Source organism: Arachnia propionica, assembly GCF_003932785.1.
Taxonomy (GTDB): Bacteria; Actinomycetota; Actinomycetes; order Propionibacteriales; family Propionibacteriaceae; genus Arachnia; species Arachnia propionica_B.
Window position 1 is genome coordinate 57672 of sequence record NZ_RQYT01000003.1, and the last position, 54985, is coordinate 112656.

The following is a 54985-nucleotide window of genomic DNA, read 5'->3' on the forward strand; positions in this document are numbered from 1 at the left end:
CCTGTTCGTCGGTTTCAGCAAGGACCAGTTCCGCCAGTTCGAGATGCTGCGGCGCATGGCCGGGACCGACGGGGTGCGTGATGCGCTCACCCGGTTCACCACCCCGCTGAGCGGTTCGGTCTACGTCGTGCCCTCGGCCACGGATCTGAGCGCCCACCTCGACGAGGACTGACGCGGGCCTGAGCTGACGTGTGGGAGCTTGAGACACTCACGAGGCTCGGTCTGTCCGCCACGGGGATCATCGCCTTCGCCATCTCCGGTGCTCTCGCCGCGAAGCGGCGGGACATGGACGGGGTGGGGATCGTCACGCTGGCCTGTGTGACAGCCGTCGGCGGCGGCGCGGTGCGCGACATGATGATGGGCGCCACCCCCGTCGCCGCCCTGGTGGACCTGTGGATGATCGCCCTTGCAGCGCTCACGGGACTGGTGGTGATGTTCACCGTCCCGCCCAACGTCCGTGAGCGTGGGCCGCTGCTCGTCTTCGACGCCATCGGGCTCGGGATGTTCGTCGTCGACGGGGCCCTCAAGGGGCTGCATCACGGCCTGCACCCGCTCGCCGCAGCACTCATCGGGGTGGTGACGGGGGTCGGTGGCGGCATCCTGCGGGACGTGCTGGCCTCGGAGGTCCCCATCGTCTTCAGGCGTCGATCCCACCTGTACGTGGTCCCGGCCATGCTCGGCGGCCTCCTCATCGTCGGCCTCGACGCCATGGGTGCGGCCGGGATGGTGGGGATGCTGGGGACAGCAGGGTTGGTCATGGCCGTGCGGATCGCCTCGCTGCTGCGTGGCTGGCACGTCCCCGGCGGCCGCGTCGTCACCTGGCGACGGGAAACACCTTGTCCAGGAGAGCGTCCATGAGGAACTCCAGGGAGCGAGGCGAGATGACACCGGCCCGGTCGAGGGCGATCATCGCCGCGTAGAGCTCCTCGAAGAGGTCGTCGTCCACGTCGGGGGAGACCCGCCCCTCCTCGCGCCACTGCTGCAGCTTCACGGCGAGCAGGGGGTCGAGCACCCCGCAGCGGGACTCCGGGCAGGCCACGGCCCGGAGGTGGGGGCCCAGCGCGTCCCCGAACCACTCGGCGAGGATCCGGCTGCCCTGCGCGGCCTCGATGGACCCCGCCACCCACTGGGGCAGCGCCACGCGGGGGTCGGACCAGTCCACGCTGGCGAGGAGGGCCTGCTTCGCCCGGTCGTTCTCGGCGAGGTACACCTCTGTGAACAGGTCCCGTTTCGAGGGGAATGAGTTGTAGAGACTCCCGACGGCGATACCTGCCCGTTTCGCGATGGCCGCCATCCCGGTGCGGGCGTAGCCGTGCCGGGCGAACTCCTCCCGCGCGGCGGTCAGGATCGGGTCGGGCGTGATCGGCATGCCTTCATCCTAGGAGTGGGCGAAGGAGCCGACGACCTTCATCTTCGGCAGGACCGAGCCGGGGTGTCCGGAGTTGATGAACTCCTCCGTGAGGTCGCGCCCGGCCGGCAGCCCGTGGTGGCGGCCCTCCTTCCACCGCTCCGTGACGTCGTAGACGACGCCGTTCACGGCGATCCAGGCGGGGCGCCCGTCGAGTCCGTCGTTGGCGGCGAGTTCCTCCGGGGTGACGGTGCGGGAGTCGATGAGGGACTGCTCCTCGGCGCTGAAGGTGCGCTCCACCTTCGCGGGATCGCCCTTGTGGGACTGGCGTGGCATGACGAGGATCGCCACCACGATGACGGCGACGATGATGAGGGAGATGAGCAACCAGCGTGGCATGGGTCCTCCTTGACTGAATGAACCAGCTGTACGTTCATTCAGTGTACACCCGTGAGGTCGCTGGGGAGCGCAACCGGCTTCCGCGATAGACTCGGGCCTGCTGTTCCCCTGGCGAAGGAGACCTTGGTGGCCAACCTCACCCCTGCCGGTGTGCCCGCACCCTTCGAGACCCTCGGACTGACCTTCGACGACGTGTTGCTGCAGCCCAACGAGTCGGATGTCATCCCCTCGGAGGCGAACACGGCGACGCAGTTCAGTCGCAACATCACCCTCAACATCCCGCTGGCCTCGGCCGCGATGGACACCGTGACCGAGGCCCGGATGGCCATCGCCATGGCCCGCGAGGGGGGAATCGGCATCCTCCATCGCAACCTGTCCATCGAGGACCAGGCGCACATGGTCGACCAGGTGAAGCGCTCCGAGGCGGGCATGGTCACCGAACCCGTGACCATCAGCCCTGACGCCACCCTCAGTCAGGTCGATGAGCTCTGCGCCCAGTACCGGATCTCCGGGGTCCCCGTGGTGGACCGTGAGGAGCGACTCGTCGGCATCATCACCAACCGGGACCTGCGTTTCGAGGACGACGGAAACCGCCCTGTCCATGAGGTCATGACCAAGATGCCGCTGGTCACGGCCCCCGTCGGGATCTCCGGCCCTGACGCGCTGGCCCTGCTCGCCAAGAACAAGATCGAGAAGCTGCCCATCGTCGACTCGGAGGGCAGGCTCTCCGGCATGATCACCCTCAAGGACTTCGTCAAGGCCGACAAGTATCCCAACGCCGCCAAGGATGACGCGGGACGCCTGCGGGTGGGGGCCGCCGTCGGATTCTTCGGGGACGCGTGGGAGCGGGCGATGGCCCTCGTGGAGGAAGGAGTCGACTGCATCATCGTCGACACCGCCCACGGTCACTCCCGAGGCGTGGTGGACATGATCCGTCGTCTCAAGGCGGAACCCCTCGCCGCCGGGGTCGACGTCATCGGCGGCAACGTCGCCACCTACGCCGGGGCCCACGCCCTGGTCGAGGCCGGAGCGGACGGCATCAAGGTCGGGGTGGGGCCCGGCTCCATCTGCACCACCCGGGTCGTCGCCGGGGTCGGTGTGCCGCAGGTCACGGCCATCCACGACGCGGCCAGGGCGGCCAGGCCGCACGGAGTGCCGGTCATCGGCGACGGCGGGCTCCAGTACTCCGGTGACATCGCCAAGGCCCTCGTCGCCGGTGCGAACTCCGTGATGCTCGGCTCCCTGCTGGCCGGATGCGAGGAGAGCCCCGGCGACCTGGTCTTCATCAACGGCAAGCAGTTCAAGACCTATCGGGGCATGGGCTCGCTCGGCGCGATGGCCGCCCGCGGCAGGAAGGCCTCCTACTCCAAGGACCGGTACTTCCAGGGTGATGTCTCCAGCGACGAGAAGCTCATCCCCGAGGGGATCGAGGGGCAGGTCGCCTACCGTGGACCCCTCGCGGCAGTGGCCTATCAGCTCGTGGGAGGGCTGCGGCAGTCGATGTTCTACTCCGGGGCCCGGACGGTCCCGGAGCTCCAGGAACGCGGTCGATTCGTTCGGATCACCTCCGCAGGACTGCGCGAATCGCATCCGCACGACATCCAGCTCACCGCCGAAGCCCCCAACTACTGGTCCCGCTGAAAGGCCCTTCCATGTACGAACTCGGCCGCTCCAAGAACACCACGCGCGGTCTCGCCTTCGACGACGTCGCCATCGCGCCGGCCCGGAGGACTCGGGCCGAATCGGAGGTGGATCTCAGCTGGCGCATCGACGCGGTGACCTTCGACTCGCCCATCGTCGCGGCCCCCATGGACTCGGTGATGTCCCCCGCCACCGCCATCGAGATGGGGCGGCTCGGTGGGCTGGGGGTCCTCAACCTCGAGGGGCTGTGGACCCGCTACGAGGATCCGTCGAGGGCCTACGAGCAGTTGACCGAACCCGCGGACCAGGTCACCGCGACCCGACGGTTGCAGCAGATCTACGCGGAGCCCGTCAAGGCCGAACTCATCGAGGCCCGTCTCGCCGAGATCCGTGCCGCCGGGGTGCCGGTCGCGGGGGCGCTCTCCCCGGCGAGGACCCAGCAGTTCGCCGACGTCATCGCACGCAGTGGCGTCGACTTCTTCGTCATCCGCGGCACCACCGTCTCCGCCGAGCACGTCGACGGGGCGGAGAACCCGCTCAACCTCAAGGAGTTCATCTACCGATTTGATGCCCCCGTGCTGGTGGGGGGATGCGCCACCTATCAGATGGCGTTGCACCTGATGCGGGCCGGTGCGGCCGGTGTCCTGGTCGGGTTCGGCGGCGGTGCCACGCACACCACCGCGTCCGTGTTGGGCATCGAGGTGCCCATGGCCTCCGCGGTGGCGGATGTCGCCGAGGCCCGTCGGGACTACCTGGAGGAGTCCGGGGGGCGCTACGTCCACCTCATCGCCGACGGCGCCGTCGGGCGTTCCGGCGACATCGCGAAGGCGATCGCCTGCGGGGCCGACGCCGTCATGGTCGGTTCGCCACTGGCCCGGGCCACGGAGGCCCCGGGACGTGGGTGGCACTGGGGCCCCGAGGCCTGGCACGCGACCCTGCCCCGGGGGGAACGGGTCTTCTTCGAGCAGGTGGGTTCCCTGGAGGAGGTCGTCAACGGGCCCTCGCGGCTGCCGGACGGCACCATGAACCTCGTCGGTGGGCTCCGCAAGGCGATGGCCCTGACCGGCTACACCGACATCAAGTCCTTCCAGCGCATCGACATGATGGTGCACCGATGAGCCCCGACGAGGCCGCGGCCGAACTGCGTCGGCTGCGCGGCAGCATCGACAACATGGACGCGATGCTCGTCCACCTGTTGGCGGAACGGTTCAAGATCACCCAGCAGGTGGGGGAGCTCAAGGCGCGTGCCGGTCTGCCCGCGGCTGACCCGCAACGCGAGGCCGAGCAGATCAGGCGGCTCAGGGCCCTGGCGGAGGAATCGCACCTGGACCCTGAGTTCGCCGAGAAGGTGTTGAACTTCATCGTTGCCGAGGTCGTCCGGCACCACGAACGGATAGCCGCGACCGGCTGAGGGGCGACCCCGGTCAGGGGTGCGGGTAACCGCCCGGGAAGTGTCCGGCCTGCGTGGCCGCTCGGCGACGCTTGCTCTGCCTGGCCTGCATGACCCCGCCCGTGACGGCGGTGCCGATGGCCGCGGCGGCCAGCCCCAGCCCGGCCCAGCGCGCGGGAAGCGCCGAACGCGTGTCCCAGTTCCAGTACTTCTCGAAGTCCTCGGAACTCAGGCGGCACTCCTTGCCGTCCTTCTCGATGGCGAAGCCCGAGGTGGGTTGCCCCTCCGCAACGCAGTTCACCTCGGGGGCTGGGCCCAGGTGTTTGATGGTGATGAGGCCGATCCCAGCGATGAGCAGGATCCCGGCGACAATGTAGAGATACCAAGCTTTCATGAACGAAAGCTACCATCGGGTCCCGGGCCGGGGGCGGGAGGGGAGTCACGCGGAACTGGAGCGACGCACGATGAGGCTGGGCTGGAGCACCACCCGTCGGTGCTCGTGGTCGGGGTTCGTCACGTGGTCGATGAGGAGCCGGGCGGCGTGATCGCCCATGAGCGAGGTCGGCTGCCGGATACTGGTCAGCGGCACGATCCAGTTGGCGGCGAAGTCCACGTCGTCGTACCCGACGAGGGCGACGTCCTCGGGAATCCTGATCCCGCCCCTGGTGAAGGCCCGGTACACGCCGAAGGCGAGCATGTCATTGCCGCAGCACAGCCCGGTGGGTGGGCGTCGTCGGGCGAGGATCTGTTCCCCGGAGGCGAGCCCGCTCGGCTGCCCGATGCCGTCCGAGCGGAACACCTGCAGGGTCGTCGGGTCGAGGCCGGCCTCGGCCATCGCCTCCCGGATGCCCTGCTCCCGCTGCGCGAACTGGGACAGGTCCGGCAGCCCCGCGACGAAGCCCAGCCGGGTGTGGCCGAGGGAGATGAGGTGCTGGGCGGCCATGCGTCCCCCGGCGACGTGGTCCACCGAGACCGAACACGGATGGTCCGTTGAGGTGTGGTCGATCAGGACCAGGGGGACCCCGTGCGCGGCCTCGACGGGGGGATGGCCGCCGCCGGCCGGGGTGAGCAGCGCCCCGGCGACGCGCTGCGCCGCGAGGGTGCGCAGCAGCGTCTCCTCCCGGTCGTGATCGTTCTCGGAGTTGCTGAGGATCAGGACGTGGCCCAGCTCCGCCGCGGCCCGTTCGACGGCGTGGGCCACCTCCATGAAGAAGGGGCTGAGGAGGTCGACCACGACGAGCCCGAGCAGGTTGCTGGCGGCGCCCGTGAGCACCCTCGCCTGCTGGTTGGGGACGAAGCCGAGATCCCGGATCGCGGCGAGGACGAGGTCGCGGGTGGTGGGGGAGACCCGTTCCGGGTGGTTGAGGGTGTTGCTCACGGTGCCGGGGGACACCCCGGCCCGCGCGGCCACCTCGGCGACCCCGACGCGTTTGGTCATACCTGCTCCCAGCGGTGCGGAGGCGGCCATGAGCCGCTCCTCCAGGTCACGGAAAGGTATCGATCGTCCTCGGGGACTACCCGGGGCGTGATCCTGTACGTTAGGCTCCAGCATAAGCGTTTAAAGCGTTTTAATTTGGGCGACGTGGCCCGGACACATGAAGGAGACGCAATGAAGCGGCGACTGTTCCTCCAGATCAACGGCCTGGCAGCTGCCACCCTCGGCCTCGTGGCGTGCAACGACTCCGCTCCCGGCGGGGCGGGCAGCTCCGACGGCAAACACACCATCGTCATCGTCCCCAAGGACGCCACCAACCCGTGGTTCGTGCGCATGGAGGAGGGCGTCAAGCGGTTCGCACAGGAGACGGGACTCAACGTCTACCAGAAGGGACCCGCCGAGACCGACGCCACCATGCAGGTCCAGGTGATCCGGGACCTCATCGCCCAACGGGTCAGCGCGATCGGCGTCGTCCCGGTTGACCCAGCGGCACTGGAACCGGTCCTCAAGGAGGCGATGGACGCGGGCGTCCTCGTCATCACCCACGAGGGAGCCAGCCAGAAGAACACCAAGTACGACATCGAGGCCTTCAACAACAAGGCCTATGGCGGCTTCATCATGGACAACCTCGCCAAGGCCATGGGGGAGGAAGGGGTCTACACCACCATGGTCGGGCACGTCACCAACGCCTCCCACAACGAGTGGGCCGACGGCGGTGTGGCCCACCAGAAGGAGAAGTACCCGAACATGACCCTCCTCGAGGCGGAGGCCCGCGTCGAGTCCCAGGACGATGGCGAGGGTGCCTACCAGACGGCCAAGGAGCTGTTCAAGAAGTACCCGGACCTCAAGGGCATCATGGGCACCTCGTCGTTCGACGCCCCCGGCATCGCCCGCGCGATCAAGGAACTCGGGCTCAAGGGCAAGGTGTTCACCGCCGGTACCGGCATGCCCGCCGCGAACAAGGAGATCCTGCAGGAGGGGCTCGTCGCGGCCCTCACCCTGTGGGATCCGGCCCTGGCCGGCTACGCGATGGCCTCGCTCGCGAGGAAGGTCCTCGACGGCGAGGAGATCAAGGACGGCATCGACCTCGGGGCCGAGGGCTACGAATCCATGAAGTTCGCCGAGGGCAGCGACAAGGTGCTCGAGGGGTCCGGCTGGATCATCATCACCGCGGAGAACGTCGACAGCCTGGGATTCTGAGAATCTGCCCTCGGGTCACCCGAGGCGAAGACGAAGGAGCCACCATGAGTCAACCTGTGCTGACGGTCCGTGGTCTGGAGAAGTCCTTCTCCGGGGTGAAGGCCCTCGACGGGGTGGATCTCGAACTCCAGGAGGGCGAGATCCACTGCCTCGCGGGTGAGAACGGCAGTGGCAAGTCCACACTCATCAAGATCATCTCCGGGGTCCATCGCCCCGATGCGGGGGAGATCGTCCTCTCGGGCAGGTCCTACTCCCATCTCACGCCCATCGAGGCGATGCACGGTGGGGTCCAGGTGATCTACCAGGACTTCTCGGTCTTCCCGAACCTGACGGTGCTGGAGAACCTGGCGTTGACCAGCGAGATCTCGGCGGGGCGTCGTCTCGTCAGCTGGAAGCGGTTCCGGCGGATCGCCGAGCGGGCCGTCGCGACCATCGACTTCTCGGTCGACCTGGACGCCCGCGTTGGGGATCTCTCCGTCGCCGACAAGCAGCTCATCGCGATCTGTCGGGCGCTGCTCACCGACACCCGGCTCATCATCATGGACGAGCCCACCACGGCGCTCACCCACCGCGAGGTGGAGGCCCTGTTCAAGGTCATCCTCGACCTCAAGCAGCGGGGCATCGCGACGTTGTTCGTGAGCCACAAGCTCGACGAGGTGTTCGAGATCAGCGAACGGTTCACGATTCTGCGCAACGGCCGGTTGGTCACGACCGCTGAGCCCCACGAGCTGGACCATCGGACCTTCGCCCGCCACATGACGGGTCGGGAGTTCACGGATGAGCCGCTCGTCCCGGCGCGTGAACCCGGCGAGGTCGTCCTGGAGGCCCGGGGGCTCGGGTTGACCGACGCCTTCTCGGACGTGTCGTTCACGCTGCGTCGGGGTGAGGTGCTCGGCATCACCGGGCTCCTCGGATCGGGCCGCACCGAACTGGCGCTCACCCTCTTCGGGGTGTTCCGGGCCGACGCCGGGTCGCTCAGCATCAACGGCCAGCCGGTCCGGCTCCGCAGCATCCGCGACGCCATCGCCCACGGCATCGCCTATGTCCCCGAGGACCGACTCACGGAGGGACTGATGCTGGAGCGCTCCATCGCGGACAACATCGTGGTCTCGGAGCTCGATGACTTGTCCTCGCGCCTCGGGGTGCTGGATCAGCGCCGTCGGCGCGACGAGGTGCAGCGCTGGGTGGAGGAGCTGAGGATCGCGACCGCGGACCCCGGCAACCCGGTCAAGACGCTGTCCGGCGGCAACCAGCAGCGGGTCGTGTTGGCGAAGTGGTTGGCCACCAACCCGGACGTCCTCATCCTCAACGGTCCGACGGTCGGTGTCGACATCGGTTCCAAGAGCGACATCCACCAGCTGTTGCGCGGGCTCGCGGACGACGGGATGGGGATCGTCGTCATCTCCGACGACATCCCCGAGCTGCTGCGCCTGACGAACCGGATCCTGCTGCTGAGGGATGGGCGTCTCGTGGAGGAGCTCGATCCCGCGACGCTGACCCAGCAGCAGCTGTCCGCCCGGATCACCGCCGACGCCGTGAAGGAGGCCTGACATGGGTGCATTCGTCCACAGGATGCTCCGCGCGAACGAGTTCTACGTGTTCCTCGTCATCCTCCTCCTCGCCCTCGTCATCCAGCTGCGGTCCGGGCAGTTCTTCACCCCGAACAACCTGGTGGACCTGGCTGGGGCCATGGTGGTGCCGGGACTGTTCGCCGTGGGGGCGCACATGGTGCTCGTCTCCGGCGGCATCGACGTGTCCTTCCCGATGCTGGCCTCGCTCGCGGTGTACGCGGTGACGAGGTCCCTCGTCGACGGCGGCTACTCGGGCGGTTTCCTCCTGCCCCTGACGCTCGTCCTCGTCCTGGGTGCCGTGCTGGGGGCGTTCAACGGGGTCTTCACGTCGCGGCTGGCGGTCCCCACCCTCATCATCACCCTGGGCACCGCCAACGTCTTCTCCGGCATCATGCAGGGGGCGCTGAACTCCGTCCAGATCCCGCAGCTCCCGGCGTCGATGGCGGAGTTCGGGCGGGCGTCGCTGTTCACGGCCACCAATGCCGAGTCCGGGCTGACGTCGAGCATGCCGCTGTCCTTCCTGCTGCTCGTCGCCGTCGTCGTCATCGTGTTCCTCATCATGAGGTACACCATGTTCGGGCGCGCCATCTACGCGCTCGGTGGGGACGAGAGCTCGGCGGTCAGGGCCGGGTTCAAGGTGGGCCGGGTGAAGTTCTGGCTCTACGTCATCGTCGGGGTCATCGCCGCCCTGAGCGGTCTGGTGCGGACGACGATGATGGGGCAGATGCATCCGACGAACCTCGCGGGCATCGAGATGGAGGTCATCGCGGCCGTCGTGCTCGGCGGGACCGCCATCACCGGCGGCACGGGAACCCTCACCGGGGTCATGCTCGGCACCCTGCTCATCGTCATCGTGAAGAACAGCATGATCCTCACTGGCGTTCCCACGGTCTGGCAGCGCTTCGCGCTGGGCCTGTTGATCATCATCGGCACCGGCATTTCCGCCGTGCAGTTGACCATGCGACGTCGGCGGCAGCGCCTGGTCGCGGAGAGGACCTGAGATGACCTCGGTTTCCTTCATGTCGCGGTTGAGGGGCTGGGACGCCCACATCGTGCGCCTCGTCGTCTTCCTCATGGCCCTGTGTCTGGTGTTCCTCGCATTCCGGAGTCGGGAGTTCCTGAGCACGGCCACCTGGCAGTCCATGGCGGTGCAGTTCCCCGAGTACGGGCTCATGGCACTCGGCGTCATGCTCACCATGGTCACCGGCGGGATCGACCTGTCATCGGTGGGGGTGGCCAACATGACCTCGGCGGTCTCGGCGACGGTGATGCTCGCCATGGCGCCCCGGGGCGCCTCGGACGGTCAGCAGCTCGTCTCCGTGCTGGTCGCGGTGCTCGTGGCGCTGTTGCTGGGACTTGCGGCGGGGCTGCTCAACGGTTTCCTCGTGGCCGTGGTGCGGATCCCCGCGATCCTCGTCACCCTGGGCACCCTCGAGTTGTTCACCGGCGTGGCCATCGTGATTTCCAATGGTCGTCCCATCAGCGGTCTGCCGCCGGCCTACAGCTCCATCCTGGGCGGCAAGCTGCTGGGGATCCCGATGCCCCTGGTGGTGTTCCTCGTCGTCGCCCTCCTCATCGGATTCGTCCTGCACCTGACCTCCTTCGGGGCCAAGCTGTACCTGCTCGGCAGCAACGCGACCGCTGCCAAGTTCAGCGGTCTCGACTCGGTGTGGCTGCTCGTGCGCACCTACGCCCTGTCGGGGCTCTGCGCTGGTGCCGCGAGCCTCGTCATGTTGGCGAACTACAACTCGGCGAAGGCCGACTACGGGGTGAACTACACCCTGCTCACGGTCCTCATCGTCGTGCTCGGCGGGGTCAACCCCAATGGCGGCAGCGGCCGACTCATCGGGGTGTTGCTGGCGATCGCCATCCTGCAGATCCTGTCGTCGGGGCTCAATGCGTTCCCGCAGATCAACAACTTCTATCGTCCGTTGCTGTTCGGTGCCGTGCTGCTCATCGTCGTCAGCACCACCGATCTCGGGAAGCGACTCAGATTCACCAGGAAGGAGCCCGCATGAGTGGCAGGGAACGACGCGTGGTGATGGGGGCCGATTTCGCCGGATTCCCCCTCAAGGAGAGCGTCAAGGCCCACATCGTCTCCCGGGGCTGGGAGGTCACGGACCTGACCCCGGTGCTGGAGGAGACGCCCATGTACCACCGGGTCGGTTTCCGGGTCGGGGCCGAGATAGCCGAGGGCCGATTCGCCAAGGCCCTCGCCTTCTGCGGCACCGGCATGGGTATCCACGTCGCCGCATCGAAGTGCCCCCACGTGCATGCGGCGGTGGCCGAGTCGGTGCGCGCGGCCAGGCGGGCGGCCGCGGCGAACAACTGCAACCTGCTCGCCATGGGAGCCTTCTGGGTGGGGCCGCGCCTCGGGATGGCGATGGCGGAGGCCTTCCTTGAGACCGAACTCGGCGACGGCTACGAGCACTGGGATGGGTTCCTCGAGTACCACCGGCTGGGCTACGACGAGTGCGAGGCCTTCGACTACGAGGCCTACCGGACGAACGGATTCCAGGTGGTGAACCCGGGCGAGGTGGTGCTGGGGCCCGAACCCCCGGGGCTCGCGTTCTGACGGCCGAGGGTGAGCGCGAGGCAGGGGCCCGGCCGACGGTAGGCTGGGCGCGATGCGATGTTTCCTTGCTGTCGTGCCCCCTGCTGACGTCGTCGATGACATCGCCCGGTTCCTCGAGCCCCGTCACGGGGCGGAGGGCTGGGCCTGGACCCGGCCCGAACGATTCCATCTCACCCTGGCCTTCATGGCCGACCATCCTGAGCAGCGGATCGACGAGCTCACCGCCGCCCTGGACGAGTGGGCCCGTGACCGTGCCCCGCTGTCGATGGAGATCGCCGGGGCCGGGTGCTTCGGTCCCGTGGAGCGGGCCAAGGTGCTCCACCTCTCGGTGCCCGGCACGGCCGGGGAGGTCCTGGGGGAGTGGGCCACCCAGCTGCGGGCGTTGGTGTCCCACCACGGCGGCCGCCCCGACGGGACGGGTTTCCGCCCGCACCTCACGGTCGCCCGCTCCCGACGTGGTCAACGGGCCGGACGGCTGCTCCAGGCCCTCGACACCTACGCCTCGCCCCCGTTCCTCGTCGACGAGGTGGTGCTGGTGCAGTCCCTCCTGGCCGAGCACCGGCACGAGATCCTGCACTGTTCGGCATTGACCGGCCCCTCCGCCTGATCCGCGTCGCCTCCCGTCCGGGCGGCGTGAACTTCTGTCGAGCCGCTACTGTACGGATGTACATGTACAGGTGTACAGTAGCGGCATGGCCAAGCGAACCAGGGATCCCGAGGGACGGAGGAACATCATCCTCCGTGCCGCCGGTGAACTGATCCGTGAGATCGGGGTCAGTGCCCTGACCCACCGCAAGGTGGCGGAACGGGCCAAGGTGCCCCTCGGATCCACCACGCAGTACTTCGCGTCGCTGACCGACCTCATCGCCGAGGCCCTCACCGGCATGGCTGAGGAGCGGGAGGTGATGCTGGACGAGGCCGCCCAGAACATTCGCCGGGCGGAGGATGTCGCCTCGGTCCTGGCCGAACTCGTCGAGGAGTCGGTCACGGACCCGACATTCCTGCGCAACGAGCTGTCCTTCTGGCTCTTCTACGCCATCCATCCGAAACTCGAGGGCCTGATGCGCTCCAGCGATGAGGTGCTGCTGCGGACCCTCGCCGAGATCTCCACCCCTGAGCAGGCCAAGGCGATCGTCGTCCACATCTACGGCGTGATGCTGCACATCGCCGTGCACGGGCAGACCATGCCCCGCGACGAGATGGAGGCCGGCTTCCGGCGGCTGCTCAGCGATCCCCCCGCCCCTGACAGCAGGGGTGGGCCATGAAACCGATCGGGTGGCCGCGGGGCGGGACCCCGGGCCACCCGACGGGGCAGGGCGTCGTTGCAGCGACGCCTCGCCTCTTCCAACCACGAGAAAGGTCACTCCCATGTCCTTCATCCGTGCGCAGGAATTGCGCAAAATCTATCAAACCCGCAGCGGGCCGGTCCGTGCCCTCGACGGCCTCGACCTCGAGGTGGAGCAGGGAACGGTGATGGCCCTGCTCGGCCCGAACGGGGCCGGCAAGACCACCGCGGTCAAGGTGCTCACCACAGTGCTGCGCCCCGACTCGGGGCAGGCGATCGTCGCGGGACACGACGTCCTGGCCCACCCCGAACGGGTTCGGCCCATCATGGGGGCCTCCGGTCAGTTCGCCGCCGTCGATGAGGAACTCACCGCACGGGAGAACCTGGAGCTGATCGGCAAGCTCTACCAGCTGGGGCGCCGTCGGGCCAGGACCCGAGCCGCCGAACTGCTGGACGCCTTCCATCTGGCGGATGCCGCGGACCGTCCCCTCGCCGGTTTCTCCGGAGGCATGCGGCGACGGGTCGACCTGGCGGGGGCGCTCGTCGTCGAGCCGACCGTGCTGTTCCTCGACGAACCCACCACCGGTCTCGACCCCACCTCCCGCAACGATCTGTGGCAGGTGATCCGCGAGCGCGTCGGTGCCGGAACCACCTTGCTGCTCACCACCCAGTACCTGGAGGAGGCCGACCAGCTGGCCGACCGTATCGCCGTGATCGACCATGGCCGGGTCATCGAGGAGGGGACCGCCGATGAGCTCAAGGCCCGCGTCGGCGGACAGCGCATCGAGGTGACGGTGGTCTCGCCCGATGACCTCGAACAGGCGCGGCGGATCGTCGCGATCCACGCCGTGGGCGAGGTGAACACGGTGGACCGCAGCATCGTCGCCCAGGTCGCGGATGCCACGACGGCGCTGGTGGTCGTCCTCGAGGAACTCCGGGCGGCGGGCATCGGACTCCACGACGCAGGGATCCGTCGCCCCTCCCTCGACGACGTCTTCCTCACCCTCACCGGGCGGGGCCAGGCCGAGGAGGTGGCGGCATGAGGCCGATCAAGCGTTCCGGGGTCGCCGCCTGGTTGGCCGATGTCGGGGCCCTGACCACCCGCAACGTCATCGCCCTGAGGCGCAGCCCTGAGGTCGTGGCGTTCTCCGTGCTCCAACCCATCCTGTTCGTGTTGCTGTTCACCCAGGTCTTCGGCGGGGCCATCAACGTCCAGGGCAGTGACTACACCAACTACCTCCTGGCCGGGATCTTCGGGCAGACCATGGTCTTCGCCTCCCTCGTCTGCGGCATCTCCATCGCCGAGGACCTGAAGAAGGGGATCATCGATCGATTCCGCAGCCTTCCGATGCATCCCAGCGCCATCCTCATGGCCTGCACCCTGTCCAACCTCATCGTGAGTGCCTTCTCGATCCTCGTCATGGCCGTCACGGGGCTGCTGGTGGGATGGCGGTTCAGCGAGGGCGTCGGGAACATGCTCGCCGGGCTCGCCCTGTTGCTGGGCTTCTCCTGGGCGATGAGCTGGCTCATGATGGCGCTCGGGGTGTTCCTCGGGGACTCCCGGACCGTCAACACCGCGGCGATGCTCGTCGTCATGCCGATGTCCTTCCTCAGCAACGTCTTCGTGCCGTTGGAGAGTCTCTCCGGTTGGATGCGGGTCGTGGCGGAGTGGAACCCGGTCTCGGTGCTGGTGCAGGCGTGTCGTGGCCTGTTCGGCAACCTCGGCACCGCTCCGGTTCCGGAGGTGTGGCCGCTCCAGAACCCCATCGTCGCCACCGTCGGCTACCTGGTGGTCTTCGTCGCGGTGTTCGCGCCCCTGGCGGGGGTGGCCTTCCGCACCAGGACCAAGGTCTAAGAGGGTGGCTGGGCCCCGGGGAATCCCCCGGGGCCCAGCCACGTCAGGCGCAGGCGCTCAGGCGTCGACGAGCCCCTCGAACAGGACCGTGCTGAGGTAGCGCTCCCCGAAGTCGGGCAGGACCACGACGATGGTCTTCCCGGCGTTCTCCGGGCGGTTCGCCACCTCGACGGCCGCGGACAGCGCCGCACCGGAGGAGATCCCGACGAGGAGACCCTCCTGCGTGGCGGCAGCCCGTGCGAACTCCAGCGCCTGGTCGATGGAGCGGGTGATGACCTCGTCGATGACCCCGCGGTCGAGGATCTCCGGCACGAAGTTCGCCCCCAGACCCTGGATCTTGTGGGGTCCGGGCTCACCGCCGGAGAGCAGCGGCGACTCGGCCGGCTCGACGGCGATGACCCTCACCTCCGGCTTGCGCTCCTTGAGCACCTGCCCGACCCCGGAGACGGTGCCGCCGGTGCCGACCCCGGCGACGACGATGTCCACGGCCCCTTCGGTGTCCGCCCAGATCTCCTCGGCGGTGGTCCGGCGATGGACCTCGACGTTGGCGCGGTTGGCGAACTGACGGGCGAGGATCCCGCCCCGCTCGGCAGCGATCTCCTCCGCCTTCGCGACGGCCCCCTTCATGCCCAGCGGCCCGGGGGTCAGCACCAGTTCGGCCCCGTAGGCGCGCAGCAGGGCCCGGCGCTCCACCGACATGGTCTCCGGCATCGCCAGCACCACCTTGTAGCCCTTCGCGGCCCCCACCATCGCCAACGCGATGCCGGTGTTGCCGGAGGTGCCCTCGACGATGGTCCCGCCCGGCCTCAACTCCCCGGAGGCCTCGGCGGCGGCGATGATGGCCGCCCCGATCCGGTCCTTCACCGAGTTCGCCGGGTTGTAGAACTCGAGCTTGGCGAGCACCGTCGCGTTGTCACCCGCGACACGGTTGATCCTGACGAGGGGGGTGCGGCCGATCGCGGCCGTGACATCTGAGTAAACGGTCATGGTTGGTCAACCCCGTGACGCACCCGATCTATTCCCGGCCACGTTGTTCGAGTGCGGAGTCGCTTGGACCCTGCCGCGCCGACGGTCATAGACTCACTCCATGACTTCCCAGCACGATCTGGTCCTCGTCGTCGATTTCGGGGCCCAGTACGCCCAGCTCATCGCCCGGCGGGTCCGGGAGGCGGCCGTCTACTCCGAGATCATCGGATCGGATGTCCCGGTGGCGGAGATCCTGGCCCGCCGCCCCGCCGCCATCATCCTCTCGGGTGGCCCGTCCTCGGTGTACGCCGAGGGGGCGCCGTCGGTGGACCCGGCCCTCTTCGAGGCGGGCATTCCCGTGCTCGGAATCTGCTACGGCTTCCAGGCGATGGCCCAGGCGCTGGGCGGCTCCGTCGCCAAGACGGGGCAGCGCGAGTACGGCCGCACCCCGCTGTCGATCCAGAACTCCGGCAAACTCCTCGGCACCCTGCCGAACACCCTCAACGTGTGGATGAGCCACGGCGACTCAGTCTCGCGCGCCCCGGAGGGGTTCCAGGTGCTGGCCCGCACGGCGGGGGCGCCCGTGGCGGCCTTCGAGTGCCGGGACCGCAAGCTCGCCGGGGTGCAGTGGCACCCGGAGGTGGCTCACTCGCAGTGGGGCCAGCAGGTGCTGGAGCACTTCCTGTTCAACATCGCTGGCCTCACCCCGGACTGGACCCCGGAGAACATGGTCGCCGAGGCCGTCGAGGCGATTCGCACCGAGGTGGGGGAGCGGCGTGTGCTGTGCGCCCTCTCCGGCGGGGTGGACTCCGCCGTCGCCGCCGCCCTCGTGCAACGGGCCATCGGTTCCCAGCTGACCTGCGTCTTCGTCGACCACGGCCTGCTCCGTGAGGGAGAGGCGCGACAGGTCAAGGAGGACTTCGTCGAGGTCACCGGCGTCGACCTCGTCGTCGCGGACGAGGAGGAACGCTTCCTCGGCGCGCTGGCGGGGGTCACCGAGCCGGAGACGAAACGCAAGATCATCGGCCGGGAGTTCATCAGGACCTTCGAGACGGTGGCGGCGCGCCTCGCCGGCGAGCGGGGCATCGACTTCCTGGTCCAGGGCACCCTCTACCCGGATGTCGTCGAGTCGGGCGGCGGGGTGGGCACCGCCAACATCAAGAGTCACCACAACGTCGGCGGGCTCCCCGACGACCTGCAGTTCAAGCTCATCGAGCCGTTGCGCACCATGTTCAAGGACGAGGTGCGCTCCGTCGGGCTGCAACTCGGGTTGCCCGAGTCGTTGGTGTGGCGCCACCCCTTCCCGGGCCCCGGATTGGGCATCCGCATCATCGGGGAGGTCACGAAGGAACGTCTCGGGATCCTGCGTCGTGCCGATGCCATCGCCCGTGAGGAGTTGGCGCTGGCGAAGAAGGAACGCGAGATCTGGCAGTTCCCCGTGGTGCTCCTGGCCGATGTCCGCTCCGTCGGGGTGCAGGGCGACGGCCGCAGCTACGGGCACCCGATCGTCCTGCGTCCCGTCACCTCCGACGATGCGATGACGGCGGACTGGGCCAAATTGCCGTGGGAGTTGCTGGAGAAGATCTCAACGCGGATCACCAACGAGTGCGCTGACGTGAACCGGGTGGTGCTCGACATCACGAGCAAGCCGCCCGCCACCATCGAGTGGGAGTGAGAAGGAGAAACTGCTCGTCGCGGGCAACGCCTGGGGGAGGCGGCGGCGACGAGCAGCTCCATGGGGGGAGCCCCATCATCCCGTGGCTGACCTCTGAAAAGCCAACCCGAACCTGAGTGCTGGCCAAAAGGATGACGCCTTCTCAGTCGCGGCGACGGAACTCCGAGCGCAGGTCCTCGAAGGCGGTGCCACCTTGGTCGCGGGGAACGAAGAGCCAGAGCACCACGTAGATGGCGATGCCGCTGCCCCCGAGCAGGACGAACACCACGAAGGCGAGACGCACGATCAGGCTCTCGACGCCGATGGCGCGTGCGATGCCACCGCAGACCCCTGCGATGATCTTGTCGCTGTTGGAGCGCTTGAGGGACATGATGGTTTCCTTTCTTCTCCGATGGTCAGGGACGACGCCAGAGACTGAGCATGAGTCCGAGGGTGCCCGTCCCCAGCAGCAGGCCGGCGAACCACAGCCGCGCCTCGCCGGGTAGTGGGAAGCCGAGGGCGAGCCACAGGACCACCCCGCTGAACCCCGTCACGACGAGGCCCGTCAGCAATGTCGGCACGTCCCGTCTCATTCCGGGTACTCCACTGTCACCCGCGAGGCGGTGGCCGTCACGGTGAGGTGCAGGGGGACGTCCGGCGTCTGGGCGGACGACGTTGGGAGACGGCGCGGGTACCGAACCTGGGACAGGGTCTCCTGGGTGTCGATGTCGACGGGGGCGGCGGGCAGGAGCACGAGGACCTCGCTCGCCACGGCTGCGATCCGGATCGTCGTCGCGCCGTCGGGGAAGCCGTTGCGCAGGTCGATCGTGACCGACTCGGCGACATGGGTGTAGCTCAACTCCGTGCCCGTGCGGATCGGGTTCCCGGGGGCGACCGCCTTGGCCGCTCCCAGCGTCCCCAGCAGTCCGGCCGAGACGAGCAACACCAGCAGGAAGGCCGTGGGTAGGCGTCGGGAACGCGCCAACAGCGCCCACATCAGGGTGGAGACACCAGCGGCGCCGATGCCGACGGCGGCCGAGACGAGGATCGAGGCGGTGAGAACCGCGGCGATGACGGCACAGCCGATCCCGATCAGCGTCACCCCCACGGCGGCCCACCAACTGCCGGGAGTCCGCTCACTCATCGCCGGGGACGCGGCGGTGTCGGTCATGGTCTCCGGGGCGTACAGGTCGACGACGGGCAACGGCTCCGGGCCCTGCTCCTGCCTGGCGGGGGCGGGGATGCGCCGGCGTCGGAACGCCACGATGAGGAGCGCCAGCAGCAGCGTCGGCACGATGGAGATGGGGGCCAGCTGGGACAGCAACCCGGCGGCCACGACGGAACTCACCGCGATGACGAGCCACTGGGAACGGGCCGGCCAGGTGGCGAACCCGGGCAGGTACCTGCCGATGGGAGGAACCGCGTCGCCCGCCCGGACCGTCAGCAGGACACCCCATCCGTAGGCGATGACACCGACCCCTCCGACGGGGACGAGGAGGATGAGGGCCACTCGGATCAGCAGCGGGTCGATCCCGAATCGTGCCCCGAGGGCGCGGCTCAGCCCGGGCAGTCTGGTCCCGGCCGGGCGCTCCAGCCGCGCAAGGCTCGGGTGAACCATCCCGAGATCGACCAGTTCCGTCATGACTCCAGTGTGTCCCAGCCGGGTTCGAAGGGCCATCCGGGGAGCCCCTGAGGGGATCCTGAATGACCCGTCGACGGCCCTGAGATCCTGGCGGGTGGGCGTGACTCCTCACAGCTGGCGTGCCACTCTGGAGGGGAGATGAACAGTTCCCCGGGCACCCAGCGCGCCGACCAGCTGCAACGCGACCTCTCCGGCAAGGCCATCGCCGGAGTGGCCAGCGGCGTTGCCGCGCACCTCGGCCTGCCCACCGCCTGGGTGCGGATCGGGTTCGTCGTGCTGAGCCTCTTCAGCGGAACCGGAGTCGTCGTCTACGGCGTCCTGTGGATGCTCATGCCCGGCGGCGACACCCACGAGGAGGCCCCCGGCCTCGAGGGTGCCTCCCGCGCCGGTATGCGGCCCGGCCAACGCATGAATGCCATCGATGCCGGGGTGCTGTTCTCGGTCGGCATCCTCATCTGCGGTGTGCTGTGGTTCGTCGCCTCGGATGTCGAACCCGGCAGGACGCCCTTGTTCTGGCCCCTCGTGCTGGGTGGCCTGGGGGTGGTGCTGGTGTGGGCGCAGGCCGATCGCGTCGGCAACCAGATCGCCGCGTCGGGGCAGGCCAGGGCCGTCACCACGCGACGGGCCCTCGCCAGCGTCGGCCGCCTCGTCGGGGGCATGGTGCTGGTCGGGTTCGGCATCAGCTGGATGGTGGCGAGCCAACTGGGCTGGCGGGACCTGCCCGTGGTCCTCGGTGCCGCCCTCGTGCTCCTGGCCGGGGTGGTCATCGTCGCCGCTCCCTGGCTGCTCCGGGCATCCCAGCGGTTGCGGAACGCGGATCGGGATCGGCTCCGCGCCGAGGCCCGGGCCGACATGGCCGCCCACCTGCACGACTCCGTGCTGCAGACCCTCGCCCTCATCCAGCGTCAGGCGAACAACCCGGTCACCGTCGCCTCGCTCGCCCGGCGGCAGGAACGCGAGCTGCGCACCTGGCTCTACGGGGAGGAGGCGGGGGCGCAGAGCCTCAAGGGGGCCCTCGAACAGATCCGGGTGGACGTGGAGGACCAGTTCCCGATCGCCGTCGAGGTGGTCTGCGTCGGCGACGCCGGGATGGACGCCGCCACCACCGCGCTCATCCAGGCGACCCGCGAGGCCGTCGTGAACGCGGCGAAGCACTCCGGGGCGCCGCGCGTCGACGTCTATGCCGAGGTCACCCCTTCCCAGATCGAGGTGTTCGTCCGTGACCGTGGCAGCGGCTTCGACGAGTCCCAGGTCCGGCAGGACCGCAGGGGCGTGCGAGAATCGATCCGTGGGCGCATGGAGCGTCACGGCGGGGCGGTCCGGATCCGCACCGCCCCCGGAGAGGGCACCGAGGTCAGGTTGGAGCTGCAGAGATGAGTGAAGCGGAGACGACGAAACCGCTCAGCGAGCTGAGGGTCGTGCTGGTCGACGACCACGCCATGTTCCGTGCCGGGGTGCGTCATGAGATCGGCGAACTCTGCGTCATCGTGGGGGAGGGGCACGACGTGGCGAGCTCCGTCGAGACCATCCTCGCCACACGCCCGGACGTCGTGCTGCTGGATGTCCACCTCCCCGGGGGTGGCGGCGCGGAGGTCATCAAGCAGGTGGTCGCCAAGGAGCCCGACGTGCGCTTCCTCGCCCTGTCCGTCTCGGACGCGGCGGAGGACGTCATCGGGGTCATCCGGGCGGGGGCCCGTGGTTATGTGACGAAGTCCATCTCGTCGGAGGAACTGGTGGAGGGCATCCAGCGGGTGGCCTCAGGGGACGCGGTGTTCTCGCCGCGCCTGGCCGGCTTCGTCCTGGACGCCTTCTCGGGCTCGGTGGACATCTCGTCGATCGACGAGGAACTGGACCGGTTGAGCTCGCGGGAACGGGAGGTCCTCAAACTCATCGCCCGGGGCTACAGCTACAAGGAGGTGGCGCGGGAACTGTTCATCTCCATCAAGACCGTGGAGACCCACGTCAGCTCCGTGCTGCGGAAACTGCAGCTCAGCAACCGCCACCAACTCACCAAGTGGGCCACCGACAGGCATCTTGTCTGACATCCCCGGCCGGGGCCCGGGAGTGGCCCCAACCCCGCCGCTCCCGTCCCGCCTCCGTGGTTTCGCCTGCCTTGACTCTGTTCCGCCTGTCCTCGGCTGGATTCGCCCGTCATTTCTGCGGCTCGCCTGTCTTCTTCGGCAGGCGAATTGAAACAGGGCAGGCGTTTGCGTATCAAGGCAGGCGAATGAAAACGTAGAACTCCGGTCACCCACTGTGGGTGACCGGAGTTCTACGGACGGAGGGATCAGGCCTTCTTCTTCAGCCAGCCCGCGATGAACAGGAGCAGGAGCGCGCCGAGCACCGAGAATGCGAGCCCGGGGATCGAGAAGATCTTGTCGTAGGAGTCGTTGAAGATGAGCTGGCCGAGGAAGCCGGCCACGAGGGCGCCACCGATGCCGAGCAGCATGGTGGACAGCCAACCCATGCCCTCATCTCCCGGCATGATCGCCTTCGCGATGGCGCCACCGAGGAGACCGATGATGATGTAACCGATGATCGTCATGACAACCAGCATGCCCGACGTGGCGCGGTTTGGCCATGGGGTGCTTCCCTGAGCCTTCCCTGGTCCCGGACCCGGGGAGTGTGCTCAAAACAACGGCCGCCACGGGCTGAGAAGCGCTTCGGTGCACTTCTTCAACCACGATCGACGGTGCCAGGTGTCGGCTGTAAGTTCGACGGTATTTCCTTCATCGATGCGGAAAACCTCCTCCATGTGGCGGGCCACGTCCTCGTCGGTGATCTCGAGATTGACCTCGTAGTTGCCCCACAGGCTGAGTCGGTCCAGGTTGGCCGTCCCGATCGTGGCCCACGCCCCGTCGATCACCGCGGTCTTGGAGTGCACCATCGCCCCCTGGTAGAGGAACAGCCGGATCCCCGCATCCAACAGGTCAGCGTAGAAGCCGCGGGAGAGCAGGTCAGCCACGGCGTGGTTCGACTGGGCCGGGACGATGATCCTCACGTCGACGCCCCGCTTGACGGCGGTCTTCAACGCCCACACCAGATCGTCGTCCGGGATCAGGTAGGCGTGGGTCAGCCAGATCCGGTCGGTGGCGCGGTCGATGCCTTCCAGGTACATGTTCCGGATCGGGTAGACCTGGATCCGCGGCTGGTTGCGGTGGACCCGCAGGGGGGAGAACCAACGGCGGGGGCCACTGTGCTCGAGGATCGGCAGCCGGTGCCGGTCGGCGTTCTGGTTCCAGAAATCGACGAAGGCGTTCTCCAGCTCGGCCGCGCCCGGTCCGACGATCCGGGCATGGGTGTCGCGCCACTGGGTGGCGTACAGGCCACCGATGTTGTAGCCGCCGATGAAACCGATGTGGCCGTCCACGACGAGGATCTTGCGGTGATCCCGGCCCCACGACTTCGGCGCCCAGGGTTTCGGGAAGGACGGATGCCGCAGCGCCCTCACACCTTCTGGCATTTTGAAGAAGCTGCGAGGCACCACGAGGTTCGCGAAACCATCCCAGATGACGTTCACCTCGACCCCTCGTGCGGCTGCCCGACCGAGGGCGGCCTTGAACCGCTCCCCGATCTCGTCGCCCTTCCAGATGAACGTCTCGAACAGCACGACGCGTTCCGCGCTGTCGATGGCGGTCAGCATGTCGCGGTAGAGGTCCTCGCCGTAGGTGTAGACGGTCACCTCGTCCTGCCCCATCAGGATGGGCCTGGCGGGGGTGCAGGGAAACCGGCGGAGGCGACGGTGCTTCTTGCGCCACGACTCCCAACCGGTGAGCCCGATCATCACCCCGATCTGCGTGAGGAGCAGCCCAACGCTGATCCGCGGAACCACCCTGCGCAGAAAATCCCAGACCCTCCTCATGCGTGTCAGCATACGGGGGATCGGGAACTGGTCACGTGAGGACCCTTGCGTTGGAGTGGACTCCAGCTCTCAAGGCGTCGGACCCGGTGGGAGGGGCAGCCTGCTGTCATCTTCATGGCGGAGCCATGACGAGGCGGCACGTCGGTGGTGCTGACGCCGGGCGCCGGACCAGCCGCGCTCAGAACAACCGTCGGGTGAGGAGGACCAGTCCTGCGATGGCGCCACCTGCCACGACAGTGCCGATCACGATCCAGGCCCACGGGGTGGGGGAGTCCTCGAACTCGGCGACCGCGACCGGGGGGACCGGGTCCTTCACGAGGCTGGATTCGGCCGCCGTCGGTTCCGGTTCCGGGGTGGGTGCCGGGGCCGGTGCCGAGGGTTGGGAGTCCTCCGACAGTTCCTGCGGCACCGCGACAGGGGTGGTGACGGATTCGCTGGGGGCCGGTTCGCCACCGTCATCGGGGTCCGCCTGCTGCGTCCTCGACGGTGATGCGGAGGGGCTGGCCGACCGCGGGGTCACGGGGTCCGAGGGCGGGGGTGTGGACTCCTCCCGGGACCTGCTGGGCTCCGGGGCCGGTGAGGACGGGGAGGGGGACTCGGACGGGGGTTCCTCCGGGGTCGGGGTGGGGCGGGGCGCCTCACTGCCGACCCGGGTCAGTGCCCCGGCGTCGCTGGCGGAATAGGCAGCGAAGTTCTGGGTGGCGTACCAGGCGTTGTTGACGGAGTCGAAGGCGAGCCCGATCCCGATGGAGTTGATCTCCGGGTTGACCATGTTGGCGTAGTGGCCGGGGGAGTCCCGCCACAGCTCGAACATCTTCGTCCCCATGTCGCCGCTTCCGCCGTGCATGGCGACGTTCTCCGCCGCGTAGGTGAACCCTGCCGGGTAGTGGCTGGAGAAGTTCGGCCGATGCTCGAGGGTGGCCCGCGCCGCCATCTGCTGGGACCAGTCGACGGCGACGGCGTCCAACTCCTGGTACCTCGTCACCGGGGAGAGGCCCTGGCTGGACCGCAGTTCGTTGACCTTGTCGAGGATGGTGCGGGCCCACGACTCCGTCGTGTTCCCCTCCATCGGCAGGACTGCCGGCGCCGTCATCGGCGGTGCCGCATGAGTCGTCGTTGCTCCGGCTGACACCAGGAGTGCCACCGCAGCGGCCAGGTGGATGAAACGCATGCAACAGTCTTTCGGGCAGTTACGAAACCGTTATGTCGTCAACCCTAGACCAGGGAAGGAGCGCGGATTGACCTCCCGGGGCCGAATTCTGTCGTCCCTTTGGGCCGTGGCCATCCAGCCGGGGACGGTGCTGTCCAATAGGGTGGTCCCACCATGTCCGACAGCCTGTTTCCTGACCTTGCCGCCGTGTTCGCCACCGACCGGACACCCTCTCGCCCCGCCCCCGCCACCCCGGTCGGACAGGTCGACGAGGACGAACTCCTCGACGGGTTGAACCCGCCGCAGCGGGACGCCGTCACCCATGCCGGATCCCCCGTCCTCGTCGTCGCGGGAGCGGGATCGGGCAAGACCCGGGTGCTCACGCGACGGATCGCCCACCTCGTCGGGGTGCGCGGGGTGCATCCCGGGGCGGTGCTGGCCATCACCTTCACGAACAAGGCGGCCGCGGAGATGCGGGAACGGGTGGCGGACCTCGTGGGCAACCGCGCCCGCCTCATGTGGGTCTCCACCTTCCACTCGGCCTGCGTGCGCATCCTCCGCTCGGAGATCGACCGGTTCCAGTTCACGAAGTCCTTCTCCATCTACGACGACACCGATGCCAAACGGCTCATGGGCCTGGTGCTGCGGGACCAGGGACACGACCCCAAACGCTTCCCCGTCCGGAGCGTGATGAACGCCGTCAGCGCGTGGAAGAACGAACTCGTCGACTTCGAGACCGCCGCCGAGCAGGCGACGGGTCCGTTCCAGAAGGTCCACGCCGAGGCGTATCAGGAGTACCAGGCCCGCCTCCGGGCCGCCAACGCGCTGGACTTCGACGACCTCATCATGACCACCGTCAACCTGTTCCAGGCCTTCCCCGATGTCCGGGAGAAGTACCGGCGTCGCTTCCGGCACGTGCTCGTCGATGAGTACCAGGACACCAACCACGCCCAGTACGCCCTCATTCGTGAACTCTGCGGCGACGGTGACCCCACGACGACGCCCGCCGCGGAGCCGGCCGAGCTGATGGTGGTCGGCGACTCCGACCAGTCGATCTACGCCTTCCGGGGGGCGACCATCCGGAACATCCTCGACTTCGAGGCCGACTTCCCCGGGGCCCGCACCATCGTGCTCGACCAGAACTACCGCTCCACCAACACCATCCTGCAGGCCGCGAACGCCGTGATCTCACGCAACGCCGGGCGCAGGGACAAGACCCTGTGGAGTGACCTGGGGGAGGGGGAGCTCATCGTCGGCTGGGTCGCCGACACCGAGCACGACGAGGCCCAGTTCGTCGCCTCGGAGATCGACGCGCTGGTCGACCGGGGGGCCACCCGCTACGGCGACGTCGCTGTCTTCTACCGCACCAACGCCCAGTCCCGGGCCCTGGAGGAGGTGTTCATCCGCGTCGGGATGCCCTACAAGGTGGTCGGCGGGGTGCGGTTCTACGAACGCAAGGAGGTGCGCGACGCCATCGCCTACCTGCGCGCCGTCGCCAACCCCGCCGACGACGTCTCCGTGCGCCGGATCCTCAACGTGCCGAAGCGGGGGATCGGGGACCGGGCGGAGGCGGCCGTGGCCTCGCTGGCCGGGGCCGAGCGGATCAGCTTCTTCGACGCCCTCGCGCGCAGCGACGAGGCGCCGGGGCTGGCCACGCGCTCCGCGAAGCAGATCAAGGGATTCGTCGACCTCATCGAGGCACACCGTGTCCAGATGGCCCAGGGCGTCCCCGCCGACGAGATCCTCACCTCACTGCTGCGGGAGTCCGGCTACCTCGCCGAGCTGCAGAACTCAACGGATCCGCAGGACGAGACCCGGCTGGAGAACCTGGAGGAACTCGTCAGCGTCGCCGCGGAGTTCGTCGCGGCGGCGAACACCGTCGACCTCGACGACGAGCACGCGGCGGGAGAACTGGCCGCCGGTATGCCGGAGCCCGACGATTCGCTGCCGGCCTTCCTGGAGCGCATCGCGTTGGTGGCGGACTCCGATCAGGTCCCGGACCAGGGCGGCCAGGGCGTGGTGACCCTCATGACCCTCCATACCGCCAAGGGGCTGGAGTTCGACACCGTCTTCCTCACCGGGATGGAGGACGGCATCTTCCCCCACGGGCGCGCCCTGACCGCGCCGGAGGACCTCGAGGAGGAGCGACGGCTGGCCTACGTAGGTATCACCCGGGCGCGCAAGCGGCTCCACCTCACCCGGGCGCAGGTGCGGGTGACCTTCGGGGCCCCGAGCCACAACCCGGCCTCCCGGTTCCTCGACGAGATCCCCACGGGCCTGATGGACTGGCGGCGCCTCGGTGAGGCGAGCGTTGGTTGGGCTGCGAGCAGTGCGGAGCGCACCTCGAGGACCCGGGACGCGGTGAGCTTCGGCAAGGGACGCGGCCGACCGGCCCCGGCCGCCCTGGACCTGGCCGTCGGGGACCGGGTGCTCCACGCCATGTTCGGCATGGGGACGGTGCTCGCGGTGCAGGGGGTCGGGGACAAGCAGCGTATCGATGTCGACTTCGGGTCGGCTGGGAAGAAGCGGCTCGCCCCGGCCCAGGCCCCCATGGAAAAGCTGTGAGGGGCTGGGTTCAGGTCAGATGTCGACGCCCTGGGACCTGAGGAAGGCCAGCGGGTCCGAGGCGACATAGACGTTGCCGGGGGTGGTGCCCTTCGGGTAGTACTCGAAGTGCAGGTGGGGGCCGGTGCTGTTGCCGGTGCTCCCGACGTAGCCGATGAGCTGCCCGGCCTGAACACTCTGCCCCGGAGACACCACGGAACGCGACATGTGGGCATAGAGGGTGGAGCCGCCATTGGCGTGCGAGATGACGACGTTGATCCCGGCCCAGCCGCCGCTGGTCGGGCTGATGACGATGCCGGAGGCGGCGGCGTAGATCTCGGTGCCGGCGGGGGCGCCGAAGTCCTGGCCGGTGTGGTACCTGGCCCAGAGGCCGTGCTGTCCGAAGCGGGGGCCGAGCCGGAACGTGCCGGGCTTCAGGGGGAGGGACGCACCCTTGGAGCCTGCGGCCTTGAGGTCGTCCGCGGAGATCTTGGAGGTGTCCACCCCCTGCTTCTTCAGGGCGGCCTCGGCGGCGGCGAGGCGCTCGGCGGCCGCCTTCTTCTCCTCCTTGATCTTCTCCTCCTGGGCGGCGACCAGCTTCAGGTCGGCCTCCATCTTCGCCTCGCGCTCGGCGGCGGTCTCGTTGGCGACGGCGTTGGTGGTGTCGTTGTAGGTGGAGTCGAGGTTCTGCGCGTGGTCCTTCGCGGCCTGGTCCGCGACGGCGGAGTCGAGGTTGCTGCGGATCGCGGAGCGGGAGGTGTCCTCCTCGTTGGGCACGAAACCGTTCTCGACGGCCCTGGCGGCGCCCTCGGGGACGGCGAATTCGGAGGCCACGGCCTCGCTGACGGAGTCCGCGTCCGCGGAGCGTGCGCTCCATGCCCAGCCGAAGACAGCGGAGGCCATGACCGCACCCGCAGCGCCTGCTGCGATGGCTGAGCGGCTGAACCGACCGCGGCCCCGCCTTGAGGGGGTTGCGATCGTGGCCTCGACGATGTCGAGTTCGGCGTCCTCGTCGACCTCAATGGCGCGACGTGCCACCCGTCGCGGTTCGTTGATCTTCAAAGTCATCTCCTTGCGAGGAACCAACCGGGGAAACCTTAGCAATTCTCAGCTTGTTCTCAAAGTGAATGAACAAAGTCGTGGCGCGGGGGCTCTCCGGGTCGTCTGCTGGACCCTGTCGAGGGCGAGAGGTTAAGGTGTGCCTGCCCAGGCCATCAACGTTGATTCAGGAGCCGGAACATGGATCTGCTGGAGTACCAGGCACGCGCGCTGTTCGGGGAGGCGGGGCTCCCGGTCCTGCCCGGGATCGTGGCCCGCACCCCCGACGAGGCGGTCGCGGCCCGCGCCCATCTGGGGGCGGAGGTCGTCGTCGTCAAGGCCCAGGTGCGCACCGGGGGACGGGGCAAGGCCGGCGGGGTGAAGCTGGCCCGCGGCTACGACGAACTCGCCGAGATCGCCCGGGGCATCCTCGGCATGGACATCAAGGGCCACACGGTTGAGGAGGTCATGGTGTGTCCCGCGGCCGAGATCGCCGAGGAGTACTACTTCTCGATCCTGCTCGACCGCGCGGCCGGCTGCTATCTGGCCATGTGCTCCAAGGAGGGGGGCATGGACATCGAGACCCTCGCCGTGGAACGCCCCGAGGCGCTGGTCCGGCTCCCGCTGGACGCCCACACCGGCATCGACGAGAACGTCGGCAGGGAGATCGCGGCCCGGGCCGGGTTCCCGGAGGAGGACCACGCCGCCCTCGCGGAGGTCTGCCAGGCCCTGTGGCGCGTGTTCCGCGACAACGACGCGACCCTCGTCGAGGTCAACCCGCTCGTCAAGCTCGCCGACGGTTCACTCAGCGCCCTCGACGGGAAGGTCACCCTCGACGGCAACGCCGACTTCCGGCACGACTGGTCCGCGTACCACGCCTCGTCGGGGGAGACCGAGCTGGAGAAGCAGGCCCGGGCCCTCGACCTCAACTACGTCCACCTCTCCGGCAGCGTCGGCATCATCGGCAACGGCGCCGGGCTGGTCATGAGCACCCTCGACGTCGTGGAGCGGGCGGGCCGTGACCTCCCCGGCTCCCCGAAACCCGCCAACTTCCTCGACATCGGGGGCGGGGCCTCCTCGCAGGTCATGGCCAACGGCCTGCGCATCATCATGAGTGACCCCCAGGTCAGGAGCGTCTTCGTCAACGTCTTCGGCGGGATCACCGCCTGCAACGACGTGGCCACCGGCATCGTGCACGCCCTGGAACTGCTCGGCGACGAGGCGCGCCTTCCCATCGTCGTCCGGCTTGACGGCAACTCCGTCGAGGTCGGCAAGGCCATCCTCGAGGAGGCCGACCATCCGCTGATCCGCATCGAGGACACGATGGACCAGGCCGCGGCCACCGCCGCCCGACTCGCCTCCGGGCTCTGAGAACAGGAGAACCATGGCTGTCTTCATCAACCAGCACACCCGCGTCGTCGTCCAGGGCATGACCGGCAGGGAGGGGCGCAAGCACACCCAACGCATGATCATGTCCGGCACCCGCATCGTCGGTGGCGTCACCCCGGGCAGGGGCGGCGAGTCGGTGCTCTTCGAGGAGGACCCGGTGCCGGTGTTCGGCTCCGTGGGCGAGGCCGTGGCGGCCACCCAGGCGGACGTCTCCGTCGTCTTCGTCCCGCCGCGCTTCGCCAAGGACGCGGTGGTGGAGGCCGTCGAGTCCGGGATCGGGCTCTGCGTGGTCATCACGGAGGGCATCCCGGTGCGTGACGCCCTCGAGTTCCATGCCGCGGCGAGGGCCAACGGGGCCCGCATCATCGGGCCGAACTGCCCCGGCCTCATCTCGCCGGGGAAGTCGAACGTGGGCATCATCCCCGCCCACATCTCCGGTCAGGGTCGCATCGGCCTCGTCTCGAAGTCCGGGACGTTGACCTACCAGATGATGTACGAGCTGCGTGACCACGGGTTCTCCACCGCCGTCGGCATCGGCGGCGACCCGGTCGTCGGCACCTCCCACATCGACGTCCTCCAGGCCTTCGAGGAGGACCCGGAGACCGAGGTCATCGTCATGATCGGCGAGATCGGCGGCGACGCCGAGGAGCGTGCCGGGGCGTACATCGAGGCCAACATCTCCAAGCCCGTCGTGGGCTACGTCGCCGGGTTCACCGCCCCGGCGGGCAAGACGATGGGGCACGCCGGAGCCATCATCACGGGCAGCAAGGGCACCGCCGCCGCGAAGAAGGAGGCGCTGGAGGCCGCCGGGGTCCGGGTGGGGGAGACCCCCAGCCAGACCGCCCAGCTGGTCCGCGACGCCATCGCGGAACTGCGCTCTCAGGCCTGGCTGGCCCGCTGAGCCGCCCGGATGGCGACCTGACCCAGCTGCTCCTCGGAGAACTGGTAGGAGTCGGAGACGGTCACGAGCACGTAGCTGACCGTCGCCCCCGCCCGCGTCACGATGAGCTGGTAGTACGCCTTCTCCTCGGCCGTCTTCTCCAGGGAGACGGAGAACATGCGGGCCGCGACGGGGGCGTCGCCCACCCCCACGCCGGTCACGGCCGTGTACTCGGAGACGGTTGCCGTGTTGGCACGTTCGGAACAGGAGGCGATGTTCGCCACGAGCGCGGACTCGAAGGTGTTCGCGGCGCCCTCGTCCGGGAAGGTGAACCGCAGCTCATCCAGCCCGAACCCCTCCGGGGTCTGCGGGTTCTCGTTCTCCACGAACGTGGTCTGGAGCCGTTCCTGGGGGCCGGGGTCGGTGTCCAGCGCCATGTTCTCGCACCCGATGCCCTTGAGGGTGACCTCGTTCGGGCCGACCCTGACCCACTTGCCGACACCCGGCTGGATCCGGGGCAGGTCGGCCGGGATGAGCCAGCCGACGGGATCCACCGGCGGCGGCACCGTCGGGGCGACGGCCGGGGTTCCGGGGCAGGTGCCCTCGGCGGTGGAGCAGATCTCCTGCAGCCGCGTCGTCGCCGCGGTCACGAGGGCGGTGGGGTCGATCGGGGTGTCGGCGCGCTTGACGACGAAGGTGGAGACCACCCGGCCGGTCCGGACGAGCAGGATGCTCTGGTAGAGGGGTTTCGTGTCCTCGACCGCGACGGTGACCTGCACGGCCTCGTCGCCCATGCCCTCCACCGAGGTGGCGCCCACGATGTGAACCTGGTTGATGGAACAGGCGGCGAGGTCGCTCAGCCGCTTCTGGTAGATGTCCGTGGCCGCCTTCACGTTGGCGTAGCCGTCGATCTCGTGGATCAGCGCGAGCTGCAGGTCCGTGGGCTCCGCACCGATGGTGCGGTGGAGTGAGACCACGGGGTTGATGTCGGGCAGGTCCTTGCCGAGGCAGACGGGCCGGACCTTCCTGCCCTCCCGGGAGTCGATGGTGTCGACGACGGTCCACGTCCCCTCCGGGACCATCGTCGTGGCCTCCGAGGCCTCCAGGAGGTTCGATGCCGTGGCCAGCGGGACCTCCGAGGAGGTCGACGCACTGGGTGTGCCGGCCACCTCGGTGCGGGAGCGGCCGGCCAGGTTGAAGATCGCGAAGGCGATGAGGACCGCCGCGGCGACCGCGCCGCCGCCCCACAGCAGGAGGGTGCGGCGGTGGTGCCTCAGCCAGGCGGGCAGGCCGCCCTCGTCCTCGGAGTCCTCGTGCTGCGCGCGGGAGGGACGTGCCGGGTGCCCACCATCGGGGAGGCCGGAACTGCTCGAGGAGCCCGGCGAGGTCGTGCTCGCCGCGGACCGGCGGGGAACGGCCGAGGCCCGCTGACCCTCAGGGGGGAGGGGATCGAGGCGACGCTCGGTCTCCGGGAGCACCGGGGCCGGGATGGAGGTGGCGGAGTCGGGATCGGCCGGTCGGGCGAAGGGACGATCGAAGTCATCCGCAGCGCCGCGTCGGGCACCTCGAGGTGCCTCGTGACGTGTATCGTCAAGGCCGTCCGGCTCGGCACCCTCAGGGGCCATGGCCCTGCGGGGACGCTCGCTGCCGGAGTCAGTCATGTACACCTCCATGCGGATATGTCATACCGCCGCTCGGCGGCATTTCACCCCTACAGGTTACCCATGACTCGACCATTTCTGCCCATCGAGATCAGGAGACCGCCTTGGCGGAGCGCCCATCCAAGCACCGGACGATCGCCGTCGATGTCGATGCGACCGCCCCAGTCAAGCGTCCCCACGTGGTGCTCCCGTGGTATCTGGTGGCCGGAATCGGCGGGGTGGGCGTCGTCATCGGTGCCTGGCTGCTCCTGGCCGCCCCCGCGGTGTTGGGTTGGCTCACCTCACCCAACGCGGAACTCAGCTCGGCCCTCGATCTGGCCAACCGGCTCCTCCTGCTCGCCAACGGCGCCCCCGTCGAGATCGGTGGCCAACGCGTCAGCCTCTTCCCGCTCGGCATCACGGTGGTGCTGCTCCTGCTCGGTCGTCCCCTGGCCGCGCTCGCGGCCCGACACGCCGCCCGATCCGGCGGGGTCCCCGACCCGTCCGGGGAGGTGTGGGTCGACGCGCCCGCCGTCGCCCGCAAGGTCGTGGTGCTGTTCACCGTGTCCCAGGCCGGGGCCACGACGATCCTGGCCACCTTCGTCGCGGGCGCCTCGGCGCCGCGGGTGCTCGCCGGATCCCTCCTCGTCGCCCTGGTCGGTTCCCTGTGGGGGACCATGTCCGCGATCGAACTCCATCCACGAGCAGGGTGGCCGGTGTGGCTGCGCGCGGTGCCCCGCGCCCTCGGCGCGGCCTGGGGGGTCTGCCTCACCGCAGGGGCGATCCTCGTGGCGCTCAGCCTGTACCTGCAGCGGGACCGGATCGTCGGCATCACCGACGTCCTCGACCCCGGACCCGCCGGGATCGTCATCCTCGTCTTCCTGCAGCTGGCCTACCTCCCCAACCTCGTCATGTGGGCGACCGCGTGGTCGCTGGGGGCCGGGGTGACGCTCGGGGACGGCTCGCTCATCTCGATGGGCATCACCGACGTCGGTTTCCTGCCCGCCATACCGGTGCTGGGCGCGATCCCCGACCCCGGGCCGGTGCCCGGCGTGCTGTGGCTGTGGCTGCTCTTCGGGGTCGTCGCCGGAGGGCTCGCCGGTCTCGTCGTCGCCATGGCGCGGCCGTCGCACCGCTTCGACGAGACCACCCTCGTCGGTGCCCTGACCGGGGTCGTCGCCGGGTTCGGCCTGGTCGCCCTGGCCAGACTCGCCTCAGGGGGGCTCGGCTCCCAACGGCTCGCGTCGATCGGGGTGCGGCTCGGGGACCTCGCCATCACCGCCCCCAGCATCCTCGGACTGTCCGGGCTCCTCGCCGGTCTCACCGTCGGCCTGATCCGCCGACAGTGGCCCTCCGTCGAGGAATGGCAGGCGTTCCGGGCGAACTTCACGTCCGAACCCGACGTCATCGACGAGGAGACCAAGAGTCACGCCCGCCGGGACGAGGACGCTCCCGATGATGAGGACGAGGAGACGATCAGGCGCCGCTGAGCGCCCGGGTCACCGGTGCGGCTCGTGGGCGCAGAACGGCTCCTCGGCGAGGTAGTCGCCGGTCATGGCGTAGGCGCGGGCCCGTGAACCACCACAGAAGGAGCGGTAGGAGCAGAACCCGCACTTGCCCTTGAGCTGGCTGCGGTCACGCAGCGTCCGGAACAGATCGGAGTTGCGGTAGACCTCCCCGATGTCGTCGGTGCGGACGTTCCCGGCCCTGATGGGGAGGAAACCCGACGGATGGATGTCGCCGACGTGCGAGATGAACAGGAACCCGTCCCCGTCGTTGACGTTCCGGGCGCGCCCGATGCCGTCCTGCTGCGAGTAGTGCATTCCCGAGGTCAGCACGTCGAGATCCGTGTCGAGTCCCTGACGGGCCTCCTCCCGTTTGCGCTGCATGACGACTCGCGAGTACTGCGGCGCCGCCGTCGCCTTGATGTCGAAGGGGGCGGTCCGGCTGAGGTCGTACAGCTGGTGGAACACCGCCTCGAACTCCTCGGCGCTCGCGACGTCCTCCTTCTTCGCCCGCCCCATGGGGACCAGGAAGAACACCTCCCAGAACACGATCCCGAGCTCCGTCATGAGCTCGCACATCGCGGGCATGTCGTCGATGTTGGCCTTGCGCACCACCGTGTTGACCTGGGTGCTGAGCCCGATCTCCTGCGACTGGCGGAGGATGCGGATCCCGTGATCGAAGCTGCCCTGGACGCGGCGGAACTCGTCGTGGATGGCCGCGTTGGAGCCGTCGAGGCTCACAGCGAGCCGGGTCAGTCCCGCGTCCTTGAGCTCCTGCAACCGCTCGAGTGAGGCCAGGGGGGTGGTCGCCGGGGTGATCGCCATCCGCAGCCCGATCTCGGCGCCGTGGCGGACCAGGTCGATGATGTCCGGGCGTTTGAACGCGTCCCCACCCGAGAACACGAACACGACGCGGCCGAAGCGGCGGACGTCGTCGAGGAGCTTCATCGCCTCCTCGGTGGTCAGTTCCCCCGGGTTGCGCAGCGGCTGGGCCGAGGCCCGGCAGTGGCGGCAGGCGAGGTCGCAGGCCTGGGTGGTCTCCCAGATGACGATGAACGGCGCCTGGTCGAAATCGAGGTTCGGGCGGGCCCCGAACGGCCGGTTGTGTGCGTGTCCGTGAGGATGCGGCATGTCCAGCACGCTACCCGACGGGGCCGCGACGGATAGGGTGGGGGCGTGACAACTCGCGTGGTGGTCCTGGCCTCCGGCTCCGGGACCTTGCTGCAGGCCCTCCTCGATGCGATCCGTTCGGGGGACGTCGACGCGGAGGTCGTCGCCGTCGTCTCCGATCAGCCCGATGCCGTGGCGCTGGAGCGTGCCCGCGGCGCCGACATCCCCGCCATCGCCCACCCGCTGGCCAAGGGCGCCGACCGGGCGGCCTGGGACGCCGACCTCACCCGCATCGTCGACCGGTTCACCCCGGACCTGGTGGCCTCCGCGGGATTCATGAAACTTCTCGGCGAGGCCTTCCTGGCCAGGTTCGGCGGGCGAACCATCAACACCCACCCCGCTCTGCTGCCGAGCTTCCCCGGGATGCACGGCCCCCGCGACGCCCTCGCCCACGGGGTGAAGGTGTCCGGGGCCACGGTGTTCCTCGTGGATGCGGGGATCGACACGGGTAGGATCCTCGCGCAGGGGGCGGTCGAGGTGCTGGACGACGACACCGTCGCGTCCCTGCACGAACGCATCAAGGTGGTGGAGCGGCGCCTGCTCGTGGAGACCGTCCGCTCCTGGGACCAACGAGAGGGAACGACGAGATGACCGACCGGATCCAGCTGCGCCGCGCGCTGCTCAGCGTCCACGACAAGACCGGCCTGGAGGACCTGGCCGCCCGGCTCCACCAGGCGGGGGTCCAGATCGTCTCCACCGGCTCCACGGCCGCCCGGATCGCCGCGGCGGGGGTCCCCGTCACCGCCGTCGAGGAGCTGACGGGCTTCCCCGAGTGCCTCGACGGCAGGGTCAAGACGCTGCACCCCCGCGTGCACGCCGGCATCCTCGCCGACCGTCGCCTGCCCGGCCACGTGAGCCAGCTGGAGGAGCTCGACGTCGAGCCGTTCGACCTCGTCGTGGTGAACCTCTACCCATTCGAGGCGACGGTCGCCTCCGGCGCCGACGCGGACGCCTGCATCGAGCAGATCGACATCGGCGGGCCGTCGATGGTGCGGGCGGCCGCGAAGAACCACCCCAGCGTCGCCGTGGTCACCTCGCCCACCCAGTACCCGCTCGTGACGACGGCCCTCACCGAGGGCGGGTTCACGCTGCAGCAGCGTCGCGATCTGGCCACGGCCGCGTTCCGGCACACCGCGAGCTACGACGTCGCCGTCGCCTCCTGGCTCGGCGCCACCGTCGCGACACCCCCCGAGGACTCCTTCCCCGAGTGGCTGGGCGCCACCTGGGTCAAGGCCCAGGGGCTGCGCTACGGGGAGAACTCCCACCAGGCGGCGGCCCTCTACACCTACCCGCCCGGCCCGGCGGGGATCGCCCAGGCCGAGCTGCTGCACGGCAAGCCGATGAGCTACAACAACTACACCGACGGGGAGGCAGCGTACCGGGCCGCCCACGACTTCAGTGAGCCGAGCGTGGCGATCATCAAGCACGCCAACCCGTGCGGGATCGCCGTCGGGGCCGACATCGCCGAGGCGCACCGCAAGGCGCACGCCTGTGACCCGGTCTCGGCGTTCGGCGGGGTCATCGCCACCAACCGGCCGGTGAGCCGGGAGATGGCGGAACAGGTGAGGGACGTCTTCACCGAGGTCGTCATCGCGCCCGACTTCGACCCCGAGGCGCTGGAGATCCTCACGGCGAAGAAGAACCTGCGGCTCCTGAAAGCCGCCCCCTACACCCATCGCGAACGCACCCTGCACCCGATCTCGGGCGGGGCCCTGCTGCAGCAACCGGACCGGATCGACGCCGCCGGGGACGACCCGGCCGGCTGGGAACTGCAGGCGGGTGAGCCCGTCGACGAGGCCACCCTCGCCGACCTCGTCTTCGCGTGGCGGGCCTGCCGGGCCGTGAAGTCCAACGCCATCCTGCTCGCCGCCGACGGGGCCTCCGTCGGGGTCGGGATGGGGCAGGTCAACCGCGTGGACTCCTGCCGTCTGGCCGTCGAGCGTGCCGGGGACCGGGCCGCCGGTTCCGTCGCCGCATCGGATGCCTTCTTCCCGTTCGCCGACGGGCCGGGCATCCTCGTCGACGCCGGGATCAGGGCCATCGTGCAGCCCGGCGGCTCCGTCCGGGACCGGGAGACCATCGACCTGTGCCGTGAGCGGGGGGTCGCCCTCTACTTCACCGGCACCCGACACTTCTTCCACTGAGGGGCGTGACATGACCGCACAGGTGCTCGACGGGAAGGCGACGGCCGCAGCCATCAAGGCCGAACTGGCCGACCGGGTCGCCCGGCTCCGCGCGGAGGGCACGGTTCCGGGGCTGGCCACGGTCCTGGTTGGGGAGGACCCGGCCAGTCAGAACTACGTGCGGATGAAGCACCGGGACTGCCAGCAGGTGGGAATCGAGTCCATCCAGGTCGAGCTGCCCGCCGATGCCTCCGCCGCGCGGTTGGAGGAGGCGATCCGGGAACTCAACGAATCGGCGGCCTGCACCGGCTACATCGTCCAGCTGCCGCTGCCGCGCCACCTCGACGAGACGTGGGCCCTGTCGCTCATCGACCCCGACAAGGACGCCGACGGCCTCCACCCCATCAACCTGGGGCGGCTCGTCCTGGGCGAACCCGCCACACTGCCCTGCACCCCCCGCGGGATCGTGGAACTCGTGCGTCGCCACGGTATCGACTGGCAGGGCAGCCAGGTGTGTGTCGTGGGCCGTGGCATCACCGTCGGACGCCCGCTCGGGCTGATCCTCACCCGCCGCAGCGAGAACGCCACCGTCACCCTCACCCACACCGGGACCCGGGACCTGGCCGAGCACACCCGACGCGCGGACGTCGTCGTCGCCGCCGCAGGGGTTCCCGGGATGATCACGGCCGGGATGATCCGTGAGGGGGCCGTGTGCATCGACGTGGGCGTCAGCCGGGTCGATGGCCGCACCACGGGGGATCTCGCCCCCGACGTCTGGGAGCGGGCCGGGTGGGTCACCCCCAACCCCGGAGGGGTCGGGCCGATGACCCGGGCCATGCTGCTGAGCAACATCGTGGACCGAGCCGAGGCCCGCCATGCGCGACAAGATCGCTGAACAACTGCCCAGCCGCCCCTGGGCGCTGCTGGCCTCCGTCGCGGTGCTGGTCATCGGGGTGGTGGTCACGGGATTCGGCCACTGGCGGCGGGGCGCGCTCCTCATGGCGGGGGCCCTGATCCTCGCCGCCACTGCCCGGGCCATCCTCCCCAGGCGCGTCTCCGGGCTCCTCGTGGTGCGTCGCCGGCCCCTGGACGTCCTCGTGCTGGGAGGGTTCGGCATCGCCATCGGGGCGTTGGCGCTGCTCGTCCCGGCAGGGCCCCCCTGATCCGGCTCACGGCCCGCAGGACGAGGCGATAGGCTCAGTGGTGGACATCACCGTCGAAAGAAAGGTCCACACGATGAGCACTGAGGCTCCCGTCAAGGTGGCTGTGACCGGCGCCGCCGGTCAGATCTGCTACAGCCTGCTGTTCCGCATCGCGAGTGGCGCACTGCTGGGTGACCGGCCGATCGAGTTGCGTCTGCTCGAGATCACCCCCGCTCTCAAGGCCCTCGAGGGTGTCGTCATGGAGCTCGACGACTGCGCATTCCCCAACGTCAAGAACATCGTCATCGGTGACGACCCCATGAAGGTCTTCGAGGGGGCCAACCTGGCGATGCTGGTCGGCGCGATGCCCCGCAAGGCCGGGATGGAGCGCGGTGACCTCCTCTCCGCCAACGGCGCGATCTTCACGGCCCAGGGCAAGGCCCTCAACGACGTCGCGGCCGATGACGTGAGGATCCTCGTGACGGGCAACCCCGCCAACACCAACGCCCTCATCGCCATGAAGAACGCCCCCGACATCCCGGCGGAGCGGTTCAACGCCCTCACCCGGCTCGACCACAACCGTGCGAAGAGCCAGCTCGCGGCCAAGCTCGGCGTCGGGGTCGGCGAGATCACGAAGATGACCATCTGGGGCAACCACTCCTCGACGCAGTACCCGGATCTGTTCCACTGCGAGGTCGGGGGCAGGAACGCCGCCGAGCTGGTGGGCGACCAGGGGTGGATCGAGTCCACCTTCATCCCCACCGTCGCGAAGCGCGGCGCTGCCATCATCGACGCCCGGGGCCTGTCCTCGGCCGCCTCCGCCGCGAACGCCACCGTCGAGCACATGCGCGACTGGGTGCTCGGCACCCCCGAGGGGGACTGGGTGTCCATGGCGGTTCCCTCCGACGGCTCCTACGGTGTCGCCGAGGGCATCATCTCCTCCTTCCCGTGCGTGGTGAAGGACGGCCGGTACGAGATCGTCCAGGGCCTCGAGATCGATCCGTTCTCCCGCGCCAAGATCGACGCCTCCGTCGCCGAGCTCGTCGACGAGCGTGACGCCGTGACCGAGCTGGGTCTCATCTGACGAGGCGAGCACCCGCAACACGAAGGGGCCCGGAGGATTTCTCCTCCGGGCCCCTTGCGTACGGATCAGGTCAGAGACCGAGCTCCCCGGCGAAGTCGCCGGCCTCGAGGCGGGCCTTGACGAGCCCGAGGAACCGGGCCGCGTTGGCGCCGTCGATGAGACGGTGGTCGTAGCTGAGCGACAGGTACATCATGTCGCGGATCGCGATGGTGTCCGAGCCGTAGGGATCGGTCACCACGACCGGACGCTTCACGAGCGCACCCGTGCCGAGGATGGCGACCTGCGGCAGGTTGATGATGGGCGTGTCGAACAGGGTGCCGGCGGAGCCGTAGTTGGTGATGGTGAAGGTGCCACCACCCAGCTCGTCGGGCCCGACCTGCCCGGAACGGGTCCGTGCCGCCAGGTCGCCGATGCGCTTGGCGAGACCCGCCAGGTTGAGGTCACCGGCATTGTGGATGACCGGGACCATGAGGCCCTTCTCGGTGTCCACGGCGATGCCGATGTTCTCCTGGGCGGCGTAGGTGACGGTCCCCGCCTCGAAGTCGGCCGTCGCATTGACGATGGGCATGGCCTTGAGGGCCTCGACGGTGGCCTTCGTGATGAACGGGAGGTAGGACAGGGACGCCCCCTCGCGCTTCTTGAAGTCGTCCTTCGCGACCGCACGCAGCCGGGAGATGGCGGTGACGTCGACCTCGACGGTGGCGGTGAGCTGCGCCGCCACCTGGAGCGACTCCACCATGCGCTGCGCGATGACCTTGCGCATCCGCGACAGCTTCTCCGTGGTGCCGCGAAGCGCCAGGGCCTCGGGCGAGGCGACGGCGGCCGGGGCGGCAGCTGCCGGGGCAGCAACAGCCGGGGCGGGTGCGCTGGCGGCGGGGGCGGGCTGCTTGGCCGCCGCGGCGGCGTCGAGGATGTCCTGCTTGCGGATCCGGCCACCGACGCCGGTGCCCTGCACCGAACCGAGGTCCACGCCGTGCTGGGCCGCCAGCTTGCGGACCAGCGGGGTGACGTAGAGGTCGCTCGTCGTGGCCCGACGTGCAGCGACGGCGGCCGCCACCGCGGGGGACTGCGCCTCGGGTGCGGCGTGCGTCGGCTGGGGTGCCGGGGCGGCGCTCTCGGCGGCCGGTGCCGGCGTCGGCTCCGCGGCGGGCTGGGCCTGGGGCTCGGGCGTCTCGGCGGGGGCAGCCGGGGCGGGGGCCGCGGCGGAGGCCTCACCGACGAGGGCGAGGACCGCGCCGACGGCGGCGACCTCGTCCTCGTTGACACGGATCTCGAGGAGGGTACCGGCCACGGGGGAGGGGATCTCGGTGTCGACCTTGTCGGTGGACACCTCCAGCAGCGGCTCGTCGGCCTCGACGGTGTCGCCGACGGCCTTGAGCCAGCGGGAGATGGTGCCCTCGGTGACCGACTCGCCCAGCACGGGCAGGGTGACCTCTGTCGCGGAGCCAGCGGCGACAGGGGCGGCGGCCTCGGCGGCGGGGGTCTCCTGGGCGGGGGGCTCCTGGGTGGGAGCGGGGGTCTGGGCGGGCTCCTGGGTCGGCGCGGGTTCGGGGGCCGACTCGGCGGCGGAGGCGCCGCCCTCGCCTGCCTCACCGATGATGGCGAGGACCGCGCCGACGGCGGCGACGTCGTCCTCGTTGAACTTGATCTCGAGCAGGGTGCCGGCCACAGGGGAGGGGATCTCGGTGTCGACCTTGTCGGTGGACACCTCCAGCAGCGGCTCGTCGACCTCGACGGTGTCCCCCACGGCCTTGAGCCAACGGGAGATGGTGCCTTCGGTGACCGACTCACCCAGTACGGGGAGTGTGACTTCGGTGGACATGTGAACTAGGGCTCCTTCGCGTCTGGCGCATCGCTATGCCGTCCAAGCCTATCCCGGTTTCGGGACCTTGCGCTGCCTCGCGGGGCCGTGCCCTCGCTGGGATCGGGTGAGGTTGGGCATAATTGCCGCGTGGGTTGGTTCTCGAAACGCAAGGTCGCCGCCCAGGTGGCCAAGGAAAACAAGGAGGTCTCCGATGTCCTCCTCGATCACCTGGACGGGTTCGTGACCAGCCGGCGGGGGGTGGAGGCCTGGATCGAGCAGCCCACGAGCTTCAACAAACCGTCGATTCTCCTCGTCGCCGCCGACGGGGAGTCGACGCGACGCGCCATCCCGTCGATCCCGTTCGGCTACGACTTCGCCTCCCGCCACGACATCCCGGCCTATGACGCCGGGGTGGTGCCGTACCCGCAACGCATGCGCGAGTACGGCATCCGCAACAAGAAGCGGTGACCCGGTGCGCTGATGAGGCCGGGTTGCCGTTGACGCAGCGTCAACTCATAGCGTCGCCGTCATGAAGATCAACGTGCTCGACTCCCTCGACCAGACGCTGACGATTCTCGACGCGCCCGAGACACGGCGGCCGGAGCTGCTTGTCACGATGCGACAGCCCATGTCAGGGATGTTCCCATGGATCCCGGGCGGGCCCGATCACCTCATGACGCATCGAGGCACCTTCGGTTTTCCGTTGACCGGACACGACGATCTCCTGCGCGAAGCCTTGGCCATGATGCGTTCAGCCGGGGTCCCGGAACGGGTCGAGGCGGGACTCGGCACCGCGCTGCAGGCGCTGCGGGAGGCCGATCCGGACCTGGAGTTCCCCGACGAGCTGAGGGTGCTCATCACCCTCGGCAATCCCGCGGATGACCATTTCATGCATGAGATCCAAGGTCTGTCGGCCTTCGGCGGCATCGCGGGTTTCATCGAGCTGACGTTGTGGCCGAACCCGACGGTCATGGACCGGGTGGAGGCGATCGCCGCGCACGAGCTGCACCACAACGTCCGATACGGCCCCGGCGGGATCGTCTGGAACCCCATGACCGTGGCCGTTGGGGAGCAGGTGGTCGCCGAAGGACTGGCGGACGTGTTCGCGCGGGAACTCCACGGCCTGGCGGGCCCCACCCACTTCGTGCGCGCGTCGGGGGAACATGACCCCGCCGTTGTCAAGGTGCTCTCCGGGCTGGAGATCACCGGCATGCAGAACTTGGTGCCGTGGGTGCACGGCGATGCCGCTGCCCGACGTTTCGGCGCGGAACCCGTCGGTCTGTCCACGGGAGCCGGATACGCCGCGGGCAGGGTCCTGGTGGAGAACCACCTGTCTGCGACGCGGACCACTGCTGCGGCGAACGTGCGGACCGACTGGCGTGTCGTCGCCGAGTCGTCGCGGTCAAACCATGACCCGAAGGCCGACACGTGATCGAATGGGACGTGGCTGAACTGGCACGGCGTGCCGGGATCACCACACGAACCCTGCGCCACTACGACCAGATCGGGCTGCTGGCCCCGAGCCGGGTCACCGCCGCAGGGGTGCGTCACTACGATGCCGACGCCGTCGCCCGCCTGCAACGGATCCTCCTCCTCCGGGACGTCGGCATGCCGTTGGCGAAGATCGCCGAGCTGCTCGAACACGAGGACGAGGCGGAGGAGGTGGCCGCCTTGGAGGAGCACATCAAGGTGCTGGAGTCCCAGCGAGCAGCGCTGGCAGTGAGGATCAAGGCTGTGCAGCACCTGCTGGAGGCGCGCCGACATGGTCGAGAACCCGACCCGGACGTCCTGCTCGAAGGATTCAATGACCGCTACGAGGCCGAGGTGGTTCGACGATGGGGGCGTGACGCCTACGAGGCGGGGAACCGCTGGTGGCACGACAAGACCTTCGCCCAGCAGCAGGCGTGGAAGCAGGAGTCGGAGCAGCTCGTGGCCGACTGGCTGAGGACCTTCCGCAGCGGGGTCACACCGGGCTCAGCCCCCGCGCGTGAGATGGTGAGGCGCCATCTCGGCTGGCTCTCCCGGATCCCGGGAACCCCCACGCATGCCGGGGATCATGGACGGGCGCTGGAGATGATCAACGGCCTGGCCCACATGTACGTCGAGGACCCGGGGCTGCGTCACGCCTTCGGAGGGGAGGAGGGCAGCCGATTCGTCCGGGACGCCCTCCTGCGGCACGCCCCGGACCTTGTCCCGGGCTGAGGCCGGGGGCGATGCCGTGCCCGACCGGATCCCGATCGGGCACGGCGAGTGCTGACCTTCTCAGCCGCGCCCCATCCCCTTCGCCAGGGCCACGAGGGTCCGCACCGCGACCCCGGTGCCGCCCTTCGGGGTGCAGCCCCACGGGGCGTCCTCGTTGAACGCGGGCCCGGCGATGTCCAGGTGGGCCCAGGGCGTGTCGCCGACGAAGTGCTGCAGGAAGGCGCCCGCGGTGAGTGCCCCGCCCCAGCGGTTCTTTCCGGTGGAGCGCATGTCAGCCGCGTCGGATTTCAGCGCCTCCCGGATGTCCTCGGTGATGGGCAGGTGCCAGAAGGCCTCATCCGCGACCTCGGCGGCGTCGAGGAGACGGTCCGCGGTGGCGTCGTCGCTGGCCATGAGCCCGGAGATGCGGGTGCCGAGCGCCACCATGCAGGCGCCGGTGAGGGTCGCCACGTCCACGATGAGGTCCGGCTCGTCCCGACGTGCCCGCCCGAGGGCATCCGCCATGACGAGGCGCCCCTCGGCGTCGGTGTTGCCGTTCTCGACGGTGGTGCCGTCGAACATGGTGAGCACGTCGGAGGAGCGGTAGGAGGTGCCGGAGGGGAGGTTCTCGGCCAGCGCGGCGTAGGCGGTGACCTTGACCGGCAGGTCGAGCGCCGCGATGGCCTGGGTGGCCGCGATGACGGCGGCGGCGCCGGACATGTCCGCGGTCATGCCCGCCATCTGCCCGGCCGGTTTGATGTCGAGGCCGCCCGAGTCGAAGGTGATGCCCTTGCCGACGAGGGCGAGGTGGGCCTTGGCGCCCCTGGGTGCCCAGGACAGGCGCACGAGCCGGGGTCCGCGGCTGGACCCGCCGCCGACGGCGAGGAGGCCGCCATAGCCGCCCTTGACGAGGGCCTTCTCGTCGAGGATCTCGACGGAGACCTTCTGCCCGGCGACGCAGCTGCGGGCGGCCTCCGCGAAGGTCTCAGGGTAGAGGAGGTTCGGCGGGGTGTTGATCCAGTCGCGGGCCTGGGAGACGGCCGCGGCCACGACCTTGGCGGTGTCGACGGCCTTGGCGACGGCCGACTGGGTGGCCACGAGCTCGATCTCGCGGATGGGGTGGGCCTCGGGGGAGCCGGTGACCTTGGGACGTCGGTAGGCGCCGAGGAGCGCCCCTTCGGCGGCGGCCTGCCCGAGCTCGGGATCGTTGAGCTCCAGCGAGACCGAGACCTTCCAGTCGGAGGCCCCCTCGGCGGCTGCGATCGTGCGCAGGGCCACGCCGCAGGCGTCACGCACGGCGGCGGGGGTGACGTCGACGTCGCCGAGCCCCACGACTGCGATGCGCTGACCGGCCAGCGACGGGAGCAGGGTCACCGCGCCCTGGCGGCTGCGTGCCCCAAGGCCCGTGGCCGTGGCGAGGAGGTCCTGGGGGAAGGTCTTGGACCACGCCTTGAGGAGCTCGGGGGAGGCGCCGACGAGGGTCGGGTCGTCACCGACGCTGGTGAGGCCGAGGACGAGGACGTCCGAGTTCTTCGAGGGCGTCCTTGCGGTGCTGAGTTGGGGAATGTTCTTGCTCATCGGGCCAGCTTAGAGGGCGCGCGGATAGGTGCATCTACTGCGGTCGCCCCGGTGACTCCCTGGCTGCGTTCCTGGGTGGGTCTCTGTGCACCAATCGCCGTTCTGCTTCCATGAGACCCCCCGCGGCAACGCTGCCAGAAAAGCAGAACGGCGATTCTTGACCGCCCCCCCGTCGGGGGGGGGGGGACGGTGCGGGTTCCGGGGTGACCGTCGACCGTCGACCTGCGCCGGTTCGCGTGACTCCTGCGCCGCGGGGTCCGGTTCTCAGGCCTCACCCGAGGGGCGTCGTCGCTGTCTCGCGGCGTGGCGGGCGGGGGTGGTGCGGTGGATGCTCCGGTATGCCTTGATGAACCCCGTGCTGGTGGCGTAACCGACGGCGGCTGCGACGTCCTGGACCGTCCAGCCCTCGTCCAGGAGCCGTGTGGCCTCATGGGTGCGCGCCCGGGTACGCCACTGGGCGAAGGTGACCCCGGTGTCGTGACGGAAGGCACGCAGCAGTGTCTTGGAGCTCACCCCGAGAGCGGTCGCCCAGTCGGTCAGCGTCCTGGGGTCGGCCGGGTCGGCGAGGATGGCCTCCGCCACGGTGCGGGCGGCCGGGTGTCGCGGCAGGGCCAGGACGCTCCGGCTCTCCTCACTGTGCTCGAGGATGTCCCGGACGAGGCCGAGGGCGAGGAGTCGTCGTTCAGGGGAACGCTCTCGGAGGCAGAGATGGCGGAGCACCTGGGCCGTGAGTTCGTCGACCGGCAGCGCAAGGGGGCGGAGCCACCGATCACCGCTTGGTCTCAGTGCCGGATCCACGTAGAGGCTCAACAGGGCATCAGCCCCCTCGGTCCGGATCTCGTGCTCGGTGTGGGCGGGGATCCAGACGAGGTGGCCCTGGTCGATGCGCCACCACTGGTCCTCGAGCCGGATCGACGCCCCGCCGTGTTGCGGCCAGGTCAGCTGGTCGACGTCGTGGTGGTGGCTGGCGACTCGGCTCCCGGGCGGCAGCGGATCATTCTCGGCGTGAACAGGGACTGTCCCCTGGGGCACATGGGGAGAGGGAGACCAAGATCCAACAGGGTCTGAATCATCCGGAACAGACACCAGGCTCTCCTTTCTGGACGATTTCTGTCCATTGAGAATGGTAGCCAGGAAGCTTAGGACTGCCTAACCTGTGGTCGTTTCGTGTCGTCCGTGAGAGGAACCCATGTCCAATCCACTGCGTCCACTGGTGCTGTTGCTCGTCGCCGTGCTCAGCCTGGTGGCCTGTTCGACCCCCACCAGCCCGACATCGCAGCAGACCACCACCGAGTCCTCGTTCCAGCCGGTGACGATCTCGCACGTTCATGGCGAGACGGAGATCACCCAACGCCCGACCCGTGTGGTGACCATCGGTTGGTACTCGCAGGACGTCGTCGCGGCGCTGGGCATCGTTCCAGTGGGTGTCGAGGACTTCACCTGGGGTTCCGTGGAGAAGTACCTGCCCTGGTTCAAGGACCGGGTCGCCGAGCTCGGGGGTGAACTCCCGGAACTGCTCCGGCTCAATGACAAATGGGAACATGACTACGAGCAGATCCTCGCCCTCGAGCCCGACGTCATCCTGGCCCTGCACTCCGGTATCGACGAGACCGCCTACCAGCGCCTCAGCGAGATCGCGCCGACGGTCGCGTACTCCGGTGTGGCCTGGACCTCGGAGCGGGAGCGGCTCACCCTCGACATCGGTCGGGTCCTCGGCATGGAGCAGGAGGCGCAGCGCCTGCTCGATGAGGCGGATGCCGCCATCGCCGAGGCGGCCGGACGTCACCCCGAGTTCAAGGGGGTCGTCTTCACCTATGGGTCGAACCTTGCCGAAGGGGAGACCCAATTCGCCTTCTACGTTCGGGCCGACCCGCGGGTCCGTCTGCTCGAGGAGCTCGGCTTCGTCACCTCCCCGGACATCGTCAAGGCCAGTGAGGGGGCCTCTGAGTTCGTGACCTACGTCAGCCTGGAGGAACTCTCCCAGGTGGAATCTCAGTTCCACGTGGGCTGGGGGGATGTCGCTGCCGACGTCACGCGCACGCTCGAGCACCCGCTCGTGGCCAGGTGGGCCCCGGTGGCGGCGGGGCACACCCACTTCTTCGTCGAGGATCACACCCTGGCCTGGGCCTCCACCGCCCCCAGCGTGCTGTCCATCCCCGCGACAGTGGGTGCCATGGCTGACGATCTCGCGAAGGGACTGCCCCAGCAGTGAAGGGCGCGTGGGTGGCGCTGGCAGGCCTCGGCATCGTCGTGGCCTGCCAGCTCAGCCTGACGGTGGGGGCGCTGCCCACCCCGGTACCCGTGGTGCTGGAGGCCCTCCTCTCACCCGACGACTCCGACGCCCATGCCGTGGTGCTCCAGCGGGTGCCGCGGACGCTGCTCGGTCTCCTCGTGGGATGCGCCCTGGGCGCCTGCGGGGCGCTGATCCAGGGCTGGACCCGCAATCCCCTGGCCGACCCGGGACTGCTCGGGGTCAATGCCGGGGCGACGCTCGCGGTCACGGTGGGGGCGGGGCTCCTCGGATTCCGTGAACCGGGGCAGTACGTCTGGTGGGCCGTCGCGGGTGCGCTGGGGACGACGCTGCTGGTGTTGGCGGTTGCCCGGAGTGGACGGGACGGGGGCACCCCCGTGCGGTTCGTCCTCACCGGGGTGGCGATGGAGGCGATCCTGCTGGGGATCAGCTCCTTCATCATCCTGGGGAACCTCCAGGTCTTCCAGGCCGTCCGGTTCTGGGGGATCGGCAGCCTCGGTGGTCGCGATCCGGCCGTCGTGATCGCTGTGCTGCCCTTCCTGCTCATCGGGGTGGTCCTGGCGGTGGTCGCCGCCACCATGCTCAACGCCACCGCACTCGGCGACGAGCTCGGCTCCAGCCTCGGGGTTCATCCCGGTGCGACCCGGGGGTTGTGCGTGGCGGCCGTCACCCTGCTGGCGGGGTCGGCGGTGGCGCTGGCCGGACCCATCGCCTTCGTCGGACTCATGGTGCCCCACATCGTCAGGCGAGTCGTCGGAGCCGATCAGCGATGGCTGGTCCTGATCTCGTTCCTCGTCGCCCCCACGTTGGTCCTGGCGGCTGACGTCGGCGGCCGGGTCGTGCTGCCGAGCGGCGAGCTCCCCGTCGGGATCGGGACGGCCATCATGGGCGGCCCCGTCATGGTGGCGTTGGCCCGACGGCAGCGGTTGGGGGCGCTGTGAGTGACACGAGCCTCCTCCTGCGGTGCCGACGAGGTCGACAACGACGCGATGCGCTCGTGCTGTGCCTCGGCCTCGGGCTGGTGGCGCTGGTCCTCGGTTTGCTGGGCGTGCTGACGGGGACCTACTCGCTGACCCCGTCTCAACTCCTCGAAGTGCTCCAGGGCCGGGGACGCCCCGCCGTGGTGCGCCTGCTGTGGGAGTGGCGGTTGCCGCGCACCCTGTTCTGCCTCGTCGGGGGGACGGCCCTGGCCGTGAGCGGTGCCCTGTTCCAGCGGTTGACCCGCAACCCTCTCGGCAGCCCCGACGTCATCGGCTTCGGTACCGGGGCCTACACCGGGGTGCTGATCGTCACCCTGGTGCTGGGCAGCCCCCGCTACCTGTCCCTCGTCATGGGGGCGTTCCTGGGTGGTGTCGCGACGGCGGTGGTGGTGTACCTGCTGGCATGGCGGCGGGGTGTGCAGGGGTTCCGGCTCATCCTCGTCGGCATCGGCACCTCGGCCTGCCTTGCGGGGGTCAACAACCTCCTGCTCATCCGCAGCGGCGCCCAACGTGCCCAGGAGGCCAGTTCCTGGGTGTTCGGCTCCTTCGCATCGCTGGGGTTCGCGCAGTTCTGGCCCTTCCTCGTCCTCGTCCTCGTCCTGCTGGTGGTCGTCGGCACCCAGGCGTCGCGGCTGGCGCAACTGGAACTGGGCGATGAGGTGGCCGGGGCACACGGCGTGCGGGTGGAGGCCGTGCGCCTGGTGGTCGTCCTGGTGGGCATCGGGCTCATGGCCGCGGTGACGGCCGCCGCCGGGCCGATCGCCTTCGTCGCCCTCGTCGCGCCGCAGATCGCCCATCGCATCCTCCCGGGGCGAGGGCTCCATCTCGGCGTGTCAGGCCTCGTGGGGGCCGTGCTGCTCCAGGGCTCCGACCTGCTCGGGCAACGCCTCGACGCCAGCGTCGGCCTGGTGACCGTCGTCCTCGGCGGGGGCTACTTCCTGTGGCTCATCGTGGGCGGACGGCGTCGGGGTCACGGCTCCAGGGACATCGGAGGGATCACCTGATCCTCGCCCTCCCACAGGGCCACCTCCGCGACGCCGACCTCCAGCAGGTCCTCCCAGTACAACGCGAGCCACTGTTCGGCCTCCTCGCGTGACGGGAACGACGGCATGAGGTCCGCCTGCTCGAGTGCGGCCACGGCCGCGGGGTCGGTGGGCCGCCACTGGTGGCTCATACCGGATCACCCCGGTTGATGCGCGGGCTCGGGCGGCGGAAGCGTCGGATCATGAGGGCCCGGTTGAACATGTACATGAGCAGGCCCCGCTTGTTGGCCCGGGGGACCCGCTCGGCCAGCAGCTTCTTGAAGCTGCGCCACATGAAGAACGTGTTGATGAAGCTGAGCAGCAGCAGCACCCACAGGAGCAGGGCGATGTAGCTGGAGAGCAGCACGTTGCTCATGGTGAGCATGACCCCGGCCATGACGACGAGCATCGCGGGCATCATGAACTCGGTGATCGTCCAGCGGGCGTCGACGTAGTCGCGCGCCAAGGTCCGTTCGGGCGAGGCCTCGATCCGGTCCCAGGCCTCCATCCTGGCCTTCGACCGGGCCTCGCGGTCCGCCTTGCGCTGCTCCTTCGGGGAGAGGTTCGGGTGGAGGCGTTCCATGCGGGCCGCCTCGGCCTGCTTGCGCGTCATCGTCGGCTGGTTCTTGCGTGCCGGTTGGCGACGCTTCACCGTCACCTTCGACGAGGTCTCCTCGGTCCGCGTCTCAGGAGTGGTCGCCTCCTTGGACGACGGTTCAGCGGCCTTCCGCTCCTTCCTGTCGTCCTTGGGGACGAGGCGGGTGCGTTCCTTCCGAGGCCGGTCCTCGGTGGTGTCGGTCTTGCGCTCGTAGGGGTGGAACAGGCCCACGGATCTGCCTCCGGTGTCGAGGGTGAGTACGTCGGGCCAGTGTAGAGCAGAAGCTCCGACCACGGTCACTTCCCCGAGCGGGAAGGAATCAGGGGAGAACCGGACCCGATCGCCACCAAGGAGCGGTACGGTTGTGGGTGGCATCACCCGAACGCGGAAGGACCCACATGGCCGGCATCTTTGAGCGCATCGCCCTCATGTTCAAGTCGAAGGCGAACAAGGCTCTCGACAAGTACGAGGACCCGCGAGAGACCCTCGACTACTCCTACGAGCGTCAGCTCGACCTCCTCCGCAAGGTGAGACGAGGGGTGGCCGATGTCGCCACCAGCCGCAAGCGGGTGGAACTCCAGGCGCAGAAGGTCAACCAGGAGATGGAGCGCTACACCCTCACCGCGCAGCGCGCGCTCGAGTCCAACCGTGAGGACCTCGCCCGCGAGGCGCTCACCCGGAAGCAGGCGATGGCCACCCAACTCGCCGACCTCCAGGCCCAGCACGCCGCGCTGCAGGGTGAGGAGGAGAAGCTGGTGCGCGCCAGCACCCGACTCCAGGCGAAGGTCGACGCCTTCCGCACCCGCAAGGAGACCATCAAGGCCACCTACTCCGCGGCCGAGGCCCAGACCCGGATCAACGAGGCCTTCACCGGCATCTCCGAGGAGATGAGCGACGTCGGCCTCGCCATCCAGCGCGCCGAGGACAAGACCCTCGAACTGCAGGCCCGCGCCTCCGCCGTCGACGAGCTCCTCGCCACCGGTGCGCTGGAGGATCCCACCGGATCCGTCCAGGGCGACCTCGACCGGGAGCTCGATGCCCTCGCCGCCGGCTCCTCCGTCGAGAGCGAGCTGGCCGCCATGAAGGCCCAGCTCACCGGCGGCCCGGCGACTCGCCCGGAGATTGCGGCCCCGGCCGCCGAGACCACCGAACCCGCCGCCGAGACGGGGGAGGAGAAGCTGTCATGATCGTCCGCCTGATGGGGCTCGGCCAGTGGGTCATGGAGCCCGAACAGCTCCTCGAACTCAACGAGATCGACGAGGCCATCGAGGCCGCGGTCGAGGCCGGCGACGCGGTGGCGATGCGCTCGCACCTCGAGAAGCTGGTCGCCGCGGTCCAGCACAACGGCTCCGAGGTGCCCGACGACCTCATCGTCGAGTCCGACCTCGTGCTGCCCGACGTCAACGCCACCCTCGACGAGGTGCGGGAACTGCTCGCCAGCACGTCCGACTTCTACGGGCTCGTCCCCGACAGCCACCAGCTGGAGGGCGACGACCGGGACCTCGACGCTGAGTCGGGGGGAAGCCCGACCGGTCGCGCGTGAGGGTCCTCGTCTCGAGTGACCGGATCGGACGCCTCGGCCCCGCCGAGGCGTCCGATGTCATTGCCGCTGCCTTCCACACCAGAGGCGCTGCGGTCGCCGTCGCCCCCGTCGCCACGGGTGGGGACGACCTGGCCGAGGCCATCGCCCGATTCGCGCCCGGGGCTCGTTTCGCCCGGGTGACGGACGTCAGCGACCTACCGCGGCTCGTCGCCTCCGGCGTCGACCACATCGACGTGACGGGGATGCCCACCCCCGACCTCGCCGCTCTCGAGGAGCTGCCCCTGGTCGAGGTCCCGAACCCGCCCGTGGTCGTCGTGGCGTCCGAGCACGCGCAGGCCCCGTTGACCGGGCTCCATGGGGCCGTCGCCGCCCTGGGACGTGAGGGCGGCCGTGACCTCGGCGAGGTCGTCGCGCAGGAGACCGCCGCCGCGCGGTGGCTGGAACGACTCGGCCTGCCGGATGCTCCCGGGTTCGGCGCCCACGGTGGCCTCGGCGCCTGGCTGGCCCGGTGCGGGATCAGCACCGACACCGGCCTTGGGATCTGTATCCGCGGCTACGGGCTTCCCGATCTCATGCGACGCGCCGACCTCGTCCTCACGGGCACCGACACCCTGGACTTCCACCACCGCGGGGGCGAGGTGGTCCGGGGGATCACCCGGCTGGCCGGGGAGGCCCTCAGCCCCGTCGTCGTGGTGAGCGGCCGGAACTTCGTCTCGGCCAGGGAACTCCGTCTCAGCGGCATCGAGGAGGCCCACGCGGTACGTCAGGGCGGGGACGAGACCCCCGTCGCGCCTGAGGAACTGTCGGCACTGGCGGAACGCGTCGCCGCCACGTGGCGTTGGTGATTTCCACCACGCCGTAGACTGGCCACGTGACTGAAACCGGAACTGTTCCCCAGGGCGTCGTCCTCACGGATGTCGCCGTCGCCAAGGTCCGCGACCTCCTTGAAGCCGAGGGCCGCGACGACCTCAGCCTGCGCATCGCCGTCCAGCCCGGTGGCTGCTCCGGCCTGCGCTACCAGCTCTACTTCGACGAGCGTGAACTCGACGGTGACGTCGTCACCGACTACGACGGCGTCAGGGTCGTCACCGACAGGATGAGCGCCCCCTACCTCGCCGGCGCCAGCATCAACTTCGTGGACACGATCGAGAAGGTCGGCTTCGAGATCGACAACCCCAACGCCCGCGGCGCCTGCGCCTGCGGCGACAGCTTCCACTGAGCGTTTCCCCGAGCTGAGCGGGGCCCATCCGACCCCGCTCAGCTCGTGGGTTCCACCCCGTCCTCCGTGACCCGAACATCCCCGAACGCCTCCGGGGTGATGGTGATGCGCTGCGGATGGTGCGGGTACCACACGCCCTGGGACTCCCCCCTGGACTGGGCCTCGGTCCACAGCGCCTTCATCGGCTTGTCCTCCACGCCCTGCAGCAGCGAGGTGACGGCAGGCACCGACTGCTGCGCCCAGGGCATCCCCCAGGTCTGCCCCCACGCCACCCAGATCGCGTCAGCCCGCTCCACCAGGTGCTTGAGCACCGCCAGATTCGTGCGGCTGAACCGCTCCTTGTCCCGCTGCGTCAGGGTGCGCGGGCTCTTGCTGATGACGGGCAGCAGGTTCGCGAGTGTGATCCACCCGACACGCCGCCCGAAGACCTTGTCGAGCATTCCGTCCTCGAGGCGGTCCCTGAGGATCCCCGCCGTGGCGTCCCCGCCCTGGACCCGGGTGGCCATGACCTTCGCCGTCGACGGGTTCTTGCCCAGCACCAGCAGATGGGCACCGCCGAGTCTGTGGTTGTCCCTGCGGTGGTGCAGGAACCAGCGGGCCACGGGGGTCCTCGTGGGGGTCAGGAGACAGTCCGAGAGCGCTCCGGTGTCCCGCTCCAGGGCCGCTTCGAAGTGAGCGATGATCGCTTTGACGGGAGGAATGTCCATGAGTGAATCCAACTACGGTCTCGCCCTCGGCCAAGCTGCCGAGTCGTCGTCCGTTTGGATCCACGGTCACCAACTCGTCGCGACGGGACGCCCTTCCTCGTAGCCAGAGCCGAATTGGACCCCGACGACGGCGCGGTCGGCGAAGTCGGCCAGGGTCCGGGCCCCCGCGTACGTGGCGGAACTGCGCACCCCGGAGGTGATCCAGTCGAGCAGGTCCTCCACGCCGGGGCGCTGCGGATCCAGGTACATGCGGGACGAGGAGATGCCCTCCTCGAACAGGCCGGCCCGGGCCCGGTCGAACGCGGACTGGTCCTTCGTCCGGCTCCGCACCGCACGGGCCGAGGCCATCCCGAAGCTCTCCTTGTACGGACGCCCGTCGTGGTCCACCAGCTGCGCCCCCGTCGACTCGTGGGTGCCGGCAAACCAGGAACCGATCATGACGGAGCCGGCGCCGGCCGCCAGCGCCAGGGCGACGTCGCGGGGATGACGCACCCCACCGTCGGCCCACACGGAACGGCCCAGCTCCCGCGCGGCCGTCGCGCACTCCAGGACCGCCGAGAACTGGGGCCGTCCGACCCCCGTCTGCATGCGGGTGGTGCACATCGCGCCGGGGCCGACGCCGACCTTGATGATGTCGGCCCCCGCCTCGATGAGGTCCCGGGTGCCCTGCTCGGTGACGACGTTGCCCGCGACGACGAGGACGTGCCGACCCGTGGCCGCCTCGAAGTCGTCCCGGGCGGTGCGGGCGAGCCCGAGGGCGGAGATCATCTTCTCCTGATGGCCGTGGGCGGTGTCCATGACCAGCACGTCCGCCCCCGCGTCCAGCGCCGCCCGGGCCTTCGCCGCGACGTCGCCGTTGATGCCGACGGCCACTCCGGTGCGGAGCCTGCCCTCGTGGTCGAGGGCGGGGGAGTAGATGGCCGAGCGCAGGGCCCCCTTGCCGGTCATGACCCCCACCAGTCGGCCCTCGTCGTCGACGGCGACGGCGACCCGCTGGTGCTGGGCCGCGAGGGTGTCGAAGACCTCCTTGGGGGCGATGGACGGGGAGACCAGCGTGATGTCGTCGGTCATGACGTCCTTCGCCTGGGCGAAACGGTCGACCTCCACGGCGGCCTCCGGGGTCACGACCCCGACGGGGCGGCCGTCGACGAGGACGACGGCGACGCCGTGGGCGCGTTTCGCGATGAGGGCGAGGGTCTCGCCGATGGTGGTGTCGGGGGAGACGGTGACCGCGGTGTCGAACACCGGATGCGCCCGCTTGACCTTGGCGATGGACCTGGCCACGACGTCGACGGGGATGTCCTGGGGGAAGATCGCGAGGCCACCGCGTCGGGCCATCGTCTCGGCCATGCGTCGCCCCGAGACCGCGGTCATGTTCGCCGCGACGAGGGGCAGGGGCGTGTGGAGGCCGTCGGTCGAGGTCAGGTCGACGTCGAGCCGGGAGGCGACGTTGGAGCGGCTCGGCACCATGAAGACGTCGGAATAGGTGAGGTCCTGGGTGGGTCGGTCGTTGAGGAAGCGCACGAACCCAGTATGCCCGCGGCGGGGGGGCTCGGGGGAAAGGGCGAGGGTGCCCAGGTTCGGTGTTGGACTCGATCCCGAACCTTGGATGGTTAGGAATGACACCTATCTGAGCACCCTCGCTGAGGAGTCTACGGCATGATCGTCGATATCGCGAACCCGCCGTCAGCCCTCCCCGCCCCGCACGGCCCGCAGGGTTCTCGCGGCGTGGGTGACGGCGTCCCAGGCGAAGACCAGCACCGCGAGCCACACGAACACGAACCCGACCCAACGCGCCGGGGGCATGGGTTCACCCAGCACGAGCCAGCCGAGGAGGAACTGGAGTACCGGGGCCAGGTACTGGATCATCCCGACCGCCACGAGAGGAATGCGTCGGGTGGCCGAGGCGAACAGCAGCAGCGGGACAGCCGTGACGACCCCGGTGGTGGCCAGGAGGAGTGTGTACCACGACATCACCGGGGCGCTTGCGCCTCCGCCCAGCCCGAGGAGGAGCAGGTGCGGCAGGGCCAGGAGACTCAACGCGGCCGTCTCGATCGCGAGGCCGGGCAGCGGGCGGACCCGGGCGCCGGACTGCTTCTTCAGCAGGCCGTACAGCCCGAAGGTCACCGCCACCCCGAGGGCGATCCAGGGAACCTGGCCGTGACCGACCACCAGGACGAGCATCGCCACGCAGCCGAGTCCGACGGCGAGCCACTGCACGGCGCGAAGGCGTTCCCCGAGCACGACGACCCCCAGGGCCGTGGTGACGAGCGGGTTGACGAAGTAGCCGATGGCGGCGTCGAGGGTGTGGCCCGTGTTCACCCCGTGCACGTACAGCGTCCAGTTCACCCCGACGAGAAGACCGGCCGTCGCGATGAGGAGGGCGCTTCGTCGATCGGCGAGGGCGGCGCGCAGTTCGTCGACCCGCCGCGTCGCGACGAGCAGGATCAGGCACAGGACCAGGGACCAGACGATGCGATGGGAGACCACCTCGAGGGCCGAGGAGCGGGCGAACAACGCGAAGTAGAGGGGGAACAACCCCCACAGTGCGTATGCGGCCACCCCGTGGAGGTAGCCGGCGCGTTCCTCAGCCTGCATCGCGACGCAGCCTACC

General features: G+C 69.4%; 58 protein-coding genes (1 of these 58 running past the window's edge). 36 read left to right on the forward strand and 22 right to left on the reverse strand.

The window, feature by feature from the left end; all coding sequences use genetic code 11:
- Together EII35_RS02420 and EII35_RS02425 are read left to right on the forward strand one after the other, a co-directional pair.
- On the forward strand, window positions 1-172 hold the final stretch of the coding sequence (locus tag EII35_RS02420) for a Dyp-type peroxidase (protein ID WP_221739655.1). 728 nt of this gene lie to the left of the window's left edge; only the last 172 of its 900 coding nucleotides appear in the window; its start codon lies off the left edge, out of view; its stop codon occupies window positions 170-172.
- A gap of 17 nt (window positions 173-189) precedes the next feature.
- Window positions 190-858, forward strand: a complete 669-nt coding sequence (locus EII35_RS02425) for a trimeric intracellular cation channel family protein (protein WP_125226872.1) — start codon at window positions 190-192, stop codon at window positions 856-858.
- Here the strand turns inward: EII35_RS02425 and EII35_RS02430 are convergent.
- Both EII35_RS02430 and EII35_RS02435 read right to left on the reverse strand, forming a co-directional pair.
- Entirely contained in the window at window positions 815-1369 is a 555-nt protein-coding gene (locus tag EII35_RS02430) for a TetR/AcrR family transcriptional regulator (protein WP_125226873.1), read from the reverse strand. The two genes, EII35_RS02425 and EII35_RS02430, sit on opposite strands and share 44 nt — an antisense overlap.
- Before the next feature lie 9 nt (window positions 1370-1378).
- Window positions 1379-1747: a cytochrome b5 domain-containing protein gene (locus EII35_RS02435; RefSeq protein ID WP_221739656.1), complete on the reverse strand. Its 369-nt coding sequence runs from the start codon at window positions 1745-1747 to the stop codon at window positions 1379-1381.
- Window positions 1748-1873: 126 nt separating this feature from the next.
- Here EII35_RS02435 and guaB point away from each other — a divergent pair, with 126 nt between their 5' ends.
- From guaB to EII35_RS02450, 3 genes are read left to right on the forward strand one after another with little or no spacing between them, the layout of a single operon-like run.
- Entirely contained in the window at window positions 1874-3388 is a 1515-nt protein-coding gene (guaB, locus tag EII35_RS02440) for an IMP dehydrogenase (RefSeq protein WP_125226874.1), read from the forward strand.
- A gap of 11 nt (window positions 3389-3399) precedes the next feature.
- Window positions 3400-4506 carry a GuaB3 family IMP dehydrogenase-related protein gene (locus EII35_RS02445; RefSeq protein ID WP_125226875.1) on the forward strand — a complete coding sequence of 369 codons (1107 nt, stop codon included), beginning with the start codon at window positions 3400-3402 and terminating at the stop codon, window positions 4504-4506.
- Complete coding sequence (locus EII35_RS02450; protein WP_125226876.1) at window positions 4503-4799, forward strand: chorismate mutase; 297 nt, start codon at window positions 4503-4505, stop codon at window positions 4797-4799. The genes EII35_RS02445 and EII35_RS02450 overlap by 4 nt, the downstream gene beginning before the upstream one ends.
- A 13-nt stretch (window positions 4800-4812) precedes the next feature.
- On the opposite strand, the gene EII35_RS02455 is transcribed toward EII35_RS02450, so the two are convergent.
- Together EII35_RS02455 and EII35_RS02460 are read right to left on the reverse strand one after the other, a co-directional pair.
- Window positions 4813-5172, reverse strand: a complete 360-nt coding sequence (locus EII35_RS02455; protein WP_125226877.1) for a hypothetical protein — start codon at window positions 5170-5172, stop codon at window positions 4813-4815.
- A 45-nt stretch (window positions 5173-5217) separates the two neighbouring features.
- Window positions 5218-6246, reverse strand: coding sequence for a LacI family DNA-binding transcriptional regulator (locus tag EII35_RS02460; protein WP_185744122.1), 1029 nt, complete (start codon window positions 6244-6246; stop codon window positions 5218-5220).
- Window positions 6247-6387: 141 nt separating this feature from the next.
- On the opposite strand from EII35_RS02460, the gene EII35_RS02465 reads away from it, so the two are divergent.
- The 9 genes from EII35_RS02465 to EII35_RS02505 all read left to right on the forward strand — a co-directional run bounded on the left by EII35_RS02465 (window position 6388) and on the right by EII35_RS02505 (window position 14699).
- Window positions 6388-7413: an autoinducer 2 ABC transporter substrate-binding protein gene (locus tag EII35_RS02465; RefSeq protein WP_125226879.1), complete on the forward strand. Its 1026-nt coding sequence runs from the start codon at window positions 6388-6390 to the stop codon at window positions 7411-7413.
- 44 nt (window positions 7414-7457) lie between these two features.
- Window positions 7458-8963, forward strand: a complete 1506-nt coding sequence (locus tag EII35_RS02470; protein ID WP_125226880.1) for a sugar ABC transporter ATP-binding protein — start codon at window positions 7458-7460, stop codon at window positions 8961-8963.
- Between the two features lies 1 nt (window position 8964).
- On the forward strand, window positions 8965-9984 hold the full coding sequence (locus EII35_RS02475) for an ABC transporter permease (protein ID WP_125226881.1): 1020 nt from the start codon (window positions 8965-8967) through the stop codon (window positions 9982-9984).
- Window position 9985: 1 nt separating this feature from the next.
- Entirely contained in the window at window positions 9986-11002 is a 1017-nt protein-coding gene (locus tag EII35_RS02480) for an ABC transporter permease (protein WP_125226882.1), read from the forward strand.
- A complete protein-coding gene (locus EII35_RS02485; RefSeq protein ID WP_125226883.1) occupies window positions 10999-11559 on the forward strand; it encodes an RpiB/LacA/LacB family sugar-phosphate isomerase in 561 nt (186 codons plus the stop codon). The genes EII35_RS02480 and EII35_RS02485 overlap by 4 nt, the downstream gene beginning before the upstream one ends.
- Before the next feature lie 52 nt (window positions 11560-11611).
- Complete coding sequence (thpR, locus tag EII35_RS02490) at window positions 11612-12166, forward strand: RNA 2',3'-cyclic phosphodiesterase (RefSeq protein ID WP_125226884.1); 555 nt, start codon at window positions 11612-11614, stop codon at window positions 12164-12166.
- Window positions 12167-12251: 85 nt separating this feature from the next.
- Entirely contained in the window at window positions 12252-12824 is a 573-nt protein-coding gene (locus EII35_RS02495; RefSeq protein ID WP_125226885.1) for a TetR/AcrR family transcriptional regulator, read from the forward strand.
- Between the two features lie 103 nt (window positions 12825-12927).
- The gene (locus EII35_RS02500; protein ID WP_125226886.1) at window positions 12928-13887 is read left to right on the forward strand and encodes an ATP-binding cassette domain-containing protein; all 960 of its coding nucleotides are present in this window, start codon (window positions 12928-12930) and stop codon (window positions 13885-13887) included.
- Window positions 13884-14699, forward strand: coding sequence for an ABC transporter permease (locus tag EII35_RS02505; protein WP_125226887.1), 816 nt, complete (start codon window positions 13884-13886; stop codon window positions 14697-14699). Before EII35_RS02500 ends, EII35_RS02505 begins: the two co-directional genes overlap by 4 nt.
- A 57-nt stretch (window positions 14700-14756) precedes the next feature.
- Here the strand turns inward: EII35_RS02505 and cysK are convergent, their stop codons facing one another.
- Window positions 14757-15686 (reverse strand): cysteine synthase A, encoded by a 930-nt coding sequence (gene cysK / locus EII35_RS02510; protein WP_125226888.1) that lies wholly within the window; start codon window positions 15684-15686, stop codon window positions 14757-14759.
- A gap of 100 nt (window positions 15687-15786) precedes the next feature.
- Here cysK and guaA point away from each other — a divergent pair, with 100 nt between their 5' ends.
- Complete coding sequence (gene guaA / locus EII35_RS02515; RefSeq protein WP_125226889.1) at window positions 15787-17340, forward strand: glutamine-hydrolyzing GMP synthase; 1554 nt, start codon at window positions 15787-15789, stop codon at window positions 17338-17340.
- 142 nt (window positions 17341-17482) lie between these two features.
- Here guaA and EII35_RS02520 read toward each other — a convergent pair whose 3' ends face one another.
- From EII35_RS02520 to EII35_RS02525, 3 genes are read right to left on the reverse strand one after another with little or no spacing between them, the layout of a single operon-like run.
- Entirely contained in the window at window positions 17483-17710 is a 228-nt protein-coding gene (locus tag EII35_RS02520; protein ID WP_125226890.1) for a PspC domain-containing protein, read from the reverse strand.
- A 25-nt stretch (window positions 17711-17735) separates the two neighbouring features.
- Window positions 17736-17912: a hypothetical protein gene (locus EII35_RS15760; RefSeq protein WP_185744123.1), complete on the reverse strand. Its 177-nt coding sequence runs from the start codon at window positions 17910-17912 to the stop codon at window positions 17736-17738.
- On the reverse strand, window positions 17909-18961 hold the full coding sequence (locus EII35_RS02525) for a PspC domain-containing protein (protein WP_125226891.1): 1053 nt from the start codon (window positions 18959-18961) through the stop codon (window positions 17909-17911). Before EII35_RS02525 ends, EII35_RS15760 begins: the two co-directional genes overlap by 4 nt.
- 138 nt (window positions 18962-19099) lie before the next feature.
- Here EII35_RS02525 and EII35_RS02530 point away from each other — a divergent pair, with 138 nt between their 5' ends.
- The gene (locus EII35_RS02530) at window positions 19100-20338 is read left to right on the forward strand and encodes an ATP-binding protein (RefSeq protein WP_125226892.1); all 1239 of its coding nucleotides are present in this window, start codon (window positions 19100-19102) and stop codon (window positions 20336-20338) included.
- Complete coding sequence (locus EII35_RS02535) at window positions 20335-21003, forward strand: LuxR C-terminal-related transcriptional regulator (protein WP_125226893.1); 669 nt, start codon at window positions 20335-20337, stop codon at window positions 21001-21003. The genes EII35_RS02530 and EII35_RS02535 overlap by 4 nt, the downstream gene beginning before the upstream one ends.
- 245 nt (window positions 21004-21248) lie before the next feature.
- Here EII35_RS02535 and EII35_RS02540 read toward each other — a convergent pair whose 3' ends face one another.
- The 3 genes from EII35_RS02540 to EII35_RS02550 all read right to left on the reverse strand — a co-directional run bounded on the left by EII35_RS02540 (window position 21249) and on the right by EII35_RS02550 (window position 23994).
- Window positions 21249-21506 (reverse strand): GlsB/YeaQ/YmgE family stress response membrane protein, encoded by a 258-nt coding sequence (locus EII35_RS02540; RefSeq protein WP_125226894.1) that lies wholly within the window; start codon window positions 21504-21506, stop codon window positions 21249-21251.
- A gap of 84 nt (window positions 21507-21590) precedes the next feature.
- A complete protein-coding gene (locus EII35_RS02545; RefSeq protein ID WP_260464985.1) occupies window positions 21591-22823 on the reverse strand; it encodes a phospholipase D-like domain-containing protein in 1233 nt (410 codons plus the stop codon).
- 178 nt (window positions 22824-23001) lie between these two features.
- Window positions 23002-23994, reverse strand: coding sequence for a CAP domain-containing protein (locus tag EII35_RS02550; RefSeq protein WP_125226895.1), 993 nt, complete (start codon window positions 23992-23994; stop codon window positions 23002-23004).
- Window positions 23995-24147: 153 nt separating this feature from the next.
- Between EII35_RS02550 and pcrA the strand changes: the two genes are divergently transcribed.
- A complete protein-coding gene (gene pcrA, locus EII35_RS02555) occupies window positions 24148-26538 on the forward strand; it encodes a DNA helicase PcrA (protein WP_125226896.1) in 2391 nt (796 codons plus the stop codon).
- Window positions 26539-26553: 15 nt separating this feature from the next.
- Here pcrA and EII35_RS02560 read toward each other — a convergent pair whose 3' ends face one another.
- Window positions 26554-27585: a M23 family metallopeptidase gene (locus EII35_RS02560; protein WP_125226897.1), complete on the reverse strand. Its 1032-nt coding sequence runs from the start codon at window positions 27583-27585 to the stop codon at window positions 26554-26556.
- 171 nt (window positions 27586-27756) lie between these two features.
- On the opposite strand from EII35_RS02560, the gene sucC reads away from it, so the two are divergent.
- Both sucC and sucD read left to right on the forward strand, forming a co-directional pair.
- Complete coding sequence (gene sucC / locus EII35_RS02565; RefSeq protein WP_125226898.1) at window positions 27757-28926, forward strand: ADP-forming succinate--CoA ligase subunit beta; 1170 nt, start codon at window positions 27757-27759, stop codon at window positions 28924-28926.
- A gap of 13 nt (window positions 28927-28939) precedes the next feature.
- Entirely contained in the window at window positions 28940-29845 is a 906-nt protein-coding gene (sucD, locus tag EII35_RS02570; protein WP_125226899.1) for a succinate--CoA ligase subunit alpha, read from the forward strand.
- Here sucD and EII35_RS02575 read toward each other — a convergent pair.
- Window positions 29824-31485, reverse strand: coding sequence for a hypothetical protein (locus EII35_RS02575; RefSeq protein ID WP_125226900.1), 1662 nt, complete (start codon window positions 31483-31485; stop codon window positions 29824-29826). The two genes, sucD and EII35_RS02575, sit on opposite strands and share 22 nt — an antisense overlap.
- 104 nt (window positions 31486-31589) lie before the next feature.
- On the opposite strand from EII35_RS02575, the gene EII35_RS02580 reads away from it, so the two are divergent.
- Entirely contained in the window at window positions 31590-32954 is a 1365-nt protein-coding gene (locus EII35_RS02580) for a cell division protein PerM (protein WP_125226901.1), read from the forward strand.
- Window positions 32955-32963: 9 nt separating this feature from the next.
- Here the strand turns inward: EII35_RS02580 and EII35_RS02585 are convergent, their stop codons facing one another.
- The gene (locus EII35_RS02585; protein ID WP_125226902.1) at window positions 32964-34100 is read right to left on the reverse strand and encodes a TIGR04053 family radical SAM/SPASM domain-containing protein; all 1137 of its coding nucleotides are present in this window, start codon (window positions 34098-34100) and stop codon (window positions 32964-32966) included.
- A 45-nt stretch (window positions 34101-34145) separates the two neighbouring features.
- Here EII35_RS02585 and purN point away from each other — a divergent pair, with 45 nt between their 5' ends.
- The 5 genes from purN (at window position 34146) to EII35_RS02610 (ending at window position 38488) form a co-directional block, all read left to right on the forward strand.
- A complete protein-coding gene (gene purN / locus EII35_RS02590; protein WP_125226903.1) occupies window positions 34146-34730 on the forward strand; it encodes a phosphoribosylglycinamide formyltransferase in 585 nt (194 codons plus the stop codon).
- Window positions 34727-36283: a bifunctional phosphoribosylaminoimidazolecarboxamide formyltransferase/IMP cyclohydrolase gene (purH, locus tag EII35_RS02595; protein WP_125226904.1), complete on the forward strand. Its 1557-nt coding sequence runs from the start codon at window positions 34727-34729 to the stop codon at window positions 36281-36283. The genes purN and purH overlap by 4 nt, the downstream gene beginning before the upstream one ends.
- 10 nt (window positions 36284-36293) lie before the next feature.
- A complete protein-coding gene (locus tag EII35_RS02600; RefSeq protein WP_125226905.1) occupies window positions 36294-37157 on the forward strand; it encodes a bifunctional methylenetetrahydrofolate dehydrogenase/methenyltetrahydrofolate cyclohydrolase in 864 nt (287 codons plus the stop codon).
- The gene (locus EII35_RS02605) at window positions 37138-37425 is read left to right on the forward strand and encodes a DUF3017 domain-containing protein (protein ID WP_125226906.1); all 288 of its coding nucleotides are present in this window, start codon (window positions 37138-37140) and stop codon (window positions 37423-37425) included. The genes EII35_RS02600 and EII35_RS02605 overlap by 20 nt, the downstream gene beginning before the upstream one ends.
- Before the next feature lie 73 nt (window positions 37426-37498).
- A complete protein-coding gene (locus tag EII35_RS02610) occupies window positions 37499-38488 on the forward strand; it encodes a malate dehydrogenase (protein WP_125226907.1) in 990 nt (329 codons plus the stop codon).
- A gap of 70 nt (window positions 38489-38558) precedes the next feature.
- Here EII35_RS02610 and sucB read toward each other — a convergent pair whose 3' ends face one another.
- Window positions 38559-40310: a 2-oxoglutarate dehydrogenase, E2 component, dihydrolipoamide succinyltransferase gene (sucB, locus tag EII35_RS02615; protein WP_125226908.1), complete on the reverse strand. Its 1752-nt coding sequence runs from the start codon at window positions 40308-40310 to the stop codon at window positions 38559-38561.
- Window positions 40311-40439: 129 nt separating this feature from the next.
- Between sucB and EII35_RS02620 the strand changes: the two genes are divergently transcribed.
- The 3 genes from EII35_RS02620 to EII35_RS02630 all read left to right on the forward strand — a co-directional run bounded on the left by EII35_RS02620 (window position 40440) and on the right by EII35_RS02630 (window position 42494).
- The gene (locus EII35_RS02620; RefSeq protein WP_125226909.1) at window positions 40440-40760 is read left to right on the forward strand and encodes a hypothetical protein; all 321 of its coding nucleotides are present in this window, start codon (window positions 40440-40442) and stop codon (window positions 40758-40760) included.
- A gap of 61 nt (window positions 40761-40821) precedes the next feature.
- Window positions 40822-41724, forward strand: coding sequence for a DUF2268 domain-containing putative Zn-dependent protease (locus EII35_RS02625; protein WP_185744125.1), 903 nt, complete (start codon window positions 40822-40824; stop codon window positions 41722-41724).
- Entirely contained in the window at window positions 41721-42494 is a 774-nt protein-coding gene (locus tag EII35_RS02630; protein ID WP_125226910.1) for a MerR family transcriptional regulator, read from the forward strand. Before EII35_RS02625 ends, EII35_RS02630 begins: the two co-directional genes overlap by 4 nt.
- A 60-nt stretch (window positions 42495-42554) precedes the next feature.
- Here EII35_RS02630 and EII35_RS02635 read toward each other — a convergent pair whose 3' ends face one another.
- Both EII35_RS02635 and EII35_RS02640 read right to left on the reverse strand, forming a co-directional pair.
- Window positions 42555-44051 (reverse strand): leucyl aminopeptidase, encoded by a 1497-nt coding sequence (locus EII35_RS02635; RefSeq protein WP_125226911.1) that lies wholly within the window; start codon window positions 44049-44051, stop codon window positions 42555-42557.
- A gap of 264 nt (window positions 44052-44315) precedes the next feature.
- Window positions 44316-45083, reverse strand: a complete 768-nt coding sequence (locus EII35_RS02640; RefSeq protein ID WP_125226912.1) for an AraC family transcriptional regulator — start codon at window positions 45081-45083, stop codon at window positions 44316-44318.
- Window positions 45084-45240: 157 nt separating this feature from the next.
- Here EII35_RS02640 and EII35_RS02645 point away from each other — a divergent pair, with 157 nt between their 5' ends.
- Genes EII35_RS02645 through EII35_RS02655 form a run of 3 tightly spaced genes read left to right on the forward strand, consistent with a single transcriptional unit; the run spans window position 45241 to window position 48286 of the window.
- The gene (locus EII35_RS02645; RefSeq protein ID WP_125226913.1) at window positions 45241-46263 is read left to right on the forward strand and encodes an ABC transporter substrate-binding protein; all 1023 of its coding nucleotides are present in this window, start codon (window positions 45241-45243) and stop codon (window positions 46261-46263) included.
- An 11-nt stretch (window positions 46264-46274) separates the two neighbouring features.
- The gene (locus EII35_RS02650) at window positions 46275-47243 is read left to right on the forward strand and encodes a FecCD family ABC transporter permease (RefSeq protein WP_221739657.1); all 969 of its coding nucleotides are present in this window, start codon (window positions 46275-46277) and stop codon (window positions 47241-47243) included.
- Window positions 47240-48286, forward strand: a complete 1047-nt coding sequence (locus tag EII35_RS02655) for a FecCD family ABC transporter permease (RefSeq protein WP_221739658.1) — start codon at window positions 47240-47242, stop codon at window positions 48284-48286. Before EII35_RS02650 ends, EII35_RS02655 begins: the two co-directional genes overlap by 4 nt.
- Here EII35_RS02655 and EII35_RS02660 read toward each other — a convergent pair.
- Complete coding sequence (locus EII35_RS02660) at window positions 48253-48456, reverse strand: hypothetical protein (protein ID WP_125226915.1); 204 nt, start codon at window positions 48454-48456, stop codon at window positions 48253-48255. The genes EII35_RS02655 and EII35_RS02660 overlap by 34 nt on opposite strands.
- Window positions 48453-49133: a DUF3043 domain-containing protein gene (locus EII35_RS02665; protein ID WP_125226916.1), complete on the reverse strand. Its 681-nt coding sequence runs from the start codon at window positions 49131-49133 to the stop codon at window positions 48453-48455. Before EII35_RS02665 ends, EII35_RS02660 begins: the two co-directional genes overlap by 4 nt.
- A 167-nt stretch (window positions 49134-49300) precedes the next feature.
- Here EII35_RS02665 and EII35_RS02670 point away from each other — a divergent pair, with 167 nt between their 5' ends.
- From EII35_RS02670 to EII35_RS02685, 4 genes are read left to right on the forward strand one after another with little or no spacing between them, the layout of a single operon-like run.
- Window positions 49301-50089, forward strand: a complete 789-nt coding sequence (locus EII35_RS02670; RefSeq protein ID WP_125226917.1) for a PspA/IM30 family protein — start codon at window positions 49301-49303, stop codon at window positions 50087-50089.
- On the forward strand, window positions 50086-50445 hold the full coding sequence (pspAA, locus tag EII35_RS02675; RefSeq protein ID WP_125226918.1) for a PspA-associated protein PspAA: 360 nt from the start codon (window positions 50086-50088) through the stop codon (window positions 50443-50445). Before EII35_RS02670 ends, pspAA begins: the two co-directional genes overlap by 4 nt.
- Window positions 50442-51290, forward strand: a complete 849-nt coding sequence (locus EII35_RS02680) for a glycerate kinase (RefSeq protein ID WP_125226919.1) — start codon at window positions 50442-50444, stop codon at window positions 51288-51290. The genes pspAA and EII35_RS02680 overlap by 4 nt, the downstream gene beginning before the upstream one ends.
- Before the next feature lie 26 nt (window positions 51291-51316).
- Window positions 51317-51664, forward strand: coding sequence for a HesB/IscA family protein (locus EII35_RS02685; RefSeq protein ID WP_125226920.1), 348 nt, complete (start codon window positions 51317-51319; stop codon window positions 51662-51664).
- A gap of 38 nt (window positions 51665-51702) precedes the next feature.
- Here the strand turns inward: EII35_RS02685 and EII35_RS02690 are convergent, their stop codons facing one another.
- The 3 genes from EII35_RS02690 to rarD all read right to left on the reverse strand — a co-directional run bounded on the left by EII35_RS02690 (window position 51703) and on the right by rarD (window position 54969).
- Entirely contained in the window at window positions 51703-52371 is a 669-nt protein-coding gene (locus EII35_RS02690) for a DUF1643 domain-containing protein (RefSeq protein WP_125226921.1), read from the reverse strand.
- A 66-nt stretch (window positions 52372-52437) separates the two neighbouring features.
- Window positions 52438-53895 (reverse strand): GuaB1 family IMP dehydrogenase-related protein, encoded by a 1458-nt coding sequence (locus EII35_RS02695; RefSeq protein ID WP_125226922.1) that lies wholly within the window; start codon window positions 53893-53895, stop codon window positions 52438-52440.
- Between the two features lie 162 nt (window positions 53896-54057).
- Complete coding sequence (gene rarD / locus EII35_RS02700) at window positions 54058-54969, reverse strand: EamA family transporter RarD (RefSeq protein WP_125226923.1); 912 nt, start codon at window positions 54967-54969, stop codon at window positions 54058-54060.
- Window positions 54970-54985 lie beyond the last annotated feature (16 nt).

Bases quoted from the DNA above. Each gene is read 5' to 3' on its own strand.
- EII35_RS02430 (WP_125226873.1), bottom strand. From the start codon at position 1,369: ATGCCGATCACGCCCGACCCGATCCTGACCGCCGCGCGGGAGGAGTTC.
- EII35_RS02435 (WP_221739656.1), bottom strand. From the start codon at position 1,747: ATGCCACGCTGGTTGCTCATCTCCCTCATCATCGTCGCCGTCATCGTG.
- EII35_RS02445 (WP_125226875.1), top strand. From the start codon at position 3,400: ATGTACGAACTCGGCCGCTCCAAGAACACCACGCGCGGTCTCGCCTTC.
- EII35_RS02450 (WP_125226876.1), top strand. From the start codon at position 4,503: ATGAGCCCCGACGAGGCCGCGGCCGAACTGCGTCGGCTGCGCGGCAGC.
- EII35_RS02455 (WP_125226877.1), bottom strand. From the start codon at position 5,172: ATGAAAGCTTGGTATCTCTACATTGTCGCCGGGATCCTGCTCATCGCT.
- EII35_RS02460 (WP_185744122.1), bottom strand. From the start codon at position 6,246: ATGGCCGCCTCCGCACCGCTGGGAGCAGGTATGACCAAACGCGTCGGG.
- EII35_RS02465 (WP_125226879.1), top strand. From the start codon at position 6,388: ATGAAGCGGCGACTGTTCCTCCAGATCAACGGCCTGGCAGCTGCCACC.
- EII35_RS02470 (WP_125226880.1), top strand. From the start codon at position 7,458: ATGAGTCAACCTGTGCTGACGGTCCGTGGTCTGGAGAAGTCCTTCTCC.
- EII35_RS02475 (WP_125226881.1), top strand. From the start codon at position 8,965: ATGGGTGCATTCGTCCACAGGATGCTCCGCGCGAACGAGTTCTACGTG.
- EII35_RS02480 (WP_125226882.1), top strand. From the start codon at position 9,986: ATGACCTCGGTTTCCTTCATGTCGCGGTTGAGGGGCTGGGACGCCCAC.
- EII35_RS02485 (WP_125226883.1), top strand. From the start codon at position 10,999: ATGAGTGGCAGGGAACGACGCGTGGTGATGGGGGCCGATTTCGCCGGA.
- thpR (WP_125226884.1), top strand. From the start codon at position 11,612: ATGCGATGTTTCCTTGCTGTCGTGCCCCCTGCTGACGTCGTCGATGAC.
- EII35_RS02495 (WP_125226885.1), top strand. From the start codon at position 12,252: ATGGCCAAGCGAACCAGGGATCCCGAGGGACGGAGGAACATCATCCTC.
- EII35_RS02500 (WP_125226886.1), top strand. From the start codon at position 12,928: ATGTCCTTCATCCGTGCGCAGGAATTGCGCAAAATCTATCAAACCCGC.
- EII35_RS02505 (WP_125226887.1), top strand. From the start codon at position 13,884: ATGAGGCCGATCAAGCGTTCCGGGGTCGCCGCCTGGTTGGCCGATGTC.
- cysK (WP_125226888.1), bottom strand. From the start codon at position 15,686: ATGACCGTTTACTCAGATGTCACGGCCGCGATCGGCCGCACCCCCCTC.
- guaA (WP_125226889.1), top strand. From the start codon at position 15,787: ATGACTTCCCAGCACGATCTGGTCCTCGTCGTCGATTTCGGGGCCCAG.
- EII35_RS02520 (WP_125226890.1), bottom strand. From the start codon at position 17,710: ATGTCCCTCAAGCGCTCCAACAGCGACAAGATCATCGCAGGGGTCTGC.
- EII35_RS15760 (WP_185744123.1), bottom strand. From the start codon at position 17,912: ATGAGACGGGACGTGCCGACATTGCTGACGGGCCTCGTCGTGACGGGG.
- EII35_RS02525 (WP_125226891.1), bottom strand. From the start codon at position 18,961: ATGACGGAACTGGTCGATCTCGGGATGGTTCACCCGAGCCTTGCGCGG.
- EII35_RS02530 (WP_125226892.1), top strand. From the start codon at position 19,100: ATGAACAGTTCCCCGGGCACCCAGCGCGCCGACCAGCTGCAACGCGAC.
- EII35_RS02535 (WP_125226893.1), top strand. From the start codon at position 20,335: ATGAGTGAAGCGGAGACGACGAAACCGCTCAGCGAGCTGAGGGTCGTG.
- EII35_RS02540 (WP_125226894.1), bottom strand. From the start codon at position 21,506: ATGACGATCATCGGTTACATCATCATCGGTCTCCTCGGTGGCGCCATC.
- EII35_RS02545 (WP_260464985.1), bottom strand. From the start codon at position 22,823: ATGAGGAGGGTCTGGGATTTTCTGCGCAGGGTGGTTCCGCGGATCAGC.
- EII35_RS02550 (WP_125226895.1), bottom strand. From the start codon at position 23,994: ATGCGTTTCATCCACCTGGCCGCTGCGGTGGCACTCCTGGTGTCAGCC.
- pcrA (WP_125226896.1), top strand. From the start codon at position 24,148: ATGTCCGACAGCCTGTTTCCTGACCTTGCCGCCGTGTTCGCCACCGAC.
- EII35_RS02560 (WP_125226897.1), bottom strand. From the start codon at position 27,585: ATGACTTTGAAGATCAACGAACCGCGACGGGTGGCACGTCGCGCCATT.
- sucC (WP_125226898.1), top strand. From the start codon at position 27,757: ATGGATCTGCTGGAGTACCAGGCACGCGCGCTGTTCGGGGAGGCGGGG.
- sucD (WP_125226899.1), top strand. From the start codon at position 28,940: ATGGCTGTCTTCATCAACCAGCACACCCGCGTCGTCGTCCAGGGCATG.
- EII35_RS02575 (WP_125226900.1), bottom strand. From the start codon at position 31,485: ATGACTGACTCCGGCAGCGAGCGTCCCCGCAGGGCCATGGCCCCTGAG.
- EII35_RS02585 (WP_125226902.1), bottom strand. From the start codon at position 34,100: ATGCCGCATCCTCACGGACACGCACACAACCGGCCGTTCGGGGCCCGC.
- purH (WP_125226904.1), top strand. From the start codon at position 34,727: ATGACCGACCGGATCCAGCTGCGCCGCGCGCTGCTCAGCGTCCACGAC.
- EII35_RS02600 (WP_125226905.1), top strand. From the start codon at position 36,294: ATGACCGCACAGGTGCTCGACGGGAAGGCGACGGCCGCAGCCATCAAG.
- EII35_RS02605 (WP_125226906.1), top strand. From the start codon at position 37,138: ATGCGCGACAAGATCGCTGAACAACTGCCCAGCCGCCCCTGGGCGCTG.
- EII35_RS02610 (WP_125226907.1), top strand. From the start codon at position 37,499: ATGAGCACTGAGGCTCCCGTCAAGGTGGCTGTGACCGGCGCCGCCGGT.
- sucB (WP_125226908.1), bottom strand. From the start codon at position 40,310: ATGTCCACCGAAGTCACACTCCCCGTACTGGGTGAGTCGGTCACCGAA.
- EII35_RS02625 (WP_185744125.1), top strand. From the start codon at position 40,822: ATGAAGATCAACGTGCTCGACTCCCTCGACCAGACGCTGACGATTCTC.
- EII35_RS02635 (WP_125226911.1), bottom strand. From the start codon at position 44,051: ATGAGCAAGAACATTCCCCAACTCAGCACCGCAAGGACGCCCTCGAAG.
- EII35_RS02645 (WP_125226913.1), top strand. From the start codon at position 45,241: ATGTCCAATCCACTGCGTCCACTGGTGCTGTTGCTCGTCGCCGTGCTC.
- EII35_RS02660 (WP_125226915.1), bottom strand. From the start codon at position 48,456: ATGAGCCACCAGTGGCGGCCCACCGACCCCGCGGCCGTGGCCGCACTC.
- EII35_RS02670 (WP_125226917.1), top strand. From the start codon at position 49,301: ATGGCCGGCATCTTTGAGCGCATCGCCCTCATGTTCAAGTCGAAGGCG.
- pspAA (WP_125226918.1), top strand. From the start codon at position 50,086: ATGATCGTCCGCCTGATGGGGCTCGGCCAGTGGGTCATGGAGCCCGAA.
- EII35_RS02690 (WP_125226921.1), bottom strand. From the start codon at position 52,371: ATGGACATTCCTCCCGTCAAAGCGATCATCGCTCACTTCGAAGCGGCC.
- rarD (WP_125226923.1), bottom strand. From the start codon at position 54,969: ATGCAGGCTGAGGAACGCGCCGGCTACCTCCACGGGGTGGCCGCATAC.